The organism is Bacillus sp. RC251 (assembly GCF_044908765.1).
GTDB classification, from domain to species: Bacteria; Bacillota; Bacilli; order Bacillales; family Bacillaceae_G; genus Bacillus_A; species Bacillus_A wiedmannii.
Genome location: NZ_JBIYDP010000002.1, coordinates 57,672 through 115,342 on the forward strand (window position 1 = coordinate 57,672; position 57,671 = coordinate 115,342).

A 57,671-nucleotide genomic window follows, 5' to 3' on the forward strand; every position below is an offset into this window, starting at 1 on the left:
TGATAAGTATGCATTAGTTGTTGGTATTGCTAGCGATGAACAAGGCATAAATCAATTAATGATGCAGTATAAAAATGATAATGTCTCCGTATTGAAAAAGAACTGGGATATAACAGATAAAGCATTACTTAAAGATGATAAAGAAGTTGGGGCATTTTTAACAAAAGTACAGCCATTATATACTCATTTAGCAAAATATGCTTCCAGCGTACAAGCTAGTGGAAAAAGTAATGCAAAAGATATAGGTGCGATTGAAAAAGAGTGGAAAGCAATTGAAAAAGAAGGGAAAAGTATGAAGCAGGAAGAAGCAAAGAAATTGTATATGTATACGTCAATAGCTGTGCAAACAGTGAAGGATGGAAAAGGTGATAAGGAATCTTTGGCGAAATTAAATCAAGTTATTATTGATGGTATACTTTCATATGAAAAAATTGTTTCCCAAAAGGTGAAATAATAGGATAATGAAGTGACGAAGGAAGAAGTATAGGTACTTCTTTCTTTTCTTTTGAATTTAGAGCAAAGTGCTTTCTCTATGGTAGGAATATAATCGTATTTTAGTAAAAAGTATTATTTTATTTAGAGAAAATAATACTTCTTTCATTTGTGGACAAACTATTCCTTTGATACGATTGATGTAAATGATTCTGCTTCATGTGAGAAAGGAAGGAGAAAATATGAGAAAAATTATTTTAGCATCAGGATCACCTCGCAGGAAGGAATTGCTTGAGTTAGCGGATGTACCATTTGAAATCATTGTAAGTGAAGTAGAAGAGACGATTGGTGCGTACTCATCACCTTCTGATATCGTTATGTCCCTCGCCCTGCAAAAAGCATCTGCGGTAGCAGAAAAGAATAGTGATTACATTGTGTTAGGTGCAGACACAATTGTTACATATGAATCGCGTATTCTTGGAAAGCCTTCTAATGAGGCTGAGGCGAAAGAAATGTTGCAATTATTATCAGGGAAAACACATGAAGTGTATACTGGTGTTGCAATTATAGCAAAAGACAAAACAGTCACTTTTTACGAGCGTACAGAAGTTACGTTTTGGGAATTAACAGAAGAGGAAATTGACGTATATGTTGCATCAAAAGAACCTCTTGATAAAGCAGGAAGTTATGGAATTCAAGGTAAAGGATCTATTTTTGTTCAACATATTCAAGGGGACTACTATAGTGTAGTCGGGTTACCAATTTCACGTCTTGTTCGGGAATTAAAACAATTTAATATTGATGTAACCCATGCGTAAAATTGCATGGGATTTTCTTTGAGAGAACAAATAAAAGGGGTGGAGAAATGAACGGTATTCGTGATGTTGTCAAAGAAGAACAGCCACGGGAGCGTTTATTGTTAGAAGGAGCTGGAAGTTTATCGAATCGGGAGCTTCTTGCTGTGTTACTTAGAACAGGTTCTAAAGAAGAAACAGTTTTAAAGTTATCAGATAAAATTTTACATCACTTTGATGGTTTACGTATGTTGAAAGATGCAACGTTAGAAGAGCTTGTCAGTATACATGGTGTTGGGATTGCAAAGGCAGCCCAGCTTATAGCTGCTTTTGAACTTGGTAGAAGAATGGTACGTTTAGAATATCAAAATAGATACAGCATTCGAAGCCCAGAAGATTGTGCGAGATATATGATGGAAGAAATGCGCTTCCTGCAACAGGAGCATTTTGTATGTTTATATTTGAACACAAAAAATCAAGTTATACATAGGCAAACGGTTTTCATTGGAAGTTTAAACACATCAATTGTACATCCAAGAGAAGTTTTTAAAGAAGCGTTCCGCCGCGCAGCAGCCTCTATCATATGTCTTCATAACCACCCTTCAGGAGACCCCACGCCGAGCCGAGAGGATATTGAAGTAACAAAACGCTTAGTAGAATGCGGCCAGATTATCGGAATTGAAGTGCTTGACCATATTATAATAGGTGACCATAAATTCGTGAGTTTAAAGGAAAAAGGTCATATTTAAGACTATGCTTTTTACTTATTTTGTTTTATAATGTGATTTATGAGTTTTTTGTAGAAATTTATCTACAAAAAGGATAAAGATATAAAAAACGTACTGTTTTTATAATATAAAGTAAGAAAAAATGAGTCCGTGAAAACAAGAAAGGAAGATAAATAATATGTTTGGATTTGGTGGCTTTACTCGCGATCTTGGAATAGATTTAGGAACTGCGAACACGCTTGTATATGTAAAAGGAAAAGGTGTAGTTTTACGTGAACCTTCAGTAGTAGCGTTACAAACTGATACGAAACAAATCGTTGCTGTAGGTAGCGATGCAAAACAAATGATTGGTCGTACACCAGGAAACGTTGTGGCACTTCGCCCGATGAAAGACGGTGTAATTGCTGATTACGAAACGACAGCAACAATGATGAAATATTACATTCAACAAGCTCAAAAATCAAATGGATTCTTCTCACGTAAGCCTTACGTAATGGTATGTGTACCTTCTGGTATTACAGCTGTAGAAAGACGTGCAGTAATCGATGCGACTCGTCAAGCGGGTGCTCGTGATGCTTATCCAATCGAAGAACCATTTGCAGCAGCAATTGGTGCGAACTTACCTGTTTGGGAACCAACTGGTAGTATGGTTGTTGATATCGGTGGCGGTACAACAGAAGTTGCAATCATTTCTTTAGGTGGTATTGTAACAAGTCAATCAGTTCGTGTTGCTGGTGATGATATGGACGATTCAATCATTCAGTACATTAAGAAAAGCTATAACTTAATGATTGGTGAAAGAACGGCTGAAGCATTAAAATTAGAAATCGGTTCTGCAGGCGAGCCAGAAGGTATCGAGCCTATGGAAATTCGCGGTCGTGATTTAGTAAGTGGTTTACCAAAAACAGTACTAATTCAGCCAGAAGAAATTGCAGATGCATTAAAAGATACAGTAGATGCAATTGTAGAATCTGTTAAAAATACGTTAGAGAAAACTCCACCTGAATTAGCGGCAGACATTATGGACCGTGGTATCGTATTAACAGGTGGCGGAGCATTACTACGTAACTTAGATAAAGTGATTAGTGAAGAAACAAATATGCCAGTCCTTGTTGCAGAAGACCCATTAGATTGCGTAGCAATTGGAACGGGTAAAGCATTAGACAATATCGATCTTTTCAAAACTGCTGCTCGATAATATTGCAAAATAAAAATCAATGAAATTAAGAGGGTGTGAACGTGCCACAGTTTTTCTTAAACAAAAGATTAATTGTTTTGTTAGTTAGTATTATTCTTCTCGTGGCATTGATTGGAATCTCATTGAAAGAACGGAACAGTTTAACATGGCCAGAGCAGTTTGTTAAAGACACTGTCGGTGTTGTAGAACGTGTATTCCAAAAGCCAGCGAAATACGTAGCTGGATTCTTCGAAAATGTAGAGGATGTAAAGCGCACGTATGAAGAGAATAAAGAATTAAAAGCAAAATTAGATAATTATGCAGGTCTATCAGGGAAAGTAAAACAATTAGAAGATGATAAAAAGAAGTTACAAGAGTTAACGGGTAAAAAAGAGTTGCCTAGTGATTATACTGAAATTCCAGCTACTGTCGGTTCTCGTAACCCGGATAAATGGTACGATCTAGTTGGAATTGATAAAGGGGCACAGCAAGGAATTAAAAAAGATATGGCTGTAGTAACTTCACAAGGTTTAGTTGGACGAGTGAAAAGTGTATCTCAGTTTACATCATCAGTAGAATTGCTAAGCTCTATGAGCCGAACAAATCGTGTTTCTGCTATCGTACAAGGTGATGAGAAAATCTTCGGATTGATTGAAGGTTACGACAAAGAAAAGCACTTACTTCTTTTTACAAAGATCGGCTCTGATGCTCAGGTAGCGAAAGATCAATTAGTTGTAACATCTGGACTGGGTGATATTTTCCCGAAAGGTCTTGTAATTGGAACAATCGTTGATGTTCAGCCGGATCCATACGGTTTAACAAAAACAGCTTATGTAAAACCTGCCGCTGATTTGAATGACGTAGAGCATGTTATGGTTGCGAAACGTGCAATACCTTCAGCGCCATTAGAATAGGAGGGGGAGAAGAGATGATGAAGATTTTAAAAAGAGCAGCTCTTCCTCTTTTGCTCCTTTTTGTTTTTCTATTTGAAAATATGTTTGCTACTATTGTTCCGACAGAGGTTTTTTGGAAAGACGGTATAGCAGCACCTCATTTCTTTATAATTGTATTATGTTTTATTACTGTGTACTATAGTCCGGTTCAAGGGATTTATTACGGACTCTTATTTGGTTTCTTATTTGATACCGTATACACAGAACTTGTCGGTATATATATATTTGCGTATCCGATTTTAGCTTATTTAGTTTATAGTGTGATGAAGATACTACAATTGAATTTATTTATTGTTGCTTCTATTGTACTAGCTAGCATTGTAGCACTAGAGTATTATGTGTATGGATTTTTAACTTTGTTAGGACGTACTCATATGTCAGCGTATGTCTTTTTCACAGATCGTCTCCTGTCTACTTTATTGCTAAATGCAATTTTCTTATTGATAGTTTGTTTCCCACTGAGACGATATTTAGTGCGTCTTTCAAAAGCGATGGAAGAAAAAGAAAAAAGGATTTTCTAATTTTATGTCGAATTGAATCGGTGGGGTGAACTTTAGTGGAAGAAAAAAAGCAACAAAATGTAACAATAAAAGGGACAAAAGACGGAATAACGCTTCATTTAGATGATTGTTGTTCATTCTCTGAATTACTGGAGGAACTGGATGAAAAGCTTTCTACACATTACTATGATGGTGATGGGCGCTCTTTAATTGAAGTGCATGTGAAAGTGGGAAATCGTTATTTAACAGAAGTCCAACAAGAAGAGATTCGTACGTTAATTCGTAATAAAAAGAATCTTGTTGTGGATTCAATTGAAAGTGATGTTATAACGAAAGCAGAAGCAATAGCTTGGAAAGAAGAAACAGAAATTGTCCCTATTTCCAAAATTGTTCGCTCTGGACAAGTTTTACATGTAAAAGGAAATTTATTGTTAATTGGAGATGTTAATCCAGGCGGAACGGTTATCGCTGGGGGGAATATTTTTGTCGTAGGATCATTAAGAGGAATTGCGCATGCTGGGTATTATGGGGATTCGGATGCCGTAATCGCTGCATCTGATATGAACCCGATGCAACTTCGAATTAGTGATGTGGCAATGCGGGCTCCGGAAGAGAAAGAAGACGGAGCGGAGGCGGCAGAATGTGCGTATATTAATGAGAACAATCACATTGTTGTCGATCGACTGCAACTTCTCACTCATCTTAGACCTAATTTAACAAAGTTAGAAAGGGGAATTGTATAGCTGTGGGAGAGGCAATAGTAATTACATCTGGAAAAGGCGGAGTAGGTAAAACTACAACGTCTGCGAACATTGGTACAGCCCTGGCGTTATCTGGAAAGAAAGTGTGCTTAATTGACACAGATATCGGTCTTCGAAACTTAGACGTAGTAATGGGGCTGGAAAATCGTATTGTATTTGATCTTGTTGATGTCGTTGAAGGGCGTTGCCGTTTACCTCAGGCGCTTATTAAAGATAAGCGTTTTGATGATCTTTATTTATTACCTGCAGCACAAACGAGTGATAAATCAGCGGTAACACCTGAACAAATGGATGAATTAATACAAGTATTACGTCAAGATTATGATTACATATTAATTGATTGTCCTGCGGGGATTGAGCAGGGATTTAAAAATGCGGTAGCTGGTGCGGATAAAGCAATCGTTGTTACGACGCCAGAAGTATCCTCAATGCGCGATGCGGATCGTATTATCGGGCTTTTAGAAAAAGAGGATATTGAACCACCAAAACTTGTTATTAATCGTGTGCGTAGTCATATGCTTCATGAGCAGGATATGTTAGATGTTGATGAAATCGTACGTACATTGTCAATCGAGCTTCTTGGTGTTGTCGAGGATGATGATGAAGTTATTCGTGCTACAAATACGGGTGAACCTGTAGCGTTGCAACCGAGCGGAAAAGCAGCGTTAGCTTATCGTAATATTGCAAGACGCTTGTTGGGTGAGAATGTACCATTGCAAGCATTTGGACAAGAAAAGGTATCGGTATTTACAAAGATGAAAAACTTCTTTGGAATCCGTTAAAAGCACTTCGCACATATGCGAAGTGCTTTCTTTTTTCTTCACACGAATATCTTCCTTTCTTAGCTCATACATATGTACAAACTGTATACAACTGTTTCTATTTAAATTAGCTTAACGAAAGAAAGGAGACAGTATGAAGAATAGTCGTGTAGAAGAAATTAAAAAACGGATTGCGAAAAGGAAGGCAGAGCAAGAAAGGATGGAGGAAGAGCAGTATTTTGCTGGAGGGAATTTTGATAGTGAAACAGTATTTATTGAAGAAGGAGAAAAGGAAATTCATCCTTTATTTCGAAAAGAAGTATTTTTCTTCAAATTTTTGTTATCAGCAATATTAGTTCTTTCTGTCGCTATTTTATATAAGAATGCACCCTCTTCTTTCGACGGTGCTAAAGCTGTTACAGAAAAAGTGATGAAAGAAGAATTTCAGTTTGCTACTGTAGCAAAATGGTACGAAAAGCAGTTTGGAAAACCGCTCGTATTTTATTCACCTACTGAGAAAAAAGAAGGAACTATTCAGCAAAAAGATTATGCCATCCCTGCTTCTGGAAAGGTGATGCAAGGGTTTCAAAAAAATGGCCAAGGTGTATTTGTTCAAACAGCTATAAATGCAACTGTTGAGTCAGTGAATGAAGGGCTAGTTGTTTTTGCAGGCAAGAAAGAGGAACTTGGTAATACGGTTCAAATTCAGCATGCAGATGGAACAGAATCGTGGTATGCGAATTTAAATGACATGACAGTGAAATTATATGATTACGTTTCAAAGAAACAAAAAATTGGAACGGTGAATAATGATGCGAATAATAAAAATGGTAAGTTTTATTTCGCGATAAAAAAGAATGAAAAATTTATTGACCCGATTCAGGTGATTTCATTTGATTAAATATAGAGAAGTTTTAACGAAGATTTCAGTGCATCCGTTGTTTTGGGTTATTATTGTCATTGGTATTTTTACGGCACGTTTTAAAGAGTTACTACTGTTATTTTGTATCGTTCTTATCCATGAACTTGGGCATGCCTTTGCGGCGGCACACTACAATTGGCGTATTAAAAAGATTCAACTTTTACCGTTTGGTGGTGTGGCTGAGCTTGAGGAGCATGGGAATAAGTCATTGAAAGAGGAGCTTGTTGTTGTAATTGCAGGGCCTATACAACATATTTGGATGATGGTGGTAGGTTATATAGTCTTTGAAGCTGGTTGGCTGGGTGCGGATTTATATTATTTCTTTATATGGAATAATATAATTATTTTAGCATTTAATTTACTACCTATTTGGCCGCTTGATGGTGGAAAAGTATTGTTTAACGTATTATCATATCGTTTTCCTTATTTACAAGCACATGAAAAGATGATGAAATTATCATGTGTTTTTTTTAGTGTAATACTAGTGTGGCAGTTACTTTGGAATAGTAACAATATTATGATGTGGGTACTACTCATATTTTTAGCGGTGTCGTTATATCAAGAGTGGAAACAAAGACAGTATGCCTTTATGCGTTTTTTATTAGAACGTTATTATGGGAACAAAAGAGGAATTGAAAAGATTGCACCTATTGAAGTGCAATCAGAAGATCATTTATATAAGATATTCACAAAATTTCGTAGAGGGTATAAGCACTCTATTATCGTCCATGGAAAATATAAAGAACATTACACATTGGATGAAAATGAATTACTCTATGCGTATTTTACTGAAAAACGAACAACTTCATCTGTTGAAGAATTAATCGGTTAGTGTTGACGATAGCACTAACCTTTTATTATTGTAAAAGCAAAGAAGATTATAAAGTGAGGAAAGAATTTTGAAAACGTTATATATGAACTATGCAGGATCGGAAAAACGCGTTGCAATTGAAGAGAAGAAAAAAATTGTTGAGTTTTTATGGAAACGAAATGAAGAACAAGAGATTGTTGGGCATATTTATGTTGGACGTATCGTAAGAACGATTGCTGGAATGAACGCAGCTTTTGTAAACATCGGTTTAGAAAAACATGCGTACCTTTCATACGATGATGTACCATCTTCTTATCGTATACATGAAGGGCAAGCAGTACTCGTGCAAGTTGTGAAAGAGGCAATTGATACGAAAGGGCCGAAATTGACGGCGAACGTAGAATTTACCGGGAAATATGTCGTTTATATGCCATATGATGAAATGCGTGCGGTTTCTCGGAAAATAAAAAACAATAAAAGAAGGCAACAGCTACTCCAAATTGAGGTAGAAGGGACAGGAGGTTATATTTTCCGCTCTGCTTCTGAAAAAGGAGAAATTGAAGAAATACAAGCTGAAATGCAAAGTTTACAGCAGTTATATGAAGAGCTAAAAAGAAAAGAGGGCCAAGGAAAGGCACCGTTACTACTTCATCGACCGGCGACCTTTTTAGATCGTGTATTCCAAGAGAATCCGATTGAAACGATTGAAAAAGTAGTTGTAGATACAAGAAGTATAGTAAAAGAATTAGAAGAAAAGGTCGGAAAAGAAAAAGTATCTTTTTATAATGAAAGATCTTCAATGTTTAACCATTTTGGAATAGAGCGTGAGATCGAGAAAGCACTTCAAAAAATTGTGTGGCTCCCGAATGGTGCTTATTTAATTGTGGAACAAATGGAGACGATGACTGTAATTGATGTGAATACGGGCAAGTTTACTGGAAAACAGAATTTACAAGATACAGTCCTTCGTACAAATGAAGTGGCAGCTGAAGAGATTGCACGTCAATTAAGACTGCGTGATATCGGTGGTATGATATTAATTGATTTTATTAATATGAAAAGAAGAGAAGATAAAGAAAAGGTAAGAGAATGTCTGGTGGCTGCTATGCAAAATGATCGCACATATACAAGAGTGCTCGGTTTTACAGAGTTAGGGATTTTGGAGATGACACGTAAACGTAAGAAACATTCTTTACGCGACGTATTACTAGAAGAGTGTGTACCTTGCAAAGCGACGGGGTATGTAATGTCATATGAAACAATTGCGTATGAGTTAGAGAGAGAGCTAATCACATATGGAAATATAGAGGATGAGGCAGTATTAATCGCTGCGCCTAAAAAGTTGCAAAAACAATTTTTGCAAAAAGAATTACAAAAAAATATTCCATTTGAAATTTATTTCAAAGATGATATGATCGAAAAGTACGCAATTATTCGTTTTGGAAGTAAAACAGAAATTGTAGAACGGAAAAAATAGTTAGCAGAACATTTATTGACAACCGTCTATGATTCATGATAACATCTTTATGTTATAGTTTATAGCACCTAAACGGCTATATGCTACAACCGCACAAGACAGGTTCCCTAAAGACATTTATGTCTACCTCGTTTTTGGCGAGTCTTAGTAATTAAGAGGAGGTGCAAGTATGTACGCAATTATCGAAACAGGTGGAAAACAAATTAAAGTTGAAGCTGGTCAAGCAATCTACATTGAAAAATTAGATGTTGAAGCTGGTGAAACTGTTACTTTTGACAAAGTTCTTTTCGTTGGTGGCGAAAACGTTAAAGTTGGTAGCCCAGTTGTAGAAGGTGCAACAGTTACTGCGAAAGTTGAAAAACAAGGTCGCGCTAAGAAAATTATCGTTTTCAAATACAAAGCGAAAAAGAACAATCGTAAGAAACAAGGTCATCGTCAACCTTACACTAAGCTAGTTGTTGAAGCTATCAACGCTTAATCCAGGTTAACATGATTAAAATTACGATAAGTCGCACGAAATTAGGAAGTATCCAATCATTTAAAATGACTGGACATGCCGATTATGCGCCACATGGACAAGATCTTGTCTGTGCTGGAACTACAGCGGTTGTGTTTGGTTCTATAAATGCAGTGGAAGAACTTTGTAATGTGCAGGCAACTATTGAACTCGGAAGTGATGGCGGATTCTTAACGTATGAATTGCCTAATGATTTAGACGTTCATGCAGCAGAAAAAGCACAAACGCTTTTAGAAGGATTGGTTGTTTCGCTTAAGACGATCGAACTTGATTACGGAAAGTATATCCGTTTAATAGAAAAAGTGCAGGAGGTGTAACGTATGTTAAGATTAGATCTTCAGTTTTTCGCATCTAAGAAAGGTGTAGGTAGTACAAAGAACGGTCGTGACTCTCAGTCAAAACGTCTTGGTGCTAAACGCGCAGATGGTCAAACGGTTTCAGGTGGTTCAATTCTTTACCGTCAACGCGGTACAAAAATTTATCCAGGTGTTAACGTTGGTCGTGGTGGCGATGACACTTTATACGCGAAAGTTGACGGCGTAGTACGCTTTGAGCGTCTTGGTCGTGACCGCAAACAAGTGAGCGTATATCCTGTTGCTCAAGAAGCATAAGAACTCACGGAAAACTCTAACCTGAGTGCAGGTTAGAGTTTTTCTATATTAAGGGGTATCTAAATGAATGAAAAATGGACAATTATAGATGCATTGCGTCATTCAAGACATGATTGGCTCAATCGTATGCAGATGGTGAAAGGAAACCTTTCCCTTGGAAAAGTGGAAGAGATTCATAGTCTCATCGATCGTTTTGTCCAAGAAGCGAGACAAGAATCCAATCTGATAGGGCTATCAATGCCTTTATTTTCAGAGTGGATTTTAACATATAATTGGAAACAGCAGCCGTGCTTATTGGAGTACGAAGTATTAGGGAAATTACATAACTTATCTCACTTAGATGAGACTGTATGTATATGGACGAATCAATTTTTCTCAATACTTCAGCATAGTTTAGACATATATGTTGAAAATTATGTTTGTATCACAATTGAATGTGACGCGGAGAATGCTCGTTTCTTTTTTGATTTTCGTGGTAAGCTAACGAGTGTAGAAGAACTACAGAATTGGCTTGCGAACCAAAACAATAAATGGTATTCCATTTCTTATACAGTACGAGACGAAGAAGTCTCAGTTATATTACAACCAATCGAAAAAAGTGTGGTGAAATAATGTTTGTAGATCAGGTCAAGATATATGTAAAAGGCGGCGACGGTGGTAACGGAATGGTTGCGTATCGTCGTGAGAAGTATGTACCTAAAGGTGGCCCAGCAGGTGGCGACGGTGGTAAAGGTGCAGATGTTGTTTTTGTTGTTGAGGAAGGCTTACGTACATTAATGGACTTCCGCTACCAACGTCATTTCAAAGCTGATCGTGGTCAGCATGGAATGAGTAAAGGTCAGCATGGTCGTAAATCTGAAGATTTAATCGTAAAGGTTCCACCGGGAACAATAGTAAAAGATGAAAAAACAGGTGAAATTCTTGCCGATTTAGTAACGCATGGACAAACAGCTGTAATCGCAAAGGGTGGCCGCGGTGGTCGTGGTAACTCACGTTTCGCAACACCGACGAACCCAGCGCCAGAAATCGCTGAGAACGGTGAACCAGGTCAAGAACGTGATGTCACGCTAGAACTTAAAGTGCTAGCAGATGTTGGACTTGTTGGATTCCCAAGTGTAGGTAAATCTACATTATTATCTGTTGTATCATCAGCGCGTCCGAAAATTGCAGAGTATCACTTTACAACAATCGTTCCGAATCTTGGTGTTGTTGAAACTGGTGATAACCGCAGCTTCGTTATGGCTGACCTTCCTGGACTAATTGAAGGTGCACATGCCGGCGTCGGACTTGGACACCAATTCTTACGTCATATTGAGCGTACACGTGTAATCGTGCACGTTATCGATATGTCTGGTTTAGAAGGCCGTGAGCCATATGAAGATTATGTAACAATCAATAGTGAACTAAAAGAATACAATATGCGTTTAACTGAGCGTCCACAAGTTGTTGTTGCAAACAAAATGGATATGCCAGGTGCAGAAGAAAACTTACAAGCATTTAAAGAAAAATTGGGAGACGAAGTGAAAATTTTCCCAATCTCAGCTGTAACGAAACAAGGTGTTCGTGACTTACTATTTGAAGTAGCGAACTTATTAGAAACAACACCAGAATTCCCAATGTACGATGATGTAGAAGAATCTGAAGCAAGTGTAATGTACAAATTTGAATCTGAATCTAATTTTGAAATTACACGCGAAAGTGATGGCACATTTGTTATTTCTGGTTATGATATTGAGAAAACATTCAAAATGACAGACTTCTCACGTGATGAATCTGTACGCCGATTTGCTCGTCAAATGCGTGGAATGGGTATTGATGAAGCCCTTCGTGCACGTGGTGCAGTAGACGGAGATATTGTAAAAATTCTTGAATATCAATTTGAATTTATCGATTAAGACTGCCGAAATATGGCAGTCTTTTTTTATTGTAAATGTCTGATTCATATAGGGAAAAATACCCACTAATTAAATTTTCAATTTATAATAGAACAAGGAGTAGCTTTGGAAGAATTTTTTATGGGGAGAAAACGAACATGTATAAAATATTAATTGTAGAAGACGATGAAAAAATAGCGGGAATATTAGAGGAGCATTTAGAAAGGTATGGCTATCAATCATTTAGAGCAAGTGATTTACGTCATATAAAAGATGAGTTCGTGAAAATAAATCCTCATCTCGTATTACTGGATATTAATTTACCATATTTTGATGGTTTTTATTGGTGTCGTCAAATTCGTACTGTATCGAATGCACCGATTATTTTTGTTTCTGCAAGAACAGGGGAAATGGATCAAGTAATGGCGATCGAGAATGGCGGAGATGATTACATTACGAAGCCATTCCATTTAGATATTGTAATGGCTAAGGTGAAAAGTGCACTTCGCCGTGGCTATGGTGAGTATGCCTCTGTTGCTGAGAGTGATTGTTTAGGTGTAAATGGACTGTTGTTATTTCCGTCCCAGCACATTGTTGAGTGGCAGGGGCAACAAACGGAGCTGACAAAAAATGAATTTTACTTATTAGAATGTTTAATGAAACAAGCAAATCAATATGTAACGCGTGAAGAACTGTTAGAAGCCCTGTGGGACGAGGTAGCTTTTGTTGATGATAATACATTAACCGTAAATGTAAAACGCGTAAGGAAGAAACTAGAGGAGCTAGGCATTCAAAATGCAATTGTAACGAAACGCGGATATGGTTATGCGCTTCTTACAGAGTGGGGCGAAGGGCATGAAGGTTAAAAATTACCTCATGGACCGTTTTTCTTTACTTCTTTCTTATATTATTAGCCTTTGTTTATTTGGGCTCGTTTTGCAGTTGCAAAGTTTTTTAGAAAAAAGATCCATTGATTGGAGTACGTGGTTATATGGGCTTTTATTAGGGACAGTTGTATTTACTGTATACCTCATTTACGATTATCGAAAAAGAAGTGTATTTTTAAAAAGAATCGAAAAATATGTTGCTAGCGGAAATACATTACACGACTCTTTACTTATTGATACTTCTTATACGTCAGAGCAAGAGATGGTTGTTGAATCGTTTACGCTATTAAGACAGCAATATATGAATGAAGTTCATAAACAATATGCGAAAGAACAACAGCAAATGATATTTATGAACCAATGGATTCATCAAATGAAAACACCAGTATCGGTTATAGAATTGCTATTACAAAAGTTTGGTAAAGAGCATCGTGAAGCAAGAGCAACAGTTGAAAGTATTCGTGAAGAAAATAACCGCATACTAAATGGTTTAGATTTAGCGTTACATATGGCAAGGTTAGAGCAGTTTGCGAAAGATTATAAAGTAGAAGTAGTAAATGTGATAGATATCATTAGGGGTATTATTAATGAAAATAGAAAATCTTTCATTCAATCGTCTGTATTTCCGAAAGTGATGTTTGAGGAAGATACTTGTATGGTTGCATCTGATAGAAAATGGCTCAGTATTGCTATAGGTCAAATTGTTGTAAATGCAATTAAGTATACGAAAATTTCAGAAGTAGAGAAAAAGGAAATCCAATTTCAAATTGAAGAGAAAGATCAAAAAGTGTTACTACATATTATGGACAATGGAATCGGTATTCCAGAGCAAGATGTAAAGCGTATATTTGATCCATTTTTTACGGGGATAAATGGCCGTAAAACGAGAGAAGCGACTGGAATGGGTTTATATATTACGAAGGAAATTTGCGATAATTTACATCATGGAATGTATGTGCAATCGGCTGAAGGGGAAGGGACAACATTCACGTTCCAATTTGCAAAAGATGAAGAATATCATACATTAATGAGAAAAATGACAAAACTGTAAGATAACAAAACGTTTTGTAAGGGAAATCACTCGTTTCTTTTTCTTATTTTTCTTATAGTAAGTGTAAGAAGAAAACACATAGGGGGACTAGAAATGAGTGTTCTTGAAGTAAAAGGATTAACAAAAGTGTACCAATCAAAAGGTTCAGTAGCGACGACTGCTTTAAACGATATAAATTTTAAAATAGAAGAAGGCGAATTTGTAGGAATTATGGGGCCTTCAGGGAGCGGGAAAACAACGCTTTTAAACTTATTAGCAACAATTGATAAGCAAACTTCAGGTCATGTGCTTGTAAATGGTGAAGAAATTAATCAAATGCGTGCTGCAAAATTAGCGGAGTTTCGTCGTACACATTTAGGATTCATCTTCCAGGATTTTAACTTACTTGATACGTTATCGATTAAAGAAAATATCATTTTACCACTTGTAATGGCGAAGAAATCTGTAAATGAAATCGATGCGAAAGTGCTTGAGATTGCAAAGTTTTTAAACATCGAAGAAATTTTAAATAAAAAAGTATATGAAGTGTCAGGCGGACAACAACAACGTGCAGCAGCAGCGAGAGCGATCATTCATGAACCTACGCTAATTTTAGCGGATGAGCCAACTGGAAACTTAGATTCGAAGTCAGCAAAATCATTAATGAGTGCGTTGCAAGATTTACATGAACAAAAGAAAGTGACAATTGCAATGGTAACGCATGATCCAGTGGCGGCGAGTTATTGTGAACGTATTCTTTTCATTCGCGACGGAGAAATTTTCTCGGAAATACATAAAGGAAGAACGAAACAAGCCTTTTTCCAAGAAATTCTGGACGTACTTGCGGTGCTAGGAGGAGAATATCATGAACTTTCGCCAGCTCGCGCTTAATAACGTAAAAGGAAATTGGCGTAATTATAAAGCTTTCCTTATTAGTAGCTGTTTATCGATTGTCGTATTTTTCATGTATGCTTCCTTTATTTATCATCCAGATGTCGTAAGTGGTAATATTAGTATGAGGGAGATGATCTCAAAAGGGCTAGAATCGATGAATTATATTGTAGTCATCTTCTCAGCACTCTTTATTTTATATGCAAATTCAACATTTTTACGAGCGAGAAAAAAAGAGTTTGGTCTATTAACATTAATAGGTGGAACAAAATCTCAACTTGGCCGAATGATTATATTAGAACAGCTTATGTTAGGTAGCATTGCAATTGTAGTAGGTATTGGGCTTGGCATGCTTTGTTCAAAGTTATTTTTCCAAGCATTAAGCGTAATATTGAAAATAGATAAAACACTTCCACTCGTATGGAATAGTAAAGCAGTTTTGATTACAGCAGGTGTATACTTTATTCTATTTTTAATCTTATCATTGTTTAGTGTTTGGACAGTAGGGCGCTTGCAAATTATTGATTTATTAAGAGAAGCAAGAAAACAAAAAGTAGAACCTTTTGCATTTACATCGTTATGTGTAGTTGGTATAGGATGTATTATTGTTGCATATGTACTGAGCTTCCAAGTGACATTTATGAATTTTATCATTCTGTTTTTACCGATTGTAGGGCTGACGATAGGCGGAACTTATTTACTGTTTACACAAGGTAGTACAGTCGTATTAAAAGCATTGCAAAAAAGAAAAAGATCTTTTTATACATATCCAAATATGTTCGTACTTAGCAATCTTATTTATAAAATGAAAGATAATGCTCGTTTTCTATTTGTAATTTCTATCATTACGGCCGTTGTATCTTCAGCAGTTGGTACACTGTACGTATTTTTTGAGGATATGAGTTATAAGGCAGTAACTAGTACCCCGCATGCTATTTCGTATGAGGAAAAGGGAATAAATACGCATAATGTCATAAAAGAAGAAAAGGCAAAAGAATTAATAAAAAAACACGGATTTGAAGAAGCGCGAGAAGTAATGTACGTAAAACTTCCTGGAACTCAAAAAATCACGATGTTTAACAGTGAACATGAAGTACCGATGGCGATTGTTTCAGAAAAAGAATATAATGCTGAAGTACGTAAACAAAAGAGAGAGCAAGTTAGAGAAGTTCATAATGCACCAGGTAGTGCAACGATGGTCGTAATGGATATGGCGAACGATATGATGAAGATAGATCGTACGAAACCGTATGAAATTAAAATTAACGGACAAACGCAGTCTGTTCAATTAAATGATCCAACTTCATTTTCTGTTTTTAATGATAGTGAATATCTCATTGTGAATGATCAAGATTTTGAGAAATACGCAAAGCTCGTACCAGATGAAGAAAAGACGAAATATTACGGTTATTATATAGAAGACTGGAAAAGTACGGAAGACCTTGTGTTAGATTTGAAAAAGGAAATTGCACCAGATAAGCAAGGGGAATTAAATAACTCGGTGTTTGCTTATAAAAATATAAGGGAATCAGGAGCAATTACGATGTTTATCGGTTTCTTCGTAGCTGTACTGTTCTTCTTTTTCGCTTGTAGTATGACATACTTTAAATGGTTTAACGATAAAGAACAAGATCGTATTCAATTTAAATCGTTAAAGAGAATCGGTATGACAGATAAAGAAATTCGTAAAATTGCGATTCGACAAATGGGCGTTATCTTCTTTATCCCAATTTTGATCGGTGCAATTCATAGTGGATTTGCTCTTCATACGTTAGGGAAAATGCTTTATATTGATTTATGGAAATCAGGTGCGATTGTAATTGGAGCATACATTGTAGCTTCTGCGATTTACTTTATGATCGCGCAAAGGGGATATTTGAAACACGTGCAAAGCTAGAGAAACCTCTAGCTTTTTGCCTATGTAGTAAGTTATAGGGGGACGATAGATGAACATTCGGCAACTAGCGCTGCAAAATATAAAAGGAAATTGGCGTAATTATAAAGTGTTTTTCTTAAGTAGTTGTTTTGCGATATTTGCGTCTTTTGCATACATGTCTGTCATTGTACATCCGTATATGCAAGAGACGATGTGGTATCAAAACGTACGCTGGGGACTTATCATATGTAATGTTATAATTATTTCTTTTTTCGTCATATTTATTTTGTACGCTACTTCTATTTTCATAGAGGCACGTAAGAAAGAATTAGGATTATATATGTTAATGGGAGCAACGAAATCTAACGTAATAGGAGTGATTATGACCGAGCAAATATTGATCGGGGTATTTGCTAATATTTTCGGTATTGGGCTTGGTATGATCTTCTTAAAGCTCTTTTTCATGGTGTTTAGTATGTTATTGGGGCTTCCGAAAGAACTCCCTGTCATATTTGATGTGAGAGCAATTGGGGGAACGTTTATTACGTATATGTTCGTATTTGTTGTTTTATCTTTTATAAGTGCTTTACGAATATGGAATATAAAAATCATTCGGTTATTGAAAGAATTTCGAGCAGATAAAAAAGAGAAGAAAACATCAATGTGGCTTTGTATATTCGGCTTTATTTGTTTAGGGATAGGATATGCGTTAGCGTTACAAGCGACGGTGACAACGATAGCATTCTATTTTTTCCCTGTGTCTATACTTGTCTTTTTCGGAACGTATTTTTCTTTTACACACGGCACTGCTCAAATATTAGAAATGATAAAACGAAATAAAAAGATTATGTATACATACCCGTATTTATTTATAGTGAATCAATTGTCACATCGAATGAAGGAAAATGGTCGTTTTTTCTTTCTAATGTCAATGGCAACGACGTTTGTAGTTACGGCAACAGGTACGGTATTTTTATATTTTTCTGGTATGCAAGATATGTGGCGGGGCGGGGGAGTACACTCATTTTCTTACATAGAAAAAGGTACTTCTTCTCATGAAGTCTTTGCGGAAGGTGCGGTTGAACAATTATTGCATCAATATGGGTATAATGATTTTCAAACTATGAGTTTTGTTGGAGTGTATGCATCTTTTCAGTCCAATAAGGGAGAAACAGAAGTAGCGCCGCTCATTAAAGAAAGTGAATACAATCAAGAGGCAAGAAAACAAAAACAGAAAACGTATCATCCTAAAAAAGGAACAGTTACACTCGTTTATTATAGTAAATACAATTATCCGTATATGTATGATCAAAAAGAAATCCAACTACAAGTAATAAATCAAACATATTCATTCGTATTTAACGGTCAGAAGGAAGGAGTTCAATTTAACCATCATCCTTCGCACATTAATGGTCTGTTCTTCGTCATGCATGATGAAGACTTTGACAGTATAGCAAATCAGGTTCCTGATTCTGAAAAAATGATATATAGAGGCTATACATTACCAAATATCGAAAATACGAAGAAATTAAATGAAGATTTACGGAAACATATGAAACAAGATAATAATGCATTTCGAAGCAATATGGAGTTATATGTAAATATGAAAGAAGGCGGCGATATTACTCTATTTTTAGGCTCATTTATTAGTATATTATTCTTTCTTACTTCATGTAGCATCGTATATTTTAAATGGTTTCATAACATTTCATCGGATCGTAAAGGGTACGGGGCGCTCTCTAAGCTTGGAATGACGAAAGAAGAAGTGTGGAAAATTTCCCGTTGGCAATTGTGTATGCTATTTTTTACGCCAATTATAGTAGGAAGTATGCATAGTGCAGTTGCGCTATATACGTTTCATAATACGATCTTTATGGATGGTTCATTAAGAAAAGTAGGCTTGTTTATTCTGTGTTATATCGCTGCATGCATCGTTTATTTCTTTTTCGCTCAAAGAGAATATAGGAAACATTTAGACTAGCGAATGCTAGTCTTTTTTAAATATTCGAAATTTACATAGAAGAATATAAAAAAGTATGGTATAACAGTAAGAAAACGAAAAAGAGGGGAAAAGACGATGATTCGAGTAGGATATTTAGGACCGGAAGCAACATTTACAAATATGGCGGTGAGTCGTTTTTTTCCGGAAGCAGAGCATGTACCGTATCGCACGATTCCAGACTGTATTGATGCAGCTGCAAATGGAAATGTAGACTTCGCAGTTGTACCGTTAGAAAATGCCATAGAAGGTTCAGTGAATATAACGGTTGATTATCTTGTACATGAGCAGCCGCTCTCCATTGTAGGAGAAATTACAGTACCGATTCAGCAACATTTACTTGTACATCCGCAGTATGCAGAAGTGTGGGAAGAAGTATATGCAGTGCATTCTCATCCGCACGCTATTGCACAATGTCATAAGTTTTTAAATGAAGAATTAAAAGGGGTAACCGTCCGAGATATGACATCAACAAGTGCCGCTGCGCAATATGTGAAAGAACACCCTGAAGAAAAAATCGCTGCCATTGCAAATGAAGCAGCCGCAGAAAAATACGGATTAACGATCGTAAGAAGTAGCATTCATACGCATAAAAATAATCATACACGCTTCCTCGTTCTCCATAAGAAAAAGAGAGCAATACTCCCGGATAACGGAGAAAACCGAGGAGAGAAAACGACGCTTATGATAACGTTACCTGCTGATTATGCAGGGGCGCTATATCAAGTGTTATCAGCTTTCGCATGGAGAAAATTAAACTTATCAAAAATCGAATCGCGTCCGATGAAAACAGGTCTTGGAAATTACTTTTTCTTAATCGATGTCGATAAAGCATACGATGATGTATTATTACCAGGCGTAACGATGGAACTTGAAGCACTCGGCTTTTCTGTGACTGTGCTTGGGAGTTATTCTTCTTATTGGTTGTAAGAGAGGTGGATGAACTGTCGACATTTCCCTTCTAATCGCTGGTATAATTTCATCAGATAATACATTTTGTGATAGATAAATAGAATCCCACCTATAAATGGTGAGATTCTATTTATTTTAACTTCGCAAGACGATCCTCTAACTGCCCACGCCAAATATCGGCTAGTTCTGGAACAGCAAGAATCTTTTCGATGCCATCTTTATCTTTTCTATTATGAAAATAAATTTCGTTAGAGAACAATACAGAAACATTGCGCGGTTGACGTTCTAGTAATGTAATTTTAGAATCTTTACGTACAGTACCTTCTTGAAGAACGCGACATAGATAACCAGTAAATCCAGTTGCTACAATGCGCGGCAGTATGCCAGGAATACCAAGGCGTTTTGAAATTGTGCTACAAGGTACTCTCGCTTGTGTCACTTGAATGATTGCTTCACCTAGTTGATATGTATCTCCGATGCAAACATCACGCTCTAACATATTTGTTACGGTAATGTTTTCGCCAAATGTGGAAGCTGGAAGCGTAGTTTGAAATTCTTCTTCCCATAGTGCGTAATGTTCGTGTGGGTACACACAAACTGCGCGGTCAGGTCCTCCGTGGTGTTTTAAATCCGCCACATCATCACCACGAAATCCATCTTTTGAGAGAAAAGCTTCTTCTGCAAGTTCTTTACATATACCAGTAATCATTTCTTTATCTTCGCTATATTTCATTTGTTTTGGTTTGCCAATGCTAAAGTGAACGAGTTCAATTCCCATGTTTGATCCCCTTTACAATTGATTACAATATTATATCACTAAAAAAGCACAGAGAATGATAAAAACTCTGTGCTTTACATGAATTAATAAACGAGAAATCCTGCTTTATCTAGTGCCTCGCAAGCAGCGTCTAATTTCTCTTTTGAATCTGCCTCAATTGTATGTAAGTGAATACCATCTGTTAGTTGCGAAAGATAGGAAGCATTCGTGTTTTCAATTTTTTGTAAATATTGCTCTACATCAAAGCGATTACTTACCATGATGGACGCTGTTAAGTCACCGTATACAGGATGCTCAACTTTTACATCTTTAATCGTAACGCCGTGGTCAACAAGCATTGTAAGTTCTTGACGTACTTCCGCTGGTTTATGTTGGCATACAATTACGCGTTCGAAAGCTTGTTGTTTCTCTTGTGGTTTTAAATATAAATACCCTTGAGCAGTCGCAATAATTGGTTCGTTTCGTGCTTTAAGCAAGGAAATATCTTGCACGATAACTTGTCTACTTACATTTGTCTTTTTCGATAGTTCATTCCCAGATAACGGTTCATTTGCAGCGAGAAGCCACTGAAGGATAAGTTGTCGTCTTTCTTCACCTAAAATCTTTTTTTGTTCATTTTGTTTCATTATGATTTAACACCTCTATAAAATTGATTTCCAATTGTGTGTAGTGCATGAATAGTAGTATCAATTTGATCTTTCGTTGTTTGTTGTCCGAAAGAGAAGCGAACATATTGTTTTGCCTCTTCATACGTTTTTCCAATTGCAAGCATTGTTTTCGAAGGTTCTTGTTTACCGACTTGGCAAGCACTTCCAGTGGAAATGGCAATACCATGGCGATTACATTCTAGCATTGTATATTGACCTTCTATTCCTTTTATTGTAACCCCAACAATATGTGGTAAACAAGAAGTAGAATGACCTTCTACTTGAATTTCTAGAGGAAGCGCTTGTAAATGTCTTAAAAAGTAGGATCGTAACTCTTTAAAACGTAAGCTCTCTTCTTGTTGATTTTTTAATATATTCTCAGCAGCTGTTAAAAAAGATGCGATGCCAGGAACGTTTACTGTACCTGGGCGAAATCCTTTTTCATGAGAAGTTCCCGGAAATATTTGTGCCCAGCGAACTTGGGGATTTATATAGCAAGCGCCAACACCCTTTGGTCCGTATATTTTATGTGCTGAAACAGAGAGACTATCAATTCCCATCTCAAAAACATTGATAGGAAGTTTACCAAATGTTTGTACACAATCTGAATGAAATAAAACGTTATATTTTTTTAAAAGTGCCCCGATCTCTGTGATGTTTTGAACGGTTCCGATTTCAGAGTTTCCATGCTGTATGCTTGCTAGAACAGTATTTTCTGTAATGGCTGTTTCTAAATCATCTAAATGAATTAGCCCACCTTCATCAACAGGAATTTCAGTAATGGTATACCCTTCTGATTGTAAGGATTGAAAATAACTTCGAATGGATGCATGTTCCATAGGTGTCGTAATAATGTGCTTCTTATTTCGAGCATTGAGAAGGGATTGAATCGCAAGGTAGTTGGATTCCGAGCCGCCGCTTGTGAAGAATACCCCTTGTTCCTTTCCGCCAATCATTTCAGCAAATGTTTTTCGGCAAACTTGTAATAAAGAAGAGGCTGTTCCTCCAATATCATGTAAACTTTGTTCATTTCCGAAGTATTGCGATGCTGCTTTCATATATGTGTGTAATGCTTCTTCACTCATAGGTGTAGTAGCTGCATAGTCAAGATATATCATCATGTAAGTTCCTCTCCCTAGTAAGAGTTACATTTCTTGTATTTTTTAAATGGTAGTGAAAATAAGAATTATAAAAAACTCTTGTCATTATTTTAAAACTATGTAAATATAGGTGTCAAGACAGTTGAAAAGTGTAAAGTAGGAGGCAACAATTATGCCAAGTGCAGATGTCTTAATTATTGGAAGTGGCGTTGCGGCACTTCGTGTTGCGAAAGAGATTTGTCACGAAAAGAATGTGATTATTATCACAAAGGAAACAAATCGTAATAATAATACATATTTAGCGCAAGGTGGAATTGCCGCAGCAGTTGCAACATATGACAATCCAAATGATCATTTTGAAGATACGTTAGTAGCAGGATGTCATTATAACAATGAAGATGTGGTCCGTTATTTAGTCGAGGAAGGACCGAAAGAAATGAATAATCTCATTGAAAATGGAATGAAATTTGATGGAGATGAAACGGGTCCTCATCTTGGAAAAGAAGGCGCACATCGAAAGTGTCGTATTTTACATGCAGGTGGCGATGCAACAGGAAAGAATTTATTAGAGCATTTCATTCAAGAAGTAGCTCCGCACGTTACGGTAGTGGAACAGGAAATGGTGCTCGATTTTATTATAGAAAATGATAAATGTGTTGGAGTTTTAACAAGAACTAGTGAAGGGAAGTTGAAGCGTTACGTTGCAGATTATACGGTGTTAGCAACAGGTGGGATTGGCGGTTTATACGCCTTTACTTCTAACGATAAGACAATTACGGGTGATGGACTTGCGATGGTGTACCGCGCAGGCGGGGAGCTCGTAGATTTAGAGTTTGTACAGTTTCATCCAACAATGTTATACGCGAACGGGCGATGCTGCGGCCTCGTCTCTGAAGCTGTCCGTGGTGAAGGAGCTATCCTTATGAATGGAAAAGGGCAGCGTTTTATGATGAATATACACCCTGATCACGATCTCGCACCACGTGATGTAGTAGCAAGAGCGATTCATGAGCAGCTTTTGGCGGGTGAACAAGTGTATGTAAATATCGAGTCTATCCAAAATTTCGAAGAACGTTTTCCGACTGTATCATCATTGTGTAAAAAGAATGGTGTCGATATAAATGAAAAACGCATTCCAGTCGTACCCGGTGCTCATTTTCATATGGGCGGCGTGAAAACGAACTGTGATGGAGAGACGTCCATTCCAAATTTATATGCGGTCGGTGAAGTAGCTTGTAATGGTGTTCATGGAGCAAATAGATTAGCAAGTAATTCATTATTAGAAGGTCTTGTGTTTGGAAAAAGAATAGGACAACATATTTTAACCAAAGCGACAAAAGAAAGCTGGAACAACGTGGCTGAGAAGGAAAAGAAGTTTATCGTTCTGAATCATTTGCCGGCGAAAGAAGAAATACAAGAATGCATGATGAAATATGTTGGGATTGTACGAACAGAGCAAAGTTTATCTTATGCAAAGAGATGGCTTAGTAAGTACGGTGTTCGAAATATGATATTACAACATAATGCTCTTACAAATGAAGAGATAACACTTATTAATATGTTAACAGCCTGTGAGCTTATAGTCGTGTCAGCTTTGCAAAGAGAAGAAAGTATTGGTGGCCATTATCGAAATGACTATCCAGATAGAAATAGCGTAAAAAAAGAGATCGTTCGAGTGAGAAGAAAACTACAACTTGTGTGATGAAGGGAAGAGGGGCTCTATGAACACGATAAAAGTGAAAGAAGCATTAAATCGATTTTTTCTAGAAGATATAGGAGAAAGAGATGTAACATCTCAGCTTATTTTTCCAGACAATTTACTTTCAAAAGGAACGTTTCTTGCGAAGGATACAGGTGTCTTTGCGGGGCGTTTAGTAATTGAAGAAGGATTTAAATTAATTGATGAAAGAATTGAAGTGGCGCTTCATAAAAAAGATGGAGATCTTGTAGAAAAAGGCGAAATAATAGCAACTGCGCAAGGACCAATTGCTTCGTTATTGACGGCAGAGCGCGTTATATTAAACGTTATCCAGCGTATGAGCGGGATAGCTACGATGACACATAAAGCTGTTCTTGCTTTAGATAGCGGCCATACACGTATTTGCGATACGCGAAAAACGATGCCAGGGCTACGCATGTTTGATAAGTATGCAGTTGTGTGCGGAGGCGGATTTAATCACCGTTTCGGTTTATATGACGGTGTCATGATTAAAGACAATCATATTGCTTTTGCTGGTTCTATTACGAAAGCTGTTACATCGGTGAAAGAAAAATTAGGACATATGGTGAAAGTAGAAGTGGAAACAGAAACGGAGGAGCAAGTGAGAGAGGCTGTAGCTGCTGGTGCAGATATTATTATGTTTGATAATCGTAAGCCAGATGAGATCCGGGAGTTTTCAAAGATTGTACCAAGTGCCATCGTTACGGAAGCATCAGGAGGCATTACAATTGAAGATTTATCGAAATATGGAAAAACAGGGGTCGATTATATTTCACTTGGAGCGTTAACACATTCAGTGAAAGCACTTGATATTAGTTTCAATATTGAGGCGTAAGGAAAGTGGCTTAGAGGGGGAAAAAGGAATATGAGTATTTTAGAAAAAGTGCAACCGATTGAAACGATGTTACCAGAGCGTTATTACACGATGACAACAGAAGAAATGGAAAAGCGTGTTCGTGAAATTAAAGAAAAAATGGGGGGAACATTATTTATTCCAGGACATCATTACCAAAAAGATGAAGTGGTACAATTTTCTGATGCAGCAGGAGATTCACTTCAGCTTGCACAAGTTGCAGCGAGCAATAAAGAAGCGAAATATATTGTATTTTGCGGTGTACACTTTATGGCAGAAACAGCAGATATGTTAACGACAGATAATCAAATCGTTATTTTGCCAGATATGCGTGCAGGTTGTTCGATGGCAGATATGGCAGATATTGAACAAACAGAAAGGGCATGGAAAGAGCTCGCAAAATTATTTGGAGATACGATGATTCCGTTAACATATGTTAACTCTACAGCTGCAATTAAAGCGTTTTGTGGTCGTAATGGCGGAGCAACAGTAACTTCTTCTAATGCAAAACAAATGGTGTCTTGGGCATTTACACAAAAAGAGCGTCTTGTCTTTTTACCGGATCAACATTTAGGAAGAAATACAGCATACGATTTAGGTATCCCATTAGATAAAATGGCAGTATGGGACCCACATACAGATTCATTAGAGTACGATGGAGATATAGAAGGAATTCAAGTGATTTTATGGAAAGGGCATTGTTCGGTTCATCAAAACTTTACAGTGAAAAACATTGAGAATGTACGGAAAAATCATCCGGATATGAATATTATTGTACATCCAGAATGTTGTTATGAGGTCGTTGATGCTTCGGATTACGCAGGATCAACGAAATATATTATTGATATGATTGAAGCAGCGCCACCTGGAAGTAAATGGGCAATTGGTACAGAGATGAATTTAGTGAACCGAATTATTCAGCAACATCCAGATAAAGAGATTGTTTCACTTAATCCATTTATGTGTCCGTGTTTAACGATGAACCGAATTGATCTGCCGCACTTATTATGGGTGCTTGAAACGGTAGAAAGAGGAGAAGAAATTAACGTTATTAGCGTAGATAAACAAGTGACTGAAGAAGCGGTTCTTGCATTAAATCGTATGTTAGAGCGTGTGTAAAGCAACGGTATTTCTGTTGCTTTTTTTCATGCATATAATCATAACGAGAACGAAATGGGCATACATTGTTTTGAAGAAATCATTGCGATTTTTTTATACTTATTCCACTTCGAACTATATTGGAAATAGAAGAAGTGTTAAAAGTGAAAAGAAGTTCATGTTATTTAGAAGGTGTTACTTCATGAGATTTGTTACTTATAGATAAGTTATACAGGAGGGGGAAAATTTGAAAATTCATATCGTGCAAAAAGGGGATACCCTTTGGAAAATTGCGAAAAAGTACGGAGTGGATTTTGATACGTTGAAAAATACAAATACACAACTTAGTAATCCAGATTTAATCATGCCAGGTATGAAAATTAAAGTACCATCAAACAGCGTTCACGTGAAACAACATGCTGGAGCAGGTTCATCACCTCCAAAACAATACGTAAAAGAAGTACAACAAAAAGAATTTGCAGCAACGCCAACTCCGCTTGGAATAGAGGATGAGGAAGAAGTTACGTATCAATCAGCGCCAATTACACAGCAACCTGCTATGCAACAAACACAAAAAGAAGTGCAAGTAAAACCACAAAAAGAAGTACAGGTAAAACCACAGAAGGAAGTGCAAGTAAAACCACAAAAAGAAGTACAGGTAAAACCACAGAAGGAAGTGCAAGTGAAACAGCAAAAAGAAGTACAGGTAAAGCCACAAAAAGAGGTGCAAAAAGAAAAGCCAATTCAAATGGAAAAACCAGTTGAAAAACCATCTGTTATTCAAAAACCACCTGTTATAGAAAAACAAAAACCAGCAGAAAAAGAAAACACGAAGTTTTCGATAAATGTATTACCACAGCCGCCGCAACCACCAATAAAAGCAAAAAAAGAATATAAAATTTCAGATGTAATTAAAAAAGGAAGCGAGTTAATTGCTCCTCAAATTACTAAAATGAAACCTAATAACATCATTTCTCCGCAAACGAAAAAAGATAATATCGTGTCACCGCAAGTAAAGAAAGAAAATGTAGGGAATATCGTGTCACCGCAAGTGAAGAAAGAAAATGTAGGGAATATCGTGTCACCGCAAGTGAAGAAAGAAAATGTAGGGAATATCGTGTCACCACAAGTAAAGAAAGAAAATATAGGAAACATAGTATCACCACAAGTAAAGAAAGAAAATGTAGGAAACATAGTATCACCACAAGTAAAGAAAGAAAATATAGGAAACATAGTATCACCACAAGTAAAGAAAGAAAATGTAGGAAATATAGTGTCACCAAATGTATCGAAAGAGAATGTAGTCATTCCGCAAGTAATACCGCCAAATATTCAAGTACCAAACATCATGCCAATGTTGGATAACAATCAGCCACCAAACATCATGCCAATGTTGGATAATAATCAACCACCAAATATGATGCCAATCATGGATAATAACCCAATACCAAACATCATGCCAATGTTGGATAATAATCAACCACCAAATACGATGCCAATCATGGATAACAACCAAATGCCAAATACGATGCCAATCATGGATAACAACCAAATGCCAAACATGATGCCGATAATGGATAACAACCAAATGCCAAATATGATGCCGATAATGGATAACAACCAAATGCCAAACATGATGCCAATCATGGATAATAATCAAATGCCAAACATGATGCCAGTCATGGATAATAATCAAATGCCAAATATGATGCCAATCATGGATAACAATCAAATGCCGAATATGATGCCGATAATGGATAATAATCAAATGCCAAATATGATGCCGATAATGGATAATAATCAACCACCGAATATGATGCCATATCAAATGCCATACCAACAGCCTATGATGCCGCCTAATCCGTATTATCAACAACAAAATCCGTATCAAATGCCATATCAGCAAGGAGCACCGTTTGGACCGCAATATACGTCTATGCCGAATCCAAATATGATGCCAATGGATAATAATATGCCGCCGCTCGTACAAGGTGAGGAAGATTGTGGATGCGGAGGAGAGAGTAGGTTATATAGTCCTCAACCCGGAGGACCGCAATACGCAAATCCTTTATATTATCAACCAACTCAATCGGCATATGCGCCACAGCCAGGAACGATGTATTATCAACCAGATCCACCAAATGTATTTGGAGATCCAGTTTCAGAAGAAGAGGACGAAGAGGAAGTTTAAAAAAGGTGGGATTATTCCCGCCTTTTTTTTATGTAGAGTCGTTCTGAAAATGGAAGATTTACATCAAATGTTAGAAAATCCCCAGTGAAATATTAACAGTGTAAAAACCTTCTCTGTTACTCATCATAAGAGGGAGCTTTTCAGAAGAGAAGCTCATTCTAACAGAGGGGGTTTTTGTATTGAATACGAAAGTAAAAGTGATTGCTGCTTCTTTGTTAGTTACCAGTGCATTAGCTGCATGTGGTACACCAAAAGATAACAATGCAATGGATGGACGTAACTACAATTACGAGCGTACATCTTATAACGATACACACCAGTACCGTGATAATGTAACGCGTAATGATCGTTATACAGATTATGTAACATATAGAAATGGTCGTAACGATACAGGATATAACAATTATTACCGTGATGTAAATTACAACGGTCAAATTGCTAACCCGCATCCAACACGTAATATTACAATGAACAATTCATACATTAACAATGATGGTAAAACAGCAGAAAAAATAACAAATCGTGTAAAGCGTATGAATAACGTAGACCGCGTGTCTACAGTTGTATATGGAAACGATGTGGCGATTGCGGTAAAACCGCGTAATCCAGTATCGAATGAAACGGCACTTGCAAACGAAGTTCGTCAAGCCGTTGCAAATGAAGTTGGAAACAGAAATGTATATGTTTCTGTAAGAAATGACATGTTTACTCGTGTCGATGCAATGAGTACACGCCTACGTAATGGTACAGTTACAAACGATTTTAATCGTGATATAGGGAATATGTTCCGAGACATTCGTTACGGTTTAACTGGTACTACTGGTACTATGCGATAGCAAAATAAAAGAGGAAGGGGGAGCCCTTCCTCTTTATTCATCATTGTCTTGTAAACGACGTTTTTTAATGAAATAACTAATGGAATAAGAAATTAAAAAACATATAAAGAAAATACTACCTGTTAGAATAGCCTCAAAGAGAGGTCTTTCTGGACTGAAAATAATATAAATAATGGCTATAATAGTTCCTACAATAAGAGAGCGTAAAATAATTTTGTAATAAGGAGTTAACTTTATATCCTTTTCGCCTTCTTCTACATCGATAGAAACGCTTAACTGTAAATAACTAAGTACAATACTTGTAAGGATAAATAATAACCATAATGGAGATTTCGTAATTTGATCCATTCCTTCAGTGAATCCGATATATCCTAAAATGCCAATTATACCAAGCGATTGAAAAAGAAAGGCAATACGTATGTTTTTTAATGTTTTCAGAATGAGACGTTCATCCTTTATTTTTTTCACAATATCCATCTCCTGTTTATTATGATTTCGCTGTTATATTAATTGTAACATATATATTGCATTTATCAATTTATAATTTACATAAAGTTTGTTTGGGTGAAAGAGGAAATAAAATATTTTTATAAACATGTTGCACTTATACTTTATTAATGTTATATTAGCAAAGCGATGAGCTAATTTACGTAAGACGAGAGATATGCTTAAGTGCTAAACACGCGAATGTGGTCGCCTGGTCTCTCGCCGTAAACGCATCAAGACGCCTGCTTTGCAGGCGTCTTTCATTTTATATGAATGTAATGGGAAGAATGGAGGAATCCAATCTTCCCTTTTTTATTGAAATGAAAGTCGGAAAATAAAGTTATTTACAAGTGTATATGAAAGAGTTACTATTTAATGGTAATATATTACATGTTTTTTAGATATAAAAGGTTGGGATGAATAGGATATGGAGAATTTTGAATGTAGAAATACAGAAGTTGTATTAGAGAAATTTCAGGTCGTAACACCTATATTTCAGGCGTTAGGAGATGAGAATCGTCAGCAAATTATTATGTTTCTATTAGAAAACAAGCAGATGAATGTAACACAAATAACAGATAAAATGGGGATTTCTAGACCGGCTGTTTCACACCATTTGAAAATTTTAAAACAAGCAGAATTAATTGTAGCGGATCGAAATGGAAAAGAAATTTTTTATTCTATAATAGCAGGAGAATTTTTAAAACAGGTGAAGGATTTACTTCAAGCAATAGAGTCAAATTATTAATTTTTTTTAAATAACAAGTAAACAAGTTTAAACTTTTAAACCTATTTGCTTAAAAGGGGTAATAAAAATGAAAAGAATAAACCGTATGTATGTAATTATGTTACTTGTTCCTTTGTTTTGGGGTGGATCTTTTGCAACAGCAGAGCATGTTATTACTGAAATTCCACCGATTACTGCAGCAACAATTCGTTTTGGTTTAGCTAGTTTTATTTTAATAGGCATAATTTTTATGAAATCTGAGTGGAATACAAGTTTGTTATTAAAGAATTGGAAAGGGCTGTTATTTGTATCGCTAACAGGTATTTTTGGTTATAATGTTTTTTTCTTTATGGGACTTAACTATACTTCCAGCCTGAATGGCTCGCTTATTATTGCTACAATGCCCGTTTTTGTAACATTGGGAGCAATATTATTTTTTAAAGAGTCTTGGAGTATAAAAGTGGGAATAAGTTTAATGTTGTCCCTTATAGGTGTAATAGTTGTTATTACGAGTGGTTCAATGAATATACTTATGTCTTTGTCATTTAATAAGGGAGATCTTTTATTTATAGCTGCTTTAATCTGTGGGGTGTTATATAGCTTAACAGGGAAAAAAGTTATGAGTGGTGTATCACCTTTGTTAACTACAATGAGTATGACGGTATTAGGAACCGTTTTTTTAGCAGGATTTTCTCTATATGAAGATGGGTGGGGAAAGGTTTTAACGCTTTCTTTACAAGGATGGCTAGAAATGTTGTATATGGTCATATGCGGGACGTTAATTGGGTATATCGTGTTTAATAAAGGAGTAGAAGAGTTAGGTGCAAGTAAAGCGAGTATGTATTTGAATTTAACCCCCATCGTAGCTACTGGCATAGCAGTTATAGTATATGGAGCAGTTGTTACATGGCAACAAGTAGTCGGAATGATAATTGTACTAATCGGGGTTTATATAGCTACGGTACAATCAAATAAAGATATAAAAAAGCTTTCACATAATCAATACGTTTCGAAATAGGTAGAAATAATTGGACTCTATAAGTCTTAATGAGAACAATCTATGAATTAGGGATAAAACCCCCATTTCCGGAAAAACTACTAATGAAAGTTTGATCTTGCCTAAAAGAGGTGAACGGAAATGAAATGGATACTGATTGCGATGCAAGCTTTCGTTATGATGTTTTGTTTCGTTTATGAAACGAATGTGAAGGCGGAAGGGCCAGTACCAGAAGTAACAGAAAAAGAGCCGGAAGTTACAATTTTATTAGAGCGAATGTATGTTGATGGAGAAGTAAGCGAGGAAATATTTACAGAAAAAGTAGCGGACTTAGAAAAGTTTTTACAGCAGTATAAAGAATGGCAGCTCGTTGATCGTGATGATGTACAAATTGTATTACAAAAGAAAGTTGATGATATTTCTCCGTTATTAAAGACGAGCGGTTATTTCGGTGTGTCAGAGGAAGGGATATTACAAATTTTCAAAGGTGTACCGAAAAGTGATAATGCGATTCATTCCTTCTTTCAAATTGATATGAAAAAGCTTGAGAGTTATGAGCGTGCGAAATTGAAGCGTGGTATTCGCATTAAATCAAAAGAAGGTTTTGTGAAGACGATTGAAAAAATGAAGCAATACGCAGTGCAAAGTAAGAAAAAAAGCAGCTCGTGGTGAGCTGCTTTTTTTCTTACTTGTTTTTATCTAAAATTTGTTTTGCGATTTCATCGATTAGCATATCTTTTCCAATTGGATTGAAAGCTTTCGTATTGAAGATTTCATTCGATACTTCATATACGTGATTGTTTTTAACTGCTTTATTGTCTTTCCAAACGGCACTGTTTTTATAGTCTTCGTAAACTTTATCAGCTTCGCCGCCGAAGTTTACAATAAACATTTGGTCAGGATGGAATGCAACAAGACCTTCTAACGATACTTGTGCCATCGTTTGTTTTAAATCTGTACCTTTTGTTGCTGGAAGTTTTAAGTCATTAAAGATGATGTCACCGTATCCGAAGCTACCGTATACACGGAAGTTTTGTGGTGTAACTGCGACGAACATAAAGTTCTCATCTTTTGTTTTTTCTTTAATTTTTTTAGATAAAGAGTCTGCTTTTTTATCGTAGTCTGCAATCCATTTGTCTGCTTTCTTTTCTTCGTCAAATAGTTTACCTACTTCTTTAAACTTGCCGCGCCAGTCTTCTAAGTTTGTTTCTAAAACAACTGTTGGTGCAACCTTTTCTAATTGATCATAGATCTTCAATTGACGATTATTTAAAATAATTAAGTCTGGTTTTAATGCAGTAACAGCTTCTAGATCAACTTTAGGTGCCCAGTACCACCCTACTGCTTTTACTCCGTCTAATTTTTCTGTTAAATGATTTTGGATTTTATCTTTATATGTGTTTGCTGTACCAACAGGTTTGTGTCCAAGAAGTAATAATTCTTCTGTTGATCCAGAAAGGTCAACAATTCTCTTTGGATTTACTGGAATTGTAGCTTCTCCTTTAGCGTGTTTTACAACTTTTGTTTTCAGTTGTTCTTTCGCTTTCGATTCTTCTTTTTGAGAAGAACAGCCAACGATAGAAAGAACAACTAGCATAATAGTAAATAAAATAAATAGCTTCTGTTTCATCCTGATGTAACCCCTTTAATTAATATTGATAATCATTATCGACTTCTGTATATTAAGGTGCTTCATACTTTCTGTCAATGGAAAATAACAGAAGTTTCAAATAGGGAACATTTGTTGGGGTAGTCTCGCTTTTCTATCATTAAATATGTTAAAATGGAATACATGATTTAAGAGGGAGAGATCGTATTTTGTTTGAATATGTTACAGGTTACGTGGAGTATGTAGGACCGGAATATGTCGTAATTGACCATAATGGAATTGGTTATCAAATTTTCACACCAAATCCGTATGTATTTCAAAGAAGTAAGCAAGAAATCCGTGTCTATACATATCATTATGTGAGAGAAGATATTATGGCACTTTACGGGTTTAAAACACGTGAAGAGCGTTTATTATTTACAAAGTTGTTAGGTGTGTCTGGTATTGGACCAAAAGGCGCTCTTGCAATTTTAGCGTCTGGTCAAACAGGACAGGTCGTTCAAGCGATTGAACACGAAGACGAGAAGTTTTTAGTGAAGTTCCCGGGCGTCGGAAAGAAAACAGCACGCCAAATGATTTTAGATTTAAAAGGAAAACTAGCTGATGTCGTGCCAGATGCATTTGTTGATTTATTCTCAGACACAGAACGTTTTGATGAGAAGAAAGGTTCATCAGCTGAGCTTGATGAGGCGCTGGAAGCTCTGCGCGCACTTGGATACGCAGAACGAGAAGTTTCTCGCGTTGTACCAGAGTTATTAAAAGAATCATTAACGACGGATCAGTATATTAAAAAGGCACTTAGTCTTTTACTAAATGGTAAGAGGTGAGTATAATGGACGAACGTCTCCTTTCAGGGGAATCTGCATATGAAGATTCGGATTTAGAATATTCATTACGGCCACAGACGCTCCGTCAGTATATTGGCCAAGATAAAGCGAAACATAATTTAGAAGTGTTTATTGAAGCAGCGAAAATGCGTGAAGAAACGTTAGATCATGTGCTTCTATATGGACCACCAGGACTTGGTAAAACGACGCTTGCCAATATTATTGCCAATGAAATGGGCGTAAATGTTAGAACAACTTCAGGTCCAGCAATTGAAAGGCCGGGAGATTTAGCAGCTGTATTAACAGCACTTCAGCCGGGTGATGTATTATTTATTGATGAAATTCATCGTTTGCATAGGTCGATTGAAGAAGTGTTATATCCTGCGATGGAAGATTTTTGCCTTGATATCGTAATTGGAAAAGGGCCATCAGCACGGTCTGTACGTTTAGATTTACCGCCATTTACATTAGTTGGAGCAACGACCCGTGCGGGGGCATTATCAGCGCCGCTTCGTGACCGTTTCGGTGTACTTTCAAGATTAGAGTATTACACAGTAGATCAGCTTTCTGAGATTGTTGAACGTACAGCAGAAGTATTCGAAGTTGAAATTGATTCGTTAGCCGCACTAGAAATTGCAAGACGTGCTCGTGGTACACCTCGTATTGCGAATCGTTTATTACGACGTGTACGAGATTTCGCACAAGTTCGTGGTAACGGAACGGTTACGATGGAAATTACACAAATGGCGTTAGAACTACTGCAAGTAGATAAATTAGGTCTAGATCATATCGATCATAAATTATTGCTTGGTATTATTGAGAAATTCCGTGGTGGCCCAGTCGGATTAGAAACGGTTTCGGCAACGATTGGAGAAGAATCTCATACGATTGAAGATGTATATGAGCCATATTTATTACAAATTGGCTTTTTACAACGAACGCCAAGAGGCCGAATCGTAACGCCGCTTGCATATGAGCATTTCGGAATGGAGATGCCAAAAGTATGACGGAGATGCCAAAGCTGCTTATTACAGCTGGTATTTTGCTCATTGTTGTTGGATTAGCTTGGAAGTTCATAGGAAGGCTTCCAGGCGATATTTTTGTGAAAAAAGGTAACGTTACCTTTTATTTTCCTGTCATTACATGTATTGTGTTAAGTATTGTATTATCTTTTATTATGTATATAATAAATCGATTTAAATAAGAAATAGGTGGATATATTTATGGATATTAATCTGTTTGATTTTCATTTACCAGAAGAACTTATTGCACAAATCCCATTAGAAGATCGTGAAACATCAAGATTAATGGTGTTAGATCGTGAAACAGGCGATATTGAGCATAAACATTTTACAGACATTCTTTCTTACTTACATGAGGGGGATTGCTTAGTTTTAAATGAAACGAAAGTTATGCCTGCTCGTTTGCACGGTGTGAAAGAAGATACAGGCGCGCACATTGAAGTACTTCTTCTAAAACAAGAAGAAGGCGATAAGTGGGAAACGCTTGTTAAGCCAGCGAAACGTGTAAAAGAAGGAACTGTTATCTCTTTTGGCGAAGGGAAATTAAAAGCAACTTGCATAGGAACTGCAGATCAAGGTGGACGTCATCTTGAATTTTCATATGACGGCATCTTCTATGAAATTTTAGATGAACTTGGGGAAATGCCACTTCCTCCATATATTAAAGAGACGCTAGAAAATCGCGATCGCTATCAAACAGTATATGCGAAAGAAATCGGTTCAGCAGCGGCGCCGACTGCGGGACTTCACTTTACAGAAGAGTTACTGGAGAAGTTAAAACAAAAAGGCGTCGGGTTAGCTTTCATTACACTTCACGTAGGACTTGGAACATTTAGACCAGTTTCTGCAGATACGATTGAAGAACACCATATGCACGCAGAATATTACCATATGTCTGAAGAGACAGCGGCGTTATTAAATCGCGTGAAAGAGAATGGTGGACGTATTATTACGGTAGGTACGACTTCAACTCGTACGTTAGAAACAATTGCGACAGATCATAACGGTAAGCTTTGTGCTGCTTCTGGATGGACAGACATTTTTATGTACCCAGGTTATGAATTTAAAGCAATTGATGGTTTAATTACAAACTTCCATTTACCGAAATCAACATTAATTATGCTTGTAAGTGCATTTGCAAATAGAGATAATGTACTTCATGCTTATAATGAAGCAGTAAAAGAAAAATATCGTTTCTTTAGCTTCGGTGATGCAATGTTCGTTGCATCTCACGCTAAAATGGGAAACAAATAAAAGGAGTAAATTATGACAGCAATTCGTTATGAATTTATTAAAACTTGTAAACAAACAGGTGCCCGTTTAGGACGTGTACATACGCCGCACGGTTCATTTGATACACCAACATTTATGCCAGTTGGTACACTTGCAACAGTTAAGACAATGTCACCAGAAGAATTAAAAGCAATGGATTCTGGCATTATTTTAAGTAATACGTATCATTTATGGCTACGCCCAGGTCACGAAATTATTCGTGAAGCAGGTGGTTTGCATAAATTTATGAACTGGGATCGTGCGATCTTAACGGACTCTGGTGGTTTCCAAGTATTCAGTTTAAGTGACTTCCGTCGCATTGAAGAGGAAGGCGTTCACTTCCGTAACCACTTAAATGGAGATAAATTATTCTTATCACCAGAAAAAGCGATGGAAATTCAAAATGCATTAGGATCTGATATTATGATGGCATTTGATGAGTGTCCACCTTTCCCGGCTACTTTTGAATATATGAAGAAATCTGTAGAACGTACAAGCCGCTGGGCAGAACGTTGTTTAAAAGCGCATGAACGTCCACAAGATCAAGGTTTATTCGGTATTGTACAAGGCGGAGAGTTCGAAGAGCTTCGTCGTCAAAGTGCAAAAGACCTTGTTTCAATGGACTTCCCTGGTTACGCTGTAGGTGGTTTATCTGTAGGTGAACCGAAAGATATTATGAACCGTGTACTTGAGTTTACAACACCACTTCTTCCAGATAATAAGCCACGTTACTTAATGGGAGTAGGTTCTCCTGACTCGTTAATCGATGGTGCAATTCGTGGTATTGATATGTTTGACTGCGTACTTCCAACTCGTATCGCTCGAAATGGTACATGCATGACAAGTGAAGGCCGTCTAGTTGTAAAAAATGCGAAATTTGCAAGAGACTTCGGTCCGCTTGATCCAAATTGTGATTGCTATACATGTAAAAATTACTCTCGTGCGTACATTCGTCACTTAATGAAATGTGATGAAACGTTTGGAATTCGTTTAACGTCTTATCACAACCTTCATTTTCTGTTAAACTTAATGGAGCAGGTGAGACAAGCTATTCGTGAAGACCGTCTTGGCGATTTCCGCGAAGAATTCTTTGAACAGTATGGCTTTAATAAACCGAATGCTAAAAACTTCTAATACATAATTTAAAAGGAGGAACAAAAGATGAATCCAGGTATGATGAATATCGTTATGATCGTTGCGATGTTTGCGATTTTCTATTTCTTATTAATTCGCCCGCAACAAAAGCGTCAAAAAGCAGTTGCTCAAATGCAAAATGAGTTAGCAAAAGGTGATGCTATCGTAACAATCGGTGGTTTACACGGTACAATCGAATCAGTAGATGAGACGAAAATCGTTATTAAATCTGGTGGTTCACACTTAACTTTCGATCGTAATGCGATTCGTGAAGTTGTGAAAAACTAATGAGAAAGGCCCTGCATGAAATGTGCAGGGCCTTTTTTAGTTATTTTGTTTTGACATATTTACCCCGAAAATACCACCGAGTGTACTCGCGCCCATTAATGCTAATTGATAAAGTAACTGGGAGTTCGATAAAGTTTGAGAGAAGCCTAAATAGTTAACTAGAAAAACAAGTATAGCGAATGTAAGACCTGTTGTGAAACCTACTAGCCAACCTTTCCCTTGTGCTTTTTTGCCGGCAGTAAATCCGGATATAAGCATAGATAAAAGAGCTAGTATAAAAATAGTAACGGCTAATGTCTCTTCAGTCATATCTGTAAACTTTAATAAAAGAGCCATAACCATGCTAATAATTGATGCGAAAATTAATAAGGTAATGATACCAAAGCCAATTGCGGTTGATAATTTTTTCGTTCCATCCATTTATACATTCCCCCTTTTTAATACAAGCATATTTTCTTTTTGCCCAAGTTAGACTAGTTTATTTTTTATAGGGGAGTCTATACGTAAAAAAGGAGATGTAGAAATGGAATGGGTATCAATCATTGGCCGGACGATGCTTTTGTATATCATCATATTAATTATTTTTCGTCTTATGGGTAAACGTGAAATTGGAGAGTTAAGTGTATTAGATTTAGTCGTATTCATTATGCTTGGGGAAATGGCTGTAGTCGCAATTGAAAATACCGATAAATCACTTTGGCACCAATTAGTTCCGATGACTTTTCTTATGTGTATACAGATTATTTTGTCAGTCATTTCATTAAAGTTTCAACGATTTCGGCATTTAATAGAAGGTGAGCCGGCTATTCTTGTAAATGCGGGGAAAATTGATGAAAAGAAGATGAGAAAGCAGCGTTATAATATAGATGATTTATTGATGCAATTAAGGGAGCAAGGAGTTGGAGATATCCGAGATGTAGAATACGCTATTTTAGAACCATCTGGGAAGTTATCTGTCTTTCAAAAACAAAAAGGCGGGCAGGATACATTGCATTTTACTCTTCCTCTTATTATTGATGGAGAAATTCAATTGAATCATTTACAAATGATTGAACATACAGACGAATGGCTCATTGGAAAATTAAAAAACTTAGGTTATAACGATATCACACAAATTTTATACTGCAGCTTTCAAAACGGACAATTTTTTGTTGATTTGAAAGAAAACTAGAGGCTTACTATATGAAATAGTAAGCCCGTTTACTTCAAAAATGAAAGTTTTCGAATGATTGGAAGTCGACTTAATTCTTCTTTTCGAATGAGTTTGAAAGTGAAGAGGAGGATAATATAAACGATTGTTGTTAAAGTGATTTCCCATAATGTTTGTACGCCGAGTGAATGAGAGAAAATTATATATTTATGAAGGTAAAAACCGAAAGCGCCTGCAATACCGATAGCAAGTCCGCCAAAAATGTAGTCTTTTGCGTAAATAGTAAATGTAATTTTCTTTAAAACAGTAGCGTAATGAAGGAATGTTACCGTCACTATATTTGCTGCAATTGCAAGGGCAACCCCCATCATTTGAAAATCTGGCCTTGAAGCTAGTACAAAAATAACGATTAATTTCACGATGGCGCCAATAAATGTATTCATCATTGCAGCTCTTGCTAAGTTTAAAGCTTGTAGAACAGAGGTAAGTGGACTTTGAAAGTAATGAAATAAAAAGCAAGGTGCAAGAAGCTGGATAAATGCTGTTGCACTATCCGATCCATACATAAGAGTTAAAATAGGAGAAGCGAATACGTATAATATAACGACTGACCACCCACCAGTAATTAATGAGATCCGAAGAGCTTGTTGGAGGCGGTGTTCCACTAATTTATGCTGTCTTTTAGCCATCGCTTCACTAATAGATGGAACGAGTGCTGTAGAAAGAGCGTATGTAATAAAGGCTGGCAGTGATAGAAGTGGGAATGCATAACCGTTTAATATACCGTATTGCTGGGTTGCGACAGAGGCAGCAACTCCGGCAATCGCTAAGCTTTGCATAACAACGATAGGCTCAAAAAAATATGAAACGGAACCGATTAAACGACTTCCTGTAGTTGGAAGGGCAATATCCATAAGAGAATAAAATGTACCCTTGCTCTCCTTTACAGTAGTGAAAAATCCAGAGCGTATAGATAAATGTTTTTCGCGCTGGAATAAAGTGAGTAAAAATAATAACGATGCAACTTCACCGAGAACGGCTGATAACATAGCGCCAGCTGCAGCATATTCTACACCGTAAGGTAAAAATAACTGAATGCATATAGCGATAATTGTAATGCGGACAACTTGTTCTATAACTTGAGCATAAGCGCTAGGTTTCATATTTTGTTTCCCTTGGAAATAACCGCGTAAAACAGAAGAAACAGCAATAACAGGAACGACAGGTAAAATGGCCATTAATGGATAGTACGTTCGTTCATCAGTTAATAATGTTTTTGCTAAAATAGGTGTAAGGAGCATAATTCCGATTGTTAAAATGATACTAATAACGGATGTAACAGCTAATGATACTGTTAATATTTTTTTAACTCTTTGTTTATCGTTCACAGCTTCCGCTTCTGCTACAAATTTTGCGATTGCGACAGGAAGGCCGATTTGTGTTAATGTAATTGCTAGAATGAATGTAGGAACGGCCATCATATAAAGGCCAACACCTTCTTCCCCTAAAATACGTGCCATTACAATCCGGTTAATAAATCCAAGGATTTTGGTAATAAAGCCGGCTATCATTAAAATAAATGCACCTTTTAAAAAGCTTTGTCTCGTCATGGTCTTCTCCTACCTTCTCAAAATCAGTGGAATGATTTACAATAATTTATATGCACGTATGAGACAAGAATGACAAGCATTTAAGAGAGTGAAGTATGAGAGTGCTCTTGAAAGTAGTTATTGCTGTCCATTAGAGCGGGATTAAAAGCGACTTTTCGTGCTGAAATAAGAAGGAGATGTTTATGTATGTTAGAAAAAGAGGCTTTGGTAGAATCATACCGCGGACAGTTACAAGTCGTTTTAGAAAGCAAAGTAGAAGAGTTTCACATGTTCGGTTATGACCGAGTAACAGATGATGATATTTGGAAGTTTCTTAAAGTGAAGAAGTGGAAAAAAATAAACAGTGATGTTAGATTATATGAATTAGTAAATGATGTATTAAGAGTAAGTACTAATGAATATATGAATTATTTAACTGTTGAAGCATATCAAGCGCCACTTTGGTCATTTGATGAATATGAAAATAAATAACCGACTGCAATTGGTTTGTTCTTCCTTTTGCAGTATAATGATAGGTATTGATAATGAGGAAATAATTATGTCTAAGATTATATATAAAGGGGGTAGTGAAGAGAAAAAATAAATAATGAAAGTGTAGGTATTGTGAAAAACTTACCGACACAGCTAGTGATGAACTAGCAAAATTATAGAAAGGAAGTCTACTAACTAGGCGTATGCACACGTGTAAAAGTAAATCGTAAGAGATTTATTTAAAGTGTTAGTAGCAGAAAGAGGGTACATATGGCAAAGCGTGGTACGAGAATTGCCGCCTTTTTCCTCATCGTTTTATTAATCGGTGGAGTAATTGGTGCGGCAGGAAAAGACATAGCAAAAGGAATTAGTCTAGGACTAGACCTTCGCGGTGGTTTTGAAATTCTGTATGAAGTAAAACCAGCCAAAAAAGGTGATAAAATTGACCGAGAGGCACTTGTAAGTACAGTAGGTGCTCTTGAAAACCGTGTCAATGCACTCGGTGTAAGTGAGCCGAACATTCAAATTGAAGGGCAAGATCGAATTCGCGTACAGCTTGCTGGTGTACAAGATCAGCAAAAGGCACGTGAAATGTTATCAACACAAGCGAAATTAACATTCCGTGATGTAGATGACAATCTTCTTATGGATGGGGCGGATTTAAAAGGCGGCGGAGCGAAGCAAACATTTGATGATAAAGGTCGTCCAAGTGTTGGACTTACGTTAAAAAGCGCTGAAAAATTCCGTGGAGTAACAGAAAAGATTTCAAAAATGCCACCACCAACGAATTTAATGGTAATTTGGCTTGATTTTGAAGAAGGAAAAGATTCGTATAAAGCAGAATCAGCAAAACCGAATCCGAAGTTTTTATCAGCAGCAACAGTAGAACAAGTATTTAACCAAGCTGAAGTATCTATCGTAGGTGGAAACTTCACAGTTGAAAGTGCGAAAGAACTTTCATCTTTATTAAATGCAGGTGCACTTCCTGTTGATTTAAAAGAAATGTATTCAACATCTGTTGGAGCAAAATTTGGTCAACAAGCGTTAGAGCAAACGATTTTCGCTAGTGCGATTGGTATCGCTCTTATTTTCTTATTTATGCTTGTATTCTACCGTTTACCAGGACTTGTAGCGGTTATTATGTTAGGTTTATACATTTTCGTTACATTACTTGTCTTTAACTGGATGCATGCAGTTCTTACGTTGCCAGGTATTGCGGCGTTAGTGCTCGGGGTGGGTATCGCCGTTGATGCGAATATTATTACGTACGAGAGACTGAAAGAAGAGCTGAAAATTGGTAAGTCAATGATGTCAGCATTCCGTGCTGGTAACCATCGTTCATTAGCAACAATTTTAGATGCAAACGTTACGACTCTTGCAGCAGCTGGTGTATTATTCGTTTATGGTAATAGTTCTGTAAAAGGGTTCGCAACAAGTTTAATCGTAAGTATTTTAGTCGGTTTTATTACGAACGTATTCGGTACGCGTTTCTTACTAGGTTTACTTGTAAAGAGCCGTTACTTCGATAAAAAACCAGGATACTTTGGTGTTAAGGAAAAGGATATTATTCCATTAACAAAAGGTGTAGTACATCCACCGACAAGATTTGATCGTATTAACTTCGTAAATATCGGTCATAAATTCCTTGTTTTCTCGATTGTAGTTGTAATTGCAGGTGCAATTATACTACCAATTTTCAAATTGAATCTTGGTATTGACTTTGCGAGTGGTACACGTATCGACTTGCAATCAAAACAATCAGTGACTGTATCAGATGTTCATAAAGATTTTAAAGAATTGAACATTGATGTGAAGGAAGAAAATATTGTACCTACTGGAGATGACAATAAAGGATTCGCCGTTCGTACTTTAGGTGTTCTATCAAAAGATGAAATTGCGAAAACAAAAACATTCTTCCATGATAAATACGGTACAGATCCAAACGTAAGTACAGTTTCACCGACAATCGGTAAAGAGATTGCACGAAATGCATTTATCGCAGTATTAATTGCTTCTGCGGTTATCATTTTATACGTAAGTATTCGATTCCGATTTACGTACGCATTATCTGCAGTACTTGCATTATTACATGATGCGTTCGTTATGATTGTTATATTTAGTATTTTCCAATTAGAGGTAGACTTAACGTTTATCGCTGCGGTATTAACAATCATCGGTTATTCTATTAATGACTCGATTGTTACATTTGATAGAAACCGTGAATTATACAAACAGAAAAAACGAGTTCGCGATATAAAAGACTTAGAAGAAATCGTAAATGCAAGTATTCGCCAAACGCTTGGTCGTTCAATTAACACCGTATTAACAGTGTTATTCCCAGTAATTGCGTTACTTATCTTCGGTAGTGAGTCATTACGTAACTTCTCGTTTGCGTTACTTGTTGGATTAGTTGTAGGTACGTACTCTTCTGTTTTCGTTGCTTCTCAAATTTGGTTAATGCTTGAAAACCGTCGTTTGAAAAAGGGAAAAAATAAGAAAAAGGTTGAGAAAGTAGAATCTGAACCGCAAGTATAAAAAAGATGATGTCTCTTTATGAGGCATCTCTTTTTTCGTTTGTGGATACAATAAGATAGCAACTTTTTAACAGAAGGGATATGGGAAAAACTGGTGTTGTTATCACTGTTTTTGTTATAATAAAAAGATAGGTTAAGAAAAGAAGGGATTTTAATTATGGAAAAAGATGAACGTTTTAAACAGGCCGAGTTTGGTGCTATTGTCGGGATCGTTGGTAATATTATATTAGCGATTGTAAAGGCGGTAATTGGTTATATTGGGAACAGTAAAGCGCTATTAGCGGATGCCGTGCATTCTGCATCAGATGTAATTGGTTCACTCGCTGTATTGTTTGGATTGCGAGCAGCGAAGCAACCGCCCGATGAAGATCACCCGTACGGTCATGGTAAAGCGGAATCGATTTCAGCGATTATTGTTGCAGTATTATTATTTATTGTGGGAATTGAGATAGCGATTTCGTCTATAAAAGCTTTTTCGCAGGAACTAGAACCACCGAAGGGAATTACGATTTTTGCTGTTGTTCTTTCAATTATCGTGAAAGAAGGAATGTTTCAATATAAATTCCGATTAGGGAAGAGGGTAAATAGTGATGCAATTATTGCAAATGCATATGAACATCGTTCGGATGTATTTTCTTCAATTGCAGCTTTAATCGGTATTTGTGCAGCGATTATTGGTGGTAAGCTCGGGTTAGATTGGCTTGTATATGCCGATCCAATTGCAGGATTATTTGTTTCACTTCTTGTTGCAAAAATGGCATGGAGTATTGGGGCAGAAGCAATTCATGCAACGCTTGATCATGTTCTTCATGAGGAAGATGTTGTTCCGCTTAGAGAAGCAGTACTTCAAATAGACGGTGTGAAAAAAATCGGTTCTTTATATGCAAGGGAGCATGGTCATTACGTTATTGTCGATATTAAAGTTTCTGTAGATCCATACATTACTGTAGAAGAAGGGCACCGCATTGGAAAGCATGTGAAAGAAACGCTTATGGAACAAGATAACGTACAAAATGTGTTTGTACATATAAATCCGTATTCTCCAAATTAAACATTATTAACATTTTAGTATATAGATATTGCAGCGTAGTTTGCATTATATTGTCACCCCTTAATCTGTCTTGTATAATGAACAGGTTAAGGGGTGATTTCGTGTTACAACCGAAGACGCGTTGGAAAGAAAAAGAATATAATGACGAGCGAGTGAGTGAATTAGCAAGTAAATTAAAATTATCACCACTTGTCGTTTCGTTATTCCTCGGTAGAGGACTAGATACAGAAGATAAGATTTTAGATTTTTTAAATACAGAAAATCAAGAATTTCATGATCCATTTTTATTAGAAGGAATGGATAGAACGGTAGAACGTGTCAATAAGGCGATTCAAAATGCAGAGCAAATATTAATATTTGGTGACTACGATGCGGACGGAGTAAGTAGTACGACTGTGTTATATCTTGCTTTGCAAGAATTAGGTGCAAATGTAGAATTTTATATCCCAAACCGTTTCACAGAAGGTTATGGACCAAACGAAGAAGCATTTCGTTGGGCGCATAGCGCAGGATTCTCACTAATTATTACTGTCGATACTGGTATCGCAGCAGTACATGAAGCGAAGGTAGCGAAGGAGCTTGGAATAGATCTTATTATTACAGATCACCATGAGCCACCACCAGAATTGCCAGAAGCACTTGCGATTATTCATCCGAAATTAGATGGCGGTGTATATCCGTTTCACTATTTAGCTGGTGTAGGTGTTGCATTTAAAGTTGCACATGCACTACTAGGTCGTGTACCAGAACATTTATTAGAAATTGCAGTAATTGGTACAGTAGCCGATTTAGTGTCACTTCATGGTGAGAATAGATTGCTAGTGAAGCGCGGTTTAAAACATATGCGCATGACGAAAAATATCGGACTAAAGGCGCTATTTAAAGTTGCTAACGTTTCGCAAAGTGAAATTACAGAAGAGAGCATTGGATTCTCACTCGCACCACGTATTAATGCAGTTGGCCGTTTAGAAGATGCTACGCCGGCTGTACATCTTTTATTATCAGATGATCCAGAAGAAGCGAAAGAGCTAGCTGAAGAAATTGATGAGCTGAACAAACTGCGAAAAGATATTGTAAAGCAAATTACAGAAGAAGCTATCGCTGAAGTGGAAAATAATTTCCCGCCAGAAGACAATAAAGTACTAGTACTGGCAAAAGAAGGCTGGAATCCAGGTGTAATTGGAATTGTCGCATCTAAATTAGTGGAACGTTTTTATCGTCCAACGATTGTATTATGCATTGATCCTGTAAAAGAAACAGCAAAAGGTTCAGCACGTAGTATTGCAGGATTTGATTTGTTTGCAAACTTGTCAGATTGTAGAGAGTTATTGCCACACTTCGGAGGGCATCCGATGGCAGCGGGAATGACGCTACATATGAATGATGTAGATGAATTGCGCCGCCGCTTAAATGAACAAGCAGAGGTAATTTTAACAGAAGAAGATTTTATTCCAATTACAGCTGTTGATGTCTTTTGTAAAGTGGAGGATGTAACACTGGCAGCAATTGAAGACATGCAAAAGTTAGCGCCATTTGGTGTTGGGAATCCAAAACCGCGTATTGCAGTGAAGGATGCAGAGTTAGAAAGTATTCGTGCAATCGGATCAGATGGCTCTCATTTGAAAATGGCTCTTCGCGATGGACAAGCGACACTGGATACAATCGGATTTGGATTTGGTGCGTATGCGAAAGAAATTTCTCCAGTTGCAAAGGTATCTGTAATAGGAGAAGCATCTATCAATGAATGGAATAATTTTAAGAAGCCGCAATTAATGGTACAAGATATTGCTGTAGAGGCATGGCAATTATTTGATTGGCGTAGTATGCGTAACGTAGAAGCGAATGTATCAGAACTTCCGAAAGAAAAAATAACGATGGTGTATTTTTCTGAAGAGGTATTGAATAAATTTTCTTTAGAAGACTATAAAGAGCATATGATGCATGCATCAGAAGTGACTCATTTAGACGATCAATACATCGTGTTACTTGATTTGCCAAAAGGAACAGATGAATTACGAGATTTATTTAAAGTGGGGTTCCCGTCGCGAATTTATACGCTATTTTATCAAGAGAATAATCATTTATTTAGTACTGTTCCAACGAGGGAACATTTTAAATGGTACTATTCTTTCTTGAGCCAAAAAGCACCATTTTCTTTAAGACAATATGGAGAACAACTATGTCGACATAAAGGTTGGTCAAAAGATACAGTAAATTTCATGACACAGGTGTTTTTTGAGTTAGAATTTGTTACAATAAAAGATGGCGTCATTTTTATGGCAGACAAAAAACAAAAGCGTGATTTAATTGAATCGAACACATATCGTGAGAAAATGAACCACTTACAATTAGAAAAAGAATTGGTTTATAGCACATATCAGCAACTATATACATGGTTTGAAACGATTCGTAATCATAAAGAAGTAGAACAGTTAGGGTAAAGGATTTGTATTTACAAACCTTTTAGATCTGAGGAGGATTCAGAAATATGGATTTCAAGCAACATATCGCAATTGTACCGGATTATCCAAAAGAAGGTATTGTATTTAAAGACATTACACCGTTAATGAACGACGGTAAAGCATACAAAGCAGCAACAGATGCAATCGTTGAGTATGCAAAGAAAAGAGACATTGACGTTGTAGTAGGGCCAGAAGCACGTGGCTTTATTATCGGTTGCCCAGTTTCTTATGCGTTAGAAGTAGGTTTTGCACCAGTTCGTAAATTAGGGAAATTACCACGTGAAGTAATTACAGTTGACTACGGTAAAGAATATGGTAAAGATGTTTTAACAATCCATAAAGATGCAATTAAGCCAGGTCAACGCGTATTGATTACAGATGATCTATTAGCTACAGGTGGAACAATTGAAGCGACAATTAAGCTAGTTGAAGAACTTGGCGGAGTTGTAGCAGGAATTGCATTCTTAGTAGAACTTACTTACTTAGATGGTCGTAAAATGTTAGATGGTTACGATGTATTAGTATTAGAAAAATACTAATCACTATATAGGTAAAACTACGGTGATAAAAAGTACCCGTGAATCTCTTGGAGAGGAGCGGGTACTTTTGTATAATTGCACAAAAAAATAAGGTGAAATGTCAGTAAAATCTTTTCCTTTTCACAATTCACAATCATTAGGTTATAATGATAGAATATAATTTATTCTACTTAATTAAGATAAAGTCAATTTTCAATAAAAGGTGATTCGATGGCAAATGAGCAGGTACTAACAGCTGAACAGGTACTCGAGAAAGCAAGTCAATATTTAGCAGATGAAGATATTGAGCTAGTGGCACGTGCCTATGAATATGCACGTGATGCGCATAGCGAACAATACAGAAAATCGGGTGAACCGTACATTATTCATCCAATTCAAGTTGCAGGTATTTTAGTTGATTTACACATGGATCCAGCTACAGTATCAGCAGGTTTCTTACATGATGTAGTGGAAGATACAGAAATTACATTAGAAGATATTGAACGGGAATTTAATAAAGAAATTGCTATGCTTGTCGATGGTGTAACAAAGCTCGGAAAGATTAAATATAAATCTCATGAGCAACAACAAGCAGAAAACCATCGCAAAATGTTTATTGCAATGGCTCAAGATATTCGAGTTATTTTAATTAAACTAGCTGATCGTCTTCATAACATGCGTACATTGAAACATTTGCCTCAAGAGAAGCAGCGTCGCATTGCAAATGAAACGTTAGAAATCTTTGCACCTTTAGCACATAGACTCGGAATTAGTACTATTAAATGGGAGCTAGAGGATACGTCACTTCGCTATTTAAATCCACAGCAATACTATCGTATTGTAAATTTAATGAAGCGTAAACGTGCAGAGCGTGAAGAATATTTAGACGAAGTAATGACTGGTATTCGTGAGAAATTAAAAGAAGTTGCAATTCAACCTGAGATTTCTGGAAGACCAAAGCATATTTACAGTATTTATCGTAAAATGGCACTGCAAAATAAACAGTTCAATGAAATTTACGATTTATTAGCTGTACGTGTCGTTGTAAATAGTATTAAAGATTGTTATGCGGTACTTGGAATTATTCATACGTGCTGGAAGCCGATGCCAGGTCGTTTTAAAGATTATATTGCGATGCCGAAAGCAAATCTATATCAATCTCTTCATACGACTGTAATTGGGCCGAAAGGTGATCCGCTTGAAGTGCAAATTCGTACGAAAGAAATGCATGAGATTGCAGAATTCGGAATCGCGGCGCACTGGGCGTATAAAGAAGGAAAAACAGCAGAAACAACAGGTACATTAGAGAAGAAACTTACATGGTTCCGTCAAATATTAGAATGGCAAAATGAAGCTTCTAATGCAGAAGAGTTTATGGAGTCATTAAAAATTGATTTATTCTCGGACATGGTATTCGTCTTTACACCGAAAGGCGACGTAATGGAATTGCCACTTGGATCTGTTCCGATTGACTTTTCGTATCGTGTCCATTCGGAGATTGGAAATAAAACAATTGGTGCAAAAGTAAACGGCAAAATGGTGACGCTTGATTATAAATTAAAAACTGGTGACATCATTGAAATTTTAACATCGAAACATTCGTATGGGCCAAGTCAAGACTGGGTGAAACTTGCTCAAACATCTCATGCGAAAAACAAAATACGTCAATTCTTTAAGAAGCAACGTAGAGATGAAAATATTGAAAAAGGCCGTGAACTTGTTGAAAAAGAAGTGCGTAGCCTAGAGTATGAGATGAAAGAAGTGTTAGCTCCTGACAATTTAAAACGTGTTGCCGAGAAGTTCAATTTTGCAAATGAAGAAGATATGTTTGCAGCAGTTGGATATAGCGGGATTACAGCGTCGCAAATTGTTACGCGACTAACGGACAAATTCCGTAAGCAACGTGAAGAAGAAGAAATCGTTGAAGTTAAAGAAGTTCGTAAACCGATGAAAATTCGAAAATGGGATTCTGGCGTTAAAGTAAGTGGTGCGGATAATTTATTAATTCGTTTATCAAAATGCTGTAACCCGGTTCCAGGTGATGATATCGTTGGGTATATTACGAAAGGCCGAGGTGTATCGATTCACCGCCGTGATTGTGTAAATGTTCATACAGAAGAAGCTATAGAACGTTTATTGGAAGTAGAGTGGGAAGGTAGTCCTGAAAAAGAAATTGAGTATAACGTTGATATTGAAATTTCAGGTTACGATCGCCGTGGCTTATTAAATGAAGTATTACAAGCTGTTACAGAGACGAAAACGTATATTTCGGCAGTTTCTGGTAGAAGTGACCGTAATAAGATGGCGACAATTAATATGTCAATCTCTATTCGTAACTTACAGCACTTGAAAAAAGTAGTAGAACGCATTAAACGTGTTCCAGAAATTTATGCAGTACGACGCATGATGCATTAATAGGGAGTGTAGAAAAGATGAGAGTTGTTTTACAACGATCAAAAGAAGCGTCTGTCACAGTAGACGGTGAGATCGTAGGACAAATTCCGTTCGGTTTAACATTACTAGTTGGCATTACGCATGAAGATACAGAAAAAGATGCAACCTACATTGCAGAAAAAATTGCGAACTTACGTATTTTTGAAGATGAGAGTGGAAAGATGAACCATTCTGTACTTGATGTAGAAGGACAAGTTCTATCAATTTCGCAATTCACATTATACGGAGATTGCCGCAAGGGAAGACGTCCCAACTTTATGGATGCTGCCAAACCTGATTATGCAGAGCGTTTATATGATTTCTTTAATGAGGAAGTTCGTAAGCAAGGATTGCATGTAGAAACAGGGAAGTTCGGAGCAATGATGGATGTTTCTTTAATCAATGATGGTCCGGTGACCTTAATTGTGGATAGTAAATAGTGTTGCTTAAAAAAGAGGGGATTATATAATCCCCTCTTTTTTATACATTGTTGTATGTTTTGTTCATTTATCTCGCTATTTTTGGGAGATCCACTGCCCGTCGAAGCCTGATTAGTGAGGGCTAATAATGAGTGGCGATGGACAAAACCCTTATTCATTAAAGTTTCACTTTATTTGGAATCAATAGCTGTTTCAATTATGTATAACTCTTTCATCAATATGGAACAATAAAAAGTAAAACATCTATATTGAATGTGAGGGATATACGTATGCGTATGAATGAAAAAGGGCATTCTGTTACAAATGGTGCAAATCAACTGTTTAACGTAAATTTTCATGATTTTATTTCAAAAGAGCAAAACAATACTTCAATGGAGCTTGCTTCTGAGTTTGGGATTTCTCTTCAAGATGTAAAGCGCCTAAAGAAGCAGATTGAACGCTCTTAGAGTACTTGACAATCCTACTCAACAAACGTATAGTAATTTTATATTTACATATGAATATAACCGTTGATAGAGAAGAGTAAATGAGACACACATGGAAAGAGAAGAAATGTCTTAGGCTGAAAACATTTCTGCATGATGACTGATTGAATGACACTCTAGAGGTTTCAACTTGAACGGCATATATGCTTAGTAGGGAATGAACGCACATTTAAGCGTTATTAAAAAAGTGGAAGCATACGTGCTTCAATTAGGGTGGCACCACGGGTATAATACTCTCGTCCCTACTGTTCAAACAGTAGAGGCGGGAGTTTTTTATTTTTATTAAGATTAAAACAATTTGAGGAGGAACTGAATATGTCTATTCAAATCCCACGCGGAACGCAAGATATTCTTCCAGGTAGCGTTGAGTTATGGCAGTATATCGAAGGACAAGCACGCGAAATTTGCCGTCGTTACAACTATAAAGAAATTCGTACACCAATTTTTGAACACACTGAGCTATTTTTACGTGGTGTTGGTGATACGACAGATATCGTACAAAAAGAAATGTACTCATTCCAAGATCGTGGAGAGCGCAGTTTAACATTACGTCCAGAAGGTACTGCACCTGTTGTACGTTCTTACGTTGAAAACAAAATGTTCGGTGATGCAACACAACCAACGAAATTATACTATATTGGTCAAATGTTCCGTTACGAAAGACCACAAGCAGGTCGCTATCGTCAATTCGTACAATTCGGTATTGAAGCAATCGGTAGTAACGATCCTGCGATTGATGCAGAAGTAATTGCACTTGCTGTAGAGTTTTACCGCGGCATGGGCTTAAAAAATATTAAAGTTGTATTAAACAGTTTAGGTGATGCGGCGAGCCGTCAAGCGCACCGCGATGCGTTAATCGCACACTTTGAGCCACGTATCGGCGAGTTCTGTTCTGACTGTCAATCTCGTCTAGAAAAGAACCCTCTTCGTATTTTAGATTGTAAGAAGGACCGTAACCATGAATTAATGGGAACAGCACCATCTATTACAGAATACTTAAACGAAGATTCAGCAGTATACTACGACAAAGTTCAAGGACTATTAACGATGATGGATGTTCCGTTTGAAAAAGATCCGAACTTAGTACGTGGTTTAGACTACTATCAACACACTGTTTTTGAAATTATGAGTGAGGCAGAAGGTTTCGGTGCTATCACTACATTAAGCGGTGGTGGCCGTTACAACGGACTTGTACAAGAAATCGGTGGACCGGAAATGCCAGGTATCGGTTTTGCGATGAGTATCGAACGTTTAATTATGGCGCTAAAAGCTGAAAACATCGAATTACCAATTGAACATAGTATTGATTGTTATGTTGTAGCGCTTGGTGAAAAAGCGAAAGACCATGCTGCGAAAGTTGCGTTTGATCTTCGTAAAGCTGGATTATCAGTTGAAAAAGATTATTTAGACCGTAAAATGAAAGCACAATTTAAATCAGCAGATCGTCTAAAGGCGAAATTTGTAGCTGTATTAGGGGAAGATGAGCTAGATAAAGGCATCATTAACTTAAAAGATATGGCAACAGGCGAACAAGAAGAAGTAGCATTAGATGTATTTGCTTCATACGTAGCAGAGAAATTAATATAGGGGGAACTTACAGTGGCTGAAAGAACACATGCATGTGGAAAAGTAACAGTAGAAGCAGTTGGACAAACCGTTCAATTAAAAGGTTGGGTACAAAAACGCCGTGATTTAGGTGGATTAATCTTTATCGACTTACGTGACCGTACAGGTATCGTGCAAGTTGTATTTAACCCAGAAACATCAAAAGAAGCGTTAGAAATAGCAGAAACTATTCGTAGTGAATACGTATTGCACGTAGAAGGTACAGTTGTTGAGCGGGGTGAAGGCGCAATTAATGACAATATGGCAACGGGTCGTATTGAAGTACAAGCAACGAAAGTAAACGTATTAAATGCAGCAAAAACAACGCCAATCATTATTGCTGATGATACAGATGCATCAGAAGATGTGCGTTTAAAATATCGTTATTTAGACTTACGTCGTCCTGCAATGTTTAACACATTCAAAATGCGTCACGACGTAACGAAAACAATTCGTAACTTCTTAGACACAGAAGAGTTCTTAGAAGTGGAAACACCAATTTTAACGAAGAGTACACCAGAAGGAGCTCGTGACTATTTAGTACCAAGTCGTGTACATGATGGTGAATTCTATGCGTTACCACAGTCTCCACAATTATTTAAACAGCTTCTTATGGTCGGCGGATTTGAGCGTTATTATCAAGTAGCACGTTGTTTCCGTGACGAAGATTTACGTGCAGACCGTCAACCAGAATTCACGCAAATCGATATCGAAGCTTCATTCTTAACACAAGATGAAATTTTAGATATGATGGAGCGCATGATGACGAAAGTTATGAAGGATGCAAAAGGTGTAGAAGTGAGTGCACCATTCCCTCGTATGAAATATGCTGATGCAATGGCTCGTTACGGTTCTGATAAGCCAGATACACGCTTTGAAATGGAACTAACAGACCTATCTGAATTTGCAGTAGGTTGTGGTTTTAAAGTATTTACAAGTGCTGTAGAAAGTGGCGGACAAGTAAAAGCAATTAATGCAAAAGGTGCTGCGAGCAAATACTCTCGTAAAGATATCGATGCATTAACTGAATTCGTAAAAGTATACGGTGCAAAAGGTCTAGCTTGGCTTAAAGTGGAAGAGGACGGCTTAAAAGGACCGATTGCGAAATTCTTCGGTGAAGAAGAAGCAAACGCGTTAATGGCTACATTAGAAGCTACTGCTGGCGACTTATTACTATTCGTAGCAGATAAGAAGAGCGTTGTCGCAGATAGCTTAGGTGCACTTCGTTTACGTCTAGGTAAAGAGCTTGAGTTAATCGATGAAAGTAAATTTAACTTCCTATGGGTAACGGATTGGCCACTTCTTGAGTACGATGAAGATGCAGATCGTTACTTCGCAGCTCACCACCCATTCACAATGCCATTCCGTGAAGATGTTGAGCTATTAGAAACAGCACCAGAAAAAGCACGTGCACAAGCATATGACCTTGTATTAAATGGCTATGAGCTTGGTGGTGGATCACTTCGTATTTACGAGCGTGACGTACAAGAAAAAATGTTCAAAGCACTTGGATTCTCACAAGAAGAAGCACAAGAGCAATTCGGATTCTTATTAGAAGCATTCGAATACGGTACTCCACCACATGGTGGTATCGCATTAGGTTTAGACCGTCTTGTTATGTTACTTGCAGGCCGTACGAACCTTCGTGATACAATTGCATTCCCGAAAACAGCAAGCGCAAGCTGCTTATTAACAGAAGCTCCAAGCCCAGTTGCAGAAGCACAGCTTGAAGAGTTAAACTTAAAATTAAGCTTAAAAGAAGAGAAGTAAGAATAAAGTCTAGATGGTTATACTATAGCCGTCTAGACTTTTTTTGAGAGGTTGTTTAAAAAGTTCGGTTTAGATAACTGTCGCATCTCATCGTTACGTATGCTAGTCCGGTGCTCGAGTAGTACTCTTACACTGCGCTCCTCCTAGCACACGTGCCTCGATCTGCTCGGTTCTCTAAATCCTCCTTTTTAAGCGTATATTGAAAGGGTTGTTTAAAAAGTCCGGTTTAGATAACTGTCGCATCTCATCGTTACGTATGCTAGTCCGGTGCTCGAGTAGTACTCCTACACTGCGCTCCTCCTAGCACACGTGCCTCGATCTGCTCGGTTCTCTAAATCCTCCTTTTTAAACGTATATTGAAAGGGTTGTTTAAAAAGTCCGGTTTACACTATGTTTTTATTCTCGAAATATGTATTTTTAGGAATTCTATAACTTTTTCTATACAAATAGTCGGAAAAACGCTAGAATACATGATAGACCATTTTTGTAATAGGAGTGTAGAGCTGAATGTTACATCAATTTTCACGTAATGAATTAGCCTTCGGTAAAGAAGGACTTGAAATATTAAAAAATAGTACAGTCGGTATTTTAGGAATTGGCGGCGTAGGGTCATTTTCGGCAGAGGCGTTAGCACGCTCTGGCGTAGGACGTCTCGTATTAGTCGATAAAGACGTTGTAGATATTACAAACGTAAACCGTCAAATTCACGCGTTAGTATCTACTGTAGGACGTTCAAAAGTAGAATTAATGAAAGAGCGTATCGCAGACATTAATCCAGAGTGTGAAGTAATTGGACTAGAAATGTTTTATACTGATGAAACATATGAAGAGTTCTTCAAACATGGATTGGATTTCGTAGTAGATGCATCTGATACGATTACGTTCAAAATTCATTTAATTAAACAGTGCTTACGTCGAAAAATTAAAATTATCTCATGCATGGGTGCAGCAAATAAAATGGACCCAACTCGTTTCCGTATTGCGGACATCTCTAAAACACATACAGATCCAATTGCGAAAGTAATTCGTACGAAGCTTCGTAAAGATGGTATTAAAAAAGGTGTAAAAGTTGTCTTCTCTGACGAAAACCCAATCGTAATTCGTGAAGAAGTACGTAAAGAAATCGTACCAGACGAAAATGCAAAAATTCGTAAAGCGAAATTACCACCTTCATCAAATGCATTCGTACCATCTGTGGCAGGCCTAATTATGGCAAGTCACGTTGTACGTGAACGTATTAAAAACGTTGAAGTGAAGCGTGTAGGGCAAGAATAAAAAGAAAGCATATATCCGTCTAGGGTATATGCTTTTTCTAATTATGTTTTAAAGAATCGCAGATATTTGCAATACTAATAATTCGAATGTAAGTAATCCTAATAAAGAATAATCGTATTTATCCGACTTATAGGCGGAAGTCTTTTTTAAACTCTGAATGGTAAAAAGTCCTAATGTTAGAACGAGAATACCGAGTGTTATTTTGAAGACTACTAATGAAATGGCAATTAGCTCCTTTCAATCGTAATGTTTATAGTAACATTTAAGTTAAATATATCTAATTAACCCTATAAATTTCCTTTTATGACAAATCGACTTGTTTTGTCAATATTTGTTGGTAAATCGATATCTCTTGTCGAATAGTTGATATAATTAAAAAAATCGTTGATATATTGTAAGTTACGATATATATATTTGAAAAATCGTCGATATAATTTCATTTACCAATATATCATTCACAGAAAAAATAAACAGGGATGTCACTTAGTCAAAAAAGTGACATCCCTGTTTTTAATTCTCTGCAGAATAAATAATATCTAAATTTCCATTTTGATCTGTTTTGAAAATGGGAGCGATCTGTTCTTCTTGTTCTTCAACCGAAACGAGTTTTCGAGCACGGTCCATAATTCTAACAAGCATTGCATAATCTTCTTCGATTGCTTGTTGTTTTTTTGAGAGTACCGCTAATTTTGCTTCCAGTTCATGATTCGTTTTTTTCAAAGTCGTGAGCTGAGCTTGTAATACTTCATTTTCAGTTTGTAACTTTGCGAGTGAAGGGTTGGTATGCTCTAAGTTTTGCAAAAACGAGATGACATGTTGCATTGTAAGATCCTGTTTGTTTGGCATAATATCTTCTGAGAACTCGGCATCAATTACGAGTTGTTTCGTTTGCGTGAAATGCTCTTTTTCTATTTTAGCTTCAGAGCGTTTTAATTCTTTACGTTGTTTTTTTGCAAGTTGCACCGCATCTTCGTAATTCGGTCTTACTTCAGCATTCCATCTAAATCCGCAAGCTGCGGAAGTGCGGTTCAATGTATCGCCGACTTCATCGAATGCTTTTATTTGTGTGCTACCGCTGCGAATATGTCGTAAAACAGTTTCTGCTAAAAGGAGATCGTCTTCTTTTGTCCATGCATCTTGACGTGTTTTCATAAGCGAAGCCTCCATAATGGTGACGTTTTCGCTTAGGTTACCCTTTATTTTTCGTTTTATTCGAACTTTGTAATCTTTCATATACAGTAGAAAGTGCTTGCTCAAATTTCCCTGTCGTTTTCGGTTTATAATATTGTTTGTTTTTTATTTTATCAGGTAAGTATTGTTGTTGTACCCATCCATTTGGATGGTCGTGTGGATACAAGTATCCAATGCCTCTTCCAAGTGATTCTGCGCCTTTGTAATGACTATCTTTTAAATGACTTGGAATGTCGCCTGTTTGACCGTTACGTAAATCGTGTAATGCAGTATCAAGTGCTTTGTAAGCTGAGTTTGATTTTGGTGATAAGCAAAGCTCGATAACAGCATTTGCAAGTGGTATGCGTGCCTCCGGGAATCCAACTCGTTCAGCGGATTCTATAGCTGCTAGTGTACGAGGTCCGGCTTGCGGGCTAGCAAGTCCGATATCTTCATATGCCATAATAAGAAGACGTCTACCAATGCTTTGTAAATCACCAGCTTCAATAAGACGTGCTAAATAATGAAGTGCTGCATTTACATCACTTCCGCGCACCGATTTTTGAAATGCCGATAATACGTCATAATGAGCATCTCCACCTTTGTCGTGAACGAAGCTCTTTTTTTGCAAGCATTCTTCTGCAATTTCTAGCGTAATTACCGCAGCTTTTTCGTCCGTTGTAAAGCTAGATAAAACAGCTAGTTCAAGTGCATTATAAGCAGAACGCATATCTCCACCAGATGCATTTGCAAAGTGATGTAATGCTTCCGGCGTAACCGTTACATCATATTCCCCAAGACCTTTTTCTTTATCTTCAAGTGCTCGTTTTAAGCCAATTAAAAGATCATCTTCTGTTAATGCGTGTAATTCGAAGATTTGACAACGACTTCGAATAGCAGAATTAATAGCATGGAACGGATTACTCGTTGTTGCACCGATTAAGGTAAGGAGTCCGCTTTCTAAATGAGGTAATAGAAAATCCTGTTTTGCTTTATCTAGACGGTGTACTTCATCTAAAATTAAAACGAGGTGTCGATGCATCTTTGCTTCTTGTATGACAACTTCCATATCTTTTTTATTATGAGTAACAGCGTTTAATAGGCGAAAAGGGGTTCCAGTACTTCCTGCAATTGCGCTCGCAATGGATGTTTTTCCTGTGCCTGGAGGGCCGTATAAAATCATAGATTGAAAATGATTT

At 36.9% G+C, this 57,671-nt stretch carries 56 protein-coding genes, 1 pseudogene and 2 other annotated features (2 of these 59 cut by a window edge); of the genes and pseudogenes, 48 read left to right on the forward strand and 9 right to left on the reverse strand.

The window, feature by feature from the left end:
• The 22 genes from ABH961_RS10155 to pheA all read left to right on the forward strand — a co-directional run.
• Positions 1-454, forward strand: partial view of a stage II sporulation protein B gene (locus ABH961_RS10155; RefSeq protein ID WP_404519355.1) — the final stretch only. Its footprint begins 509 nt before the window's first position; 454 of the gene's 963 nt are visible here — the last part of the coding sequence; its start codon lies off the left edge, out of view; it ends in the stop codon at positions 452-454.
• A 220-nt stretch (positions 455-674) separates the two neighbouring features.
• Positions 675-1,250 (forward strand): Maf family protein, encoded by a 576-nt coding sequence (locus ABH961_RS10160; RefSeq protein ID WP_048541366.1) that lies wholly within the window; start codon positions 675-677, stop codon positions 1,248-1,250.
• Positions 1,251-1,297: 47 nt separating this feature from the next.
• Positions 1,298-1,975 carry a DNA repair protein RadC gene (gene radC, locus ABH961_RS10165; protein WP_046958808.1) on the forward strand — a complete coding sequence of 226 codons (678 nt, stop codon included), beginning with the start codon at positions 1,298-1,300 and terminating at the stop codon, positions 1,973-1,975.
• 157 nt (positions 1,976-2,132) lie between these two features.
• The gene (gene mreB, locus ABH961_RS10170; protein ID WP_000466737.1) at positions 2,133-3,152 is read left to right on the forward strand and encodes a cell shape-determining protein MreB; all 1,020 of its coding nucleotides are present in this window, start codon (positions 2,133-2,135) and stop codon (positions 3,150-3,152) included.
• A gap of 41 nt (positions 3,153-3,193) precedes the next feature.
• A complete protein-coding gene (mreC, locus tag ABH961_RS10175) occupies positions 3,194-4,045 on the forward strand; it encodes a rod shape-determining protein MreC (RefSeq protein WP_048541368.1) in 852 nt (283 codons plus the stop codon).
• A gap of 14 nt (positions 4,046-4,059) precedes the next feature.
• A complete protein-coding gene (mreD, locus tag ABH961_RS10180) occupies positions 4,060-4,605 on the forward strand; it encodes a rod shape-determining protein MreD (RefSeq protein ID WP_000975755.1) in 546 nt (181 codons plus the stop codon).
• A 35-nt stretch (positions 4,606-4,640) separates the two neighbouring features.
• Entirely contained in the window at positions 4,641-5,327 is a 687-nt protein-coding gene (minC, locus tag ABH961_RS10185; RefSeq protein WP_000391511.1) for a septum site-determining protein MinC, read from the forward strand.
• Between the two features lie 2 nt (positions 5,328-5,329).
• Complete coding sequence (minD, locus tag ABH961_RS10190; protein ID WP_000503312.1) at positions 5,330-6,127, forward strand: septum site-determining protein MinD; 798 nt, start codon at positions 5,330-5,332, stop codon at positions 6,125-6,127.
• A gap of 133 nt (positions 6,128-6,260) precedes the next feature.
• A complete protein-coding gene (gene spoIVFA, locus ABH961_RS10195) occupies positions 6,261-7,007 on the forward strand; it encodes a stage IV sporulation protein SpoIVFA (RefSeq protein WP_048541370.1) in 747 nt (248 codons plus the stop codon).
• Positions 7,000-7,860 carry a stage IV sporulation intramembrane metalloprotease SpoIVFB gene (gene spoIVFB, locus ABH961_RS10200; protein WP_000599080.1) on the forward strand — a complete coding sequence of 287 codons (861 nt, stop codon included), beginning with the start codon at positions 7,000-7,002 and terminating at the stop codon, positions 7,858-7,860. The genes spoIVFA and spoIVFB overlap by 8 nt, the downstream gene beginning before the upstream one ends.
• Before the next feature lie 67 nt (positions 7,861-7,927).
• The gene (locus tag ABH961_RS10205) at positions 7,928-9,316 is read left to right on the forward strand and encodes an Rne/Rng family ribonuclease (protein WP_404519358.1); all 1,389 of its coding nucleotides are present in this window, start codon (positions 7,928-7,930) and stop codon (positions 9,314-9,316) included.
• A gap of 77 nt (positions 9,317-9,393) precedes the next feature.
• Positions 9,394-9,471: a sequence feature (ribosomal protein L21 leader region), on the forward strand.
• Between the two features lie 14 nt (positions 9,472-9,485).
• Positions 9,486-9,794 (forward strand): 50S ribosomal protein L21, encoded by a 309-nt coding sequence (gene rplU / locus ABH961_RS10210; protein WP_000270907.1) that lies wholly within the window; start codon positions 9,486-9,488, stop codon positions 9,792-9,794.
• 11 nt (positions 9,795-9,805) lie between these two features.
• Positions 9,806-10,150, forward strand: coding sequence for a ribosomal-processing cysteine protease Prp (locus tag ABH961_RS10215; RefSeq protein ID WP_001973720.1), 345 nt, complete (start codon positions 9,806-9,808; stop codon positions 10,148-10,150).
• 3 nt (positions 10,151-10,153) lie between these two features.
• Complete coding sequence (rpmA, locus tag ABH961_RS10220) at positions 10,154-10,444, forward strand: 50S ribosomal protein L27 (RefSeq protein ID WP_000944957.1); 291 nt, start codon at positions 10,154-10,156, stop codon at positions 10,442-10,444.
• A gap of 63 nt (positions 10,445-10,507) precedes the next feature.
• Entirely contained in the window at positions 10,508-11,056 is a 549-nt protein-coding gene (locus tag ABH961_RS10225; RefSeq protein ID WP_404519360.1) for a Spo0B C-terminal domain-containing protein, read from the forward strand.
• Complete coding sequence (gene obgE / locus ABH961_RS10230; protein ID WP_000497119.1) at positions 11,056-12,339, forward strand: GTPase ObgE; 1,284 nt, start codon at positions 11,056-11,058, stop codon at positions 12,337-12,339. The genes ABH961_RS10225 and obgE overlap by 1 nt, the downstream gene beginning before the upstream one ends.
• A gap of 137 nt (positions 12,340-12,476) precedes the next feature.
• The gene (locus ABH961_RS10235) at positions 12,477-13,184 is read left to right on the forward strand and encodes a response regulator transcription factor (RefSeq protein WP_000276710.1); all 708 of its coding nucleotides are present in this window, start codon (positions 12,477-12,479) and stop codon (positions 13,182-13,184) included.
• Positions 13,174-14,256 (forward strand): HAMP domain-containing histidine kinase, encoded by a 1,083-nt coding sequence (locus ABH961_RS10240; RefSeq protein ID WP_404519363.1) that lies wholly within the window; start codon positions 13,174-13,176, stop codon positions 14,254-14,256. The genes ABH961_RS10235 and ABH961_RS10240 overlap by 11 nt, the downstream gene beginning before the upstream one ends.
• 93 nt (positions 14,257-14,349) lie before the next feature.
• A complete protein-coding gene (locus ABH961_RS10245) occupies positions 14,350-15,126 on the forward strand; it encodes an ABC transporter ATP-binding protein (protein WP_404519365.1) in 777 nt (258 codons plus the stop codon).
• Positions 15,101-17,023, forward strand: a complete 1,923-nt coding sequence (locus ABH961_RS10250) for an ABC transporter permease (RefSeq protein WP_404519367.1) — start codon at positions 15,101-15,103, stop codon at positions 17,021-17,023. Before ABH961_RS10245 ends, ABH961_RS10250 begins: the two co-directional genes overlap by 26 nt.
• Positions 17,024-17,072: 49 nt before the next feature.
• Positions 17,073-18,983 (forward strand): ABC transporter permease, encoded by a 1,911-nt coding sequence (locus ABH961_RS10255; protein ID WP_048541379.1) that lies wholly within the window; start codon positions 17,073-17,075, stop codon positions 18,981-18,983.
• Between the two features lie 96 nt (positions 18,984-19,079).
• Positions 19,080-19,931, forward strand: a complete 852-nt coding sequence (pheA, locus tag ABH961_RS10260) for a prephenate dehydratase (RefSeq protein WP_048541381.1) — start codon at positions 19,080-19,082, stop codon at positions 19,929-19,931.
• 112 nt (positions 19,932-20,043) lie between these two features.
• Here the strand turns inward: pheA and ABH961_RS10265 are convergent, their stop codons facing one another.
• From ABH961_RS10265 to ABH961_RS10275, 3 genes are all read right to left on the reverse strand, one after another.
• Positions 20,044-20,691, reverse strand: a complete 648-nt coding sequence (locus ABH961_RS10265; protein WP_048541383.1) for an MOSC domain-containing protein — start codon at positions 20,689-20,691, stop codon at positions 20,044-20,046.
• Between the two features lie 83 nt (positions 20,692-20,774).
• On the reverse strand, positions 20,775-21,317 hold the full coding sequence (locus tag ABH961_RS10270) for a transcription repressor NadR (protein WP_000812272.1): 543 nt from the start codon (positions 21,315-21,317) through the stop codon (positions 20,775-20,777).
• Positions 21,317-22,459: an IscS subfamily cysteine desulfurase gene (locus tag ABH961_RS10275; protein WP_088064471.1), complete on the reverse strand. Its 1,143-nt coding sequence runs from the start codon at positions 22,457-22,459 to the stop codon at positions 21,317-21,319. Before ABH961_RS10275 ends, ABH961_RS10270 begins: the two co-directional genes overlap by 1 nt.
• A 151-nt stretch (positions 22,460-22,610) precedes the next feature.
• Here ABH961_RS10275 and nadB point away from each other — a divergent pair, with 151 nt between their 5' ends.
• The 5 genes and pseudogenes from nadB to ABH961_RS10300 all read left to right on the forward strand — a co-directional run bounded on the left by nadB (position 22,611) and on the right by ABH961_RS10300 (position 29,136).
• The gene (gene nadB / locus ABH961_RS10280) at positions 22,611-24,140 is read left to right on the forward strand and encodes an L-aspartate oxidase (RefSeq protein ID WP_098079539.1); all 1,530 of its coding nucleotides are present in this window, start codon (positions 22,611-22,613) and stop codon (positions 24,138-24,140) included.
• A gap of 19 nt (positions 24,141-24,159) precedes the next feature.
• Positions 24,160-24,993, forward strand: a complete 834-nt coding sequence (nadC, locus tag ABH961_RS10285) for a carboxylating nicotinate-nucleotide diphosphorylase (RefSeq protein WP_048541389.1) — start codon at positions 24,160-24,162, stop codon at positions 24,991-24,993.
• Between the two features lie 30 nt (positions 24,994-25,023).
• Positions 25,024-26,130: a quinolinate synthase NadA gene (gene nadA / locus ABH961_RS10290; RefSeq protein WP_098079541.1), complete on the forward strand. Its 1,107-nt coding sequence runs from the start codon at positions 25,024-25,026 to the stop codon at positions 26,128-26,130.
• Positions 26,131-26,356: 226 nt separating this feature from the next.
• Positions 26,357-26,513 (forward strand): annotated as a pseudogene (gene safA, locus ABH961_RS10295) (SafA/ExsA family spore coat assembly protein); the annotation flags it as partial.
• Between the two features lie 1,966 nt (positions 26,514-28,479).
• The gene (locus tag ABH961_RS10300) at positions 28,480-29,136 is read left to right on the forward strand and encodes a YhcN/YlaJ family sporulation lipoprotein (protein ID WP_048541394.1); all 657 of its coding nucleotides are present in this window, start codon (positions 28,480-28,482) and stop codon (positions 29,134-29,136) included.
• Between the two features lie 33 nt (positions 29,137-29,169).
• Here the strand turns inward: ABH961_RS10300 and ABH961_RS10305 are convergent, their stop codons facing one another.
• Positions 29,170-29,613 (reverse strand): branched-chain amino acid ABC transporter substrate-binding protein, encoded by a 444-nt coding sequence (locus ABH961_RS10305; RefSeq protein ID WP_081257175.1) that lies wholly within the window; start codon positions 29,611-29,613, stop codon positions 29,170-29,172.
• 436 nt (positions 29,614-30,049) lie between these two features.
• Here ABH961_RS10305 and ABH961_RS10310 point away from each other — a divergent pair, with 436 nt between their 5' ends.
• From ABH961_RS10310 to ABH961_RS10320, 3 genes are all read left to right on the forward strand, one after another.
• The gene (locus tag ABH961_RS10310) at positions 30,050-30,370 is read left to right on the forward strand and encodes an ArsR/SmtB family transcription factor (RefSeq protein ID WP_048541397.1); all 321 of its coding nucleotides are present in this window, start codon (positions 30,050-30,052) and stop codon (positions 30,368-30,370) included.
• A 67-nt stretch (positions 30,371-30,437) separates the two neighbouring features.
• Positions 30,438-31,367, forward strand: coding sequence for a DMT family transporter (locus ABH961_RS10315; RefSeq protein ID WP_098067698.1), 930 nt, complete (start codon positions 30,438-30,440; stop codon positions 31,365-31,367).
• A gap of 120 nt (positions 31,368-31,487) precedes the next feature.
• The gene (locus tag ABH961_RS10320; protein ID WP_046956297.1) at positions 31,488-32,018 is read left to right on the forward strand and encodes a BofC C-terminal domain-containing protein; all 531 of its coding nucleotides are present in this window, start codon (positions 31,488-31,490) and stop codon (positions 32,016-32,018) included.
• Between the two features lie 13 nt (positions 32,019-32,031).
• Here the strand turns inward: ABH961_RS10320 and ABH961_RS10325 are convergent, their stop codons facing one another.
• Positions 32,032-32,976, reverse strand: coding sequence for an iron-hydroxamate ABC transporter substrate-binding protein (locus ABH961_RS10325; protein ID WP_048541402.1), 945 nt, complete (start codon positions 32,974-32,976; stop codon positions 32,032-32,034).
• Positions 32,977-33,164: 188 nt separating this feature from the next.
• Between ABH961_RS10325 and ruvA the strand changes: the two genes are divergently transcribed.
• Genes ruvA through yajC form a run of 6 tightly spaced genes read left to right on the forward strand, consistent with a single transcriptional unit; the run spans position 33,165 to position 37,498 of the window.
• Positions 33,165-33,782, forward strand: coding sequence for a Holliday junction DNA helicase RuvA (gene ruvA, locus ABH961_RS10330; protein ID WP_000464511.1), 618 nt, complete (start codon positions 33,165-33,167; stop codon positions 33,780-33,782).
• A 5-nt stretch (positions 33,783-33,787) separates the two neighbouring features.
• Complete coding sequence (gene ruvB / locus ABH961_RS10335; RefSeq protein WP_000344467.1) at positions 33,788-34,789, forward strand: Holliday junction branch migration DNA helicase RuvB; 1,002 nt, start codon at positions 33,788-33,790, stop codon at positions 34,787-34,789.
• Positions 34,786-34,986, forward strand: a complete 201-nt coding sequence (locus tag ABH961_RS10340) for a DUF2905 domain-containing protein (protein ID WP_000138163.1) — start codon at positions 34,786-34,788, stop codon at positions 34,984-34,986. The genes ruvB and ABH961_RS10340 overlap by 4 nt, the downstream gene beginning before the upstream one ends.
• Positions 34,987-35,005: 19 nt before the next feature.
• Positions 35,006-36,058, forward strand: coding sequence for a tRNA preQ1(34) S-adenosylmethionine ribosyltransferase-isomerase QueA (queA, locus tag ABH961_RS10345; protein ID WP_098079997.1), 1,053 nt, complete (start codon positions 35,006-35,008; stop codon positions 36,056-36,058).
• Between the two features lie 12 nt (positions 36,059-36,070).
• Positions 36,071-37,210, forward strand: coding sequence for a tRNA guanosine(34) transglycosylase Tgt (tgt, locus tag ABH961_RS10350; protein WP_000125362.1), 1,140 nt, complete (start codon positions 36,071-36,073; stop codon positions 37,208-37,210).
• A gap of 27 nt (positions 37,211-37,237) precedes the next feature.
• A complete protein-coding gene (gene yajC, locus ABH961_RS10355) occupies positions 37,238-37,498 on the forward strand; it encodes a preprotein translocase subunit YajC (RefSeq protein ID WP_001068064.1) in 261 nt (86 codons plus the stop codon).
• 36 nt (positions 37,499-37,534) lie between these two features.
• Here yajC and ABH961_RS10360 read toward each other — a convergent pair whose 3' ends face one another.
• A complete protein-coding gene (locus tag ABH961_RS10360) occupies positions 37,535-37,918 on the reverse strand; it encodes a TIGR04086 family membrane protein (RefSeq protein WP_000349129.1) in 384 nt (127 codons plus the stop codon).
• 103 nt (positions 37,919-38,021) lie between these two features.
• On the opposite strand from ABH961_RS10360, the gene ABH961_RS10365 reads away from it, so the two are divergent.
• Complete coding sequence (locus ABH961_RS10365; RefSeq protein ID WP_048541407.1) at positions 38,022-38,669, forward strand: DUF421 domain-containing protein; 648 nt, start codon at positions 38,022-38,024, stop codon at positions 38,667-38,669.
• A 29-nt stretch (positions 38,670-38,698) separates the two neighbouring features.
• On the opposite strand, the gene spoVB is transcribed toward ABH961_RS10365, so the two are convergent.
• Positions 38,699-40,258, reverse strand: coding sequence for a stage V sporulation protein B (gene spoVB, locus ABH961_RS10370; RefSeq protein ID WP_048541409.1), 1,560 nt, complete (start codon positions 40,256-40,258; stop codon positions 38,699-38,701).
• Between the two features lie 186 nt (positions 40,259-40,444).
• Here spoVB and ABH961_RS10375 point away from each other — a divergent pair, with 186 nt between their 5' ends.
• The 11 genes from ABH961_RS10375 to ABH961_RS10425 all read left to right on the forward strand — a co-directional run bounded on the left by ABH961_RS10375 (position 40,445) and on the right by ABH961_RS10425 (position 55,302).
• Positions 40,445-40,729, forward strand: coding sequence for a post-transcriptional regulator (locus ABH961_RS10375; RefSeq protein WP_048541411.1), 285 nt, complete (start codon positions 40,445-40,447; stop codon positions 40,727-40,729).
• Between the two features lie 270 nt (positions 40,730-40,999).
• On the forward strand, positions 41,000-43,264 hold the full coding sequence (secDF, locus tag ABH961_RS10380; protein WP_098847184.1) for a protein translocase subunit SecDF: 2,265 nt from the start codon (positions 41,000-41,002) through the stop codon (positions 43,262-43,264).
• Positions 43,265-43,420: 156 nt separating this feature from the next.
• On the forward strand, positions 43,421-44,314 hold the full coding sequence (locus tag ABH961_RS10385; protein ID WP_048541414.1) for a cation diffusion facilitator family transporter: 894 nt from the start codon (positions 43,421-43,423) through the stop codon (positions 44,312-44,314).
• Between the two features lie 101 nt (positions 44,315-44,415).
• Complete coding sequence (gene recJ, locus ABH961_RS10390) at positions 44,416-46,755, forward strand: single-stranded-DNA-specific exonuclease RecJ (protein WP_098079993.1); 2,340 nt, start codon at positions 44,416-44,418, stop codon at positions 46,753-46,755.
• A 47-nt stretch (positions 46,756-46,802) separates the two neighbouring features.
• A complete protein-coding gene (locus ABH961_RS10395; RefSeq protein WP_000346221.1) occupies positions 46,803-47,315 on the forward strand; it encodes an adenine phosphoribosyltransferase in 513 nt (170 codons plus the stop codon).
• Between the two features lie 210 nt (positions 47,316-47,525).
• Positions 47,526-49,709: a GTP diphosphokinase gene (relA, locus tag ABH961_RS10400; protein WP_001262796.1), complete on the forward strand. Its 2,184-nt coding sequence runs from the start codon at positions 47,526-47,528 to the stop codon at positions 49,707-49,709.
• Between the two features lie 17 nt (positions 49,710-49,726).
• Entirely contained in the window at positions 49,727-50,167 is a 441-nt protein-coding gene (locus ABH961_RS10405; RefSeq protein ID WP_001266955.1) for a D-tyrosyl-tRNA(Tyr) deacylase, read from the forward strand.
• 269 nt (positions 50,168-50,436) lie between these two features.
• Positions 50,437-50,613: a hypothetical protein gene (locus tag ABH961_RS10410; RefSeq protein ID WP_001242605.1), complete on the forward strand. Its 177-nt coding sequence runs from the start codon at positions 50,437-50,439 to the stop codon at positions 50,611-50,613.
• Positions 50,614-50,667: 54 nt separating this feature from the next.
• Positions 50,668-50,899: a binding site (T-box leader), on the forward strand.
• Positions 50,900-50,967: 68 nt separating this feature from the next.
• Entirely contained in the window at positions 50,968-52,239 is a 1,272-nt protein-coding gene (gene hisS, locus ABH961_RS10415; protein WP_048541569.1) for a histidine--tRNA ligase, read from the forward strand.
• 12 nt (positions 52,240-52,251) lie between these two features.
• The gene (aspS, locus tag ABH961_RS10420; protein ID WP_046958824.1) at positions 52,252-54,027 is read left to right on the forward strand and encodes an aspartate--tRNA ligase; all 1,776 of its coding nucleotides are present in this window, start codon (positions 52,252-52,254) and stop codon (positions 54,025-54,027) included.
• Positions 54,028-54,534: 507 nt separating this feature from the next.
• Positions 54,535-55,302 (forward strand): tRNA threonylcarbamoyladenosine dehydratase, encoded by a 768-nt coding sequence (locus ABH961_RS10425; protein ID WP_000903181.1) that lies wholly within the window; start codon positions 54,535-54,537, stop codon positions 55,300-55,302.
• A 510-nt stretch (positions 55,303-55,812) separates the two neighbouring features.
• Here ABH961_RS10425 and ABH961_RS10430 read toward each other — a convergent pair.
• Positions 55,813-56,454, reverse strand: coding sequence for an RsfA family transcriptional regulator (locus tag ABH961_RS10430; RefSeq protein WP_048541421.1), 642 nt, complete (start codon positions 56,452-56,454; stop codon positions 55,813-55,815).
• 37 nt (positions 56,455-56,491) lie between these two features.
• A protein-coding gene (locus ABH961_RS10435; RefSeq protein WP_098847181.1) for a replication-associated recombination protein A crosses the window boundary here: on the reverse strand, positions 56,492-57,671 show its 3' portion. It continues 107 nt past the right edge of the window; only the last 1,180 of its 1,287 coding nucleotides appear in the window; the start codon falls outside the window, past its right edge; it ends in the stop codon at positions 56,492-56,494.

Coding starts and splice junctions, on each gene's coding strand:
- ABH961_RS10160 (WP_048541366.1), top strand. CDS start 675: ATGAGAAAAATTATTTTAGCATCAGGATCACCTCGCAGGAAGGAATTG.
- radC (WP_046958808.1), top strand. CDS start 1,298: ATGAACGGTATTCGTGATGTTGTCAAAGAAGAACAGCCACGGGAGCGT.
- mreB (WP_000466737.1), top strand. CDS start 2,133: ATGTTTGGATTTGGTGGCTTTACTCGCGATCTTGGAATAGATTTAGGA.
- mreD (WP_000975755.1), top strand. CDS start 4,060: ATGATGAAGATTTTAAAAAGAGCAGCTCTTCCTCTTTTGCTCCTTTTT.
- spoIVFA (WP_048541370.1), top strand. CDS start 6,261: ATGAAGAATAGTCGTGTAGAAGAAATTAAAAAACGGATTGCGAAAAGG.
- rplU (WP_000270907.1), top strand. CDS start 9,486: ATGTACGCAATTATCGAAACAGGTGGAAAACAAATTAAAGTTGAAGCT.
- ABH961_RS10215 (WP_001973720.1), top strand. CDS start 9,806: ATGATTAAAATTACGATAAGTCGCACGAAATTAGGAAGTATCCAATCA.
- rpmA (WP_000944957.1), top strand. CDS start 10,154: ATGTTAAGATTAGATCTTCAGTTTTTCGCATCTAAGAAAGGTGTAGGT.
- ABH961_RS10225 (WP_404519360.1), top strand. CDS start 10,508: ATGAATGAAAAATGGACAATTATAGATGCATTGCGTCATTCAAGACAT.
- obgE (WP_000497119.1), top strand. CDS start 11,056: ATGTTTGTAGATCAGGTCAAGATATATGTAAAAGGCGGCGACGGTGGT.
- ABH961_RS10235 (WP_000276710.1), top strand. CDS start 12,477: ATGTATAAAATATTAATTGTAGAAGACGATGAAAAAATAGCGGGAATA.
- ABH961_RS10240 (WP_404519363.1), top strand. CDS start 13,174: ATGAAGGTTAAAAATTACCTCATGGACCGTTTTTCTTTACTTCTTTCT.
- ABH961_RS10245 (WP_404519365.1), top strand. CDS start 14,350: ATGAGTGTTCTTGAAGTAAAAGGATTAACAAAAGTGTACCAATCAAAA.
- ABH961_RS10250 (WP_404519367.1), top strand. CDS start 15,101: ATGAACTTTCGCCAGCTCGCGCTTAATAACGTAAAAGGAAATTGGCGT.
- ABH961_RS10255 (WP_048541379.1), top strand. CDS start 17,073: ATGAACATTCGGCAACTAGCGCTGCAAAATATAAAAGGAAATTGGCGT.
- pheA (WP_048541381.1), top strand. CDS start 19,080: ATGATTCGAGTAGGATATTTAGGACCGGAAGCAACATTTACAAATATG.
- ABH961_RS10265 (WP_048541383.1), bottom strand. CDS start 20,691: ATGGGAATTGAACTCGTTCACTTTAGCATTGGCAAACCAAAACAAATG.
- ABH961_RS10270 (WP_000812272.1), bottom strand. CDS start 21,317: ATGAAACAAAATGAACAAAAAAAGATTTTAGGTGAAGAAAGACGACAA.
- ABH961_RS10275 (WP_088064471.1), bottom strand. CDS start 22,459: ATGATGATATATCTTGACTATGCAGCTACTACACCTATGAGTGAAGAA.
- nadB (WP_098079539.1), top strand. CDS start 22,611: ATGCCAAGTGCAGATGTCTTAATTATTGGAAGTGGCGTTGCGGCACTT.
- nadC (WP_048541389.1), top strand. CDS start 24,160: ATGAACACGATAAAAGTGAAAGAAGCATTAAATCGATTTTTTCTAGAA.
- nadA (WP_098079541.1), top strand. CDS start 25,024: ATGAGTATTTTAGAAAAAGTGCAACCGATTGAAACGATGTTACCAGAG.
- ABH961_RS10305 (WP_081257175.1), bottom strand. CDS start 29,613: ATGGATATTGTGAAAAAAATAAAGGATGAACGTCTCATTCTGAAAACA.
- ABH961_RS10310 (WP_048541397.1), top strand. CDS start 30,050: ATGGAGAATTTTGAATGTAGAAATACAGAAGTTGTATTAGAGAAATTT.
- ABH961_RS10315 (WP_098067698.1), top strand. CDS start 30,438: ATGAAAAGAATAAACCGTATGTATGTAATTATGTTACTTGTTCCTTTG.
- ABH961_RS10320 (WP_046956297.1), top strand. CDS start 31,488: ATGAAATGGATACTGATTGCGATGCAAGCTTTCGTTATGATGTTTTGT.
- ABH961_RS10325 (WP_048541402.1), bottom strand. CDS start 32,976: ATGAAACAGAAGCTATTTATTTTATTTACTATTATGCTAGTTGTTCTT.
- ruvB (WP_000344467.1), top strand. CDS start 33,788: ATGGACGAACGTCTCCTTTCAGGGGAATCTGCATATGAAGATTCGGAT.
- ABH961_RS10340 (WP_000138163.1), top strand. CDS start 34,786: ATGACGGAGATGCCAAAGCTGCTTATTACAGCTGGTATTTTGCTCATT.
- queA (WP_098079997.1), top strand. CDS start 35,006: ATGGATATTAATCTGTTTGATTTTCATTTACCAGAAGAACTTATTGCA.
- tgt (WP_000125362.1), top strand. CDS start 36,071: ATGACAGCAATTCGTTATGAATTTATTAAAACTTGTAAACAAACAGGT.
- yajC (WP_001068064.1), top strand. CDS start 37,238: ATGAATCCAGGTATGATGAATATCGTTATGATCGTTGCGATGTTTGCG.
- ABH961_RS10360 (WP_000349129.1), bottom strand. CDS start 37,918: ATGGATGGAACGAAAAAATTATCAACCGCAATTGGCTTTGGTATCATT.
- ABH961_RS10365 (WP_048541407.1), top strand. CDS start 38,022: ATGGAATGGGTATCAATCATTGGCCGGACGATGCTTTTGTATATCATC.
- spoVB (WP_048541409.1), bottom strand. CDS start 40,258: ATGACGAGACAAAGCTTTTTAAAAGGTGCATTTATTTTAATGATAGCC.
- ABH961_RS10375 (WP_048541411.1), top strand. CDS start 40,445: ATGTTAGAAAAAGAGGCTTTGGTAGAATCATACCGCGGACAGTTACAA.
- secDF (WP_098847184.1), top strand. CDS start 41,000: ATGGCAAAGCGTGGTACGAGAATTGCCGCCTTTTTCCTCATCGTTTTA.
- ABH961_RS10385 (WP_048541414.1), top strand. CDS start 43,421: ATGGAAAAAGATGAACGTTTTAAACAGGCCGAGTTTGGTGCTATTGTC.
- ABH961_RS10395 (WP_000346221.1), top strand. CDS start 46,803: ATGGATTTCAAGCAACATATCGCAATTGTACCGGATTATCCAAAAGAA.
- relA (WP_001262796.1), top strand. CDS start 47,526: ATGGCAAATGAGCAGGTACTAACAGCTGAACAGGTACTCGAGAAAGCA.
- ABH961_RS10405 (WP_001266955.1), top strand. CDS start 49,727: ATGAGAGTTGTTTTACAACGATCAAAAGAAGCGTCTGTCACAGTAGAC.
- ABH961_RS10410 (WP_001242605.1), top strand. CDS start 50,437: ATGCGTATGAATGAAAAAGGGCATTCTGTTACAAATGGTGCAAATCAA.
- hisS (WP_048541569.1), top strand. CDS start 50,968: ATGTCTATTCAAATCCCACGCGGAACGCAAGATATTCTTCCAGGTAGC.
- ABH961_RS10425 (WP_000903181.1), top strand. CDS start 54,535: ATGTTACATCAATTTTCACGTAATGAATTAGCCTTCGGTAAAGAAGGA.
- ABH961_RS10430 (WP_048541421.1), bottom strand. CDS start 56,454: ATGAAAACACGTCAAGATGCATGGACAAAAGAAGACGATCTCCTTTTA.